At 58.3% G+C, this 57,671-nt stretch carries 47 protein-coding genes (1 of these 47 running past the window's edge); 26 read left to right on the forward strand and 21 right to left on the reverse strand.

What is annotated here, in order from left to right:
* From CA51_RS00005 to CA51_RS00040, 7 genes are all read left to right on the forward strand, one after another.
* Nucleotides 1–1,092, forward strand: a complete 1,092-nt coding sequence (locus CA51_RS00005; RefSeq protein WP_197451481.1) for a helix-turn-helix domain-containing protein — start codon at nt 1–3, stop codon at nt 1,090–1,092.
* Between the two features lie 479 nt (nt 1,093–1,571).
* Nucleotides 1,572–2,687, forward strand: coding sequence for a DNA polymerase III subunit beta (gene dnaN, locus CA51_RS00015; protein ID WP_145117118.1), 1,116 nt, complete (start codon nt 1,572–1,574; stop codon nt 2,685–2,687).
* 8 nt (nt 2,688–2,695) lie between these two features.
* Nucleotides 2,696–3,013 carry a DciA family protein gene (locus CA51_RS00020; RefSeq protein WP_145088697.1) on the forward strand — a complete coding sequence of 106 codons (318 nt, stop codon included), beginning with the start codon at nt 2,696–2,698 and terminating at the stop codon, nt 3,011–3,013.
* A gap of 32 nt (nt 3,014–3,045) precedes the next feature.
* A complete protein-coding gene (lysA, locus tag CA51_RS00025; RefSeq protein ID WP_145117119.1) occupies nt 3,046–4,314 on the forward strand; it encodes a diaminopimelate decarboxylase in 1,269 nt (422 codons plus the stop codon).
* A 78-nt stretch (nt 4,315–4,392) separates the two neighbouring features.
* Nucleotides 4,393–4,974: a GTP cyclohydrolase I FolE gene (folE, locus tag CA51_RS00030; RefSeq protein WP_197451482.1), complete on the forward strand. Its 582-nt coding sequence runs from the start codon at nt 4,393–4,395 to the stop codon at nt 4,972–4,974.
* 16 nt (nt 4,975–4,990) lie between these two features.
* Nucleotides 4,991–5,455: a 6-pyruvoyl trahydropterin synthase family protein gene (locus CA51_RS00035; protein WP_197451483.1), complete on the forward strand. Its 465-nt coding sequence runs from the start codon at nt 4,991–4,993 to the stop codon at nt 5,453–5,455.
* A 145-nt stretch (nt 5,456–5,600) separates the two neighbouring features.
* Nucleotides 5,601–7,025, forward strand: a complete 1,425-nt coding sequence (locus CA51_RS00040; RefSeq protein ID WP_197451484.1) for an IS4 family transposase — start codon at nt 5,601–5,603, stop codon at nt 7,023–7,025.
* Between the two features lie 121 nt (nt 7,026–7,146).
* On the opposite strand, the gene CA51_RS00045 is transcribed toward CA51_RS00040, so the two are convergent.
* Both CA51_RS00045 and CA51_RS00050 read right to left on the reverse strand, forming a co-directional pair.
* On the reverse strand, nt 7,147–8,343 hold the full coding sequence (locus tag CA51_RS00045) for a S26 family signal peptidase (protein WP_145117123.1): 1,197 nt from the start codon (nt 8,341–8,343) through the stop codon (nt 7,147–7,149).
* A 35-nt stretch (nt 8,344–8,378) separates the two neighbouring features.
* Entirely contained in the window at nt 8,379–8,795 is a 417-nt protein-coding gene (locus CA51_RS00050; RefSeq protein WP_231745899.1) for a hypothetical protein, read from the reverse strand.
* A gap of 434 nt (nt 8,796–9,229) precedes the next feature.
* On the opposite strand from CA51_RS00050, the gene CA51_RS00055 reads away from it, so the two are divergent.
* Genes CA51_RS00055 through CA51_RS00065 form a run of 3 tightly spaced genes read left to right on the forward strand, consistent with a single transcriptional unit; the run spans nt 9,230 to nt 13,259 of the window.
* Nucleotides 9,230–10,234, forward strand: a complete 1,005-nt coding sequence (locus CA51_RS00055) for an AAA family ATPase (protein ID WP_231745900.1) — start codon at nt 9,230–9,232, stop codon at nt 10,232–10,234.
* Nucleotides 10,231–11,190, forward strand: a complete 960-nt coding sequence (locus CA51_RS00060; RefSeq protein ID WP_145117126.1) for a DUF58 domain-containing protein — start codon at nt 10,231–10,233, stop codon at nt 11,188–11,190. Before CA51_RS00055 ends, CA51_RS00060 begins: the two co-directional genes overlap by 4 nt.
* Complete coding sequence (locus CA51_RS00065) at nt 11,187–13,259, forward strand: BatA domain-containing protein (protein ID WP_145117127.1); 2,073 nt, start codon at nt 11,187–11,189, stop codon at nt 13,257–13,259. Before CA51_RS00060 ends, CA51_RS00065 begins: the two co-directional genes overlap by 4 nt.
* 240 nt (nt 13,260–13,499) lie before the next feature.
* Here the strand turns inward: CA51_RS00065 and CA51_RS00070 are convergent, their stop codons facing one another.
* On the reverse strand, nt 13,500–14,801 hold the full coding sequence (locus tag CA51_RS00070; protein WP_145117128.1) for a formylmethanofuran dehydrogenase subunit B: 1,302 nt from the start codon (nt 14,799–14,801) through the stop codon (nt 13,500–13,502).
* Nucleotides 14,802–15,689: 888 nt separating this feature from the next.
* On the opposite strand from CA51_RS00070, the gene CA51_RS00075 reads away from it, so the two are divergent.
* Nucleotides 15,690–18,536, forward strand: a complete 2,847-nt coding sequence (locus CA51_RS00075; RefSeq protein WP_145117129.1) for a multiheme c-type cytochrome — start codon at nt 15,690–15,692, stop codon at nt 18,534–18,536.
* 50 nt (nt 18,537–18,586) lie between these two features.
* Entirely contained in the window at nt 18,587–20,461 is a 1,875-nt protein-coding gene (locus CA51_RS00080; RefSeq protein WP_145117130.1) for a CRTAC1 family protein, read from the forward strand.
* A gap of 30 nt (nt 20,462–20,491) precedes the next feature.
* Here the strand turns inward: CA51_RS00080 and CA51_RS00085 are convergent, their stop codons facing one another.
* The 9 genes from CA51_RS00085 to CA51_RS00125 all read right to left on the reverse strand — a co-directional run bounded on the left by CA51_RS00085 (nt 20,492) and on the right by CA51_RS00125 (nt 30,617).
* Entirely contained in the window at nt 20,492–21,994 is a 1,503-nt protein-coding gene (locus CA51_RS00085; RefSeq protein ID WP_197451485.1) for a pilus assembly protein TadG-related protein, read from the reverse strand.
* On the reverse strand, nt 21,991–22,452 hold the full coding sequence (locus CA51_RS00090; RefSeq protein ID WP_145117132.1) for a TadE/TadG family type IV pilus assembly protein: 462 nt from the start codon (nt 22,450–22,452) through the stop codon (nt 21,991–21,993). Before CA51_RS00090 ends, CA51_RS00085 begins: the two co-directional genes overlap by 4 nt.
* A 21-nt stretch (nt 22,453–22,473) precedes the next feature.
* Nucleotides 22,474–22,899, reverse strand: a complete 426-nt coding sequence (locus CA51_RS00095; protein WP_145117133.1) for a TadE family protein — start codon at nt 22,897–22,899, stop codon at nt 22,474–22,476.
* Nucleotides 22,900–22,921: 22 nt separating this feature from the next.
* A complete protein-coding gene (locus tag CA51_RS00100) occupies nt 22,922–23,869 on the reverse strand; it encodes a type II secretion system F family protein (protein WP_145117134.1) in 948 nt (315 codons plus the stop codon).
* Nucleotides 23,870–23,881: 12 nt separating this feature from the next.
* A complete protein-coding gene (locus CA51_RS00105) occupies nt 23,882–24,850 on the reverse strand; it encodes a type II secretion system F family protein (RefSeq protein WP_145117135.1) in 969 nt (322 codons plus the stop codon).
* A gap of 41 nt (nt 24,851–24,891) precedes the next feature.
* A complete protein-coding gene (locus tag CA51_RS00110; protein WP_145117136.1) occupies nt 24,892–26,241 on the reverse strand; it encodes a TadA family conjugal transfer-associated ATPase in 1,350 nt (449 codons plus the stop codon).
* Between the two features lie 40 nt (nt 26,242–26,281).
* Complete coding sequence (locus CA51_RS00115; protein ID WP_145117137.1) at nt 26,282–27,484, reverse strand: CpaE/TadZ family protein; 1,203 nt, start codon at nt 27,482–27,484, stop codon at nt 26,282–26,284.
* A 737-nt stretch (nt 27,485–28,221) separates the two neighbouring features.
* Nucleotides 28,222–29,976: a fibronectin type III domain-containing protein gene (locus CA51_RS00120; RefSeq protein WP_145117138.1), complete on the reverse strand. Its 1,755-nt coding sequence runs from the start codon at nt 29,974–29,976 to the stop codon at nt 28,222–28,224.
* A gap of 272 nt (nt 29,977–30,248) precedes the next feature.
* Nucleotides 30,249–30,617 (reverse strand): SpoIIAA family protein, encoded by a 369-nt coding sequence (locus CA51_RS00125; RefSeq protein ID WP_145089011.1) that lies wholly within the window; start codon nt 30,615–30,617, stop codon nt 30,249–30,251.
* Nucleotides 30,618–30,977: 360 nt separating this feature from the next.
* On the opposite strand from CA51_RS00125, the gene CA51_RS00130 reads away from it, so the two are divergent.
* Complete coding sequence (locus CA51_RS00130; RefSeq protein WP_145117139.1) at nt 30,978–31,487, forward strand: HEAT repeat domain-containing protein; 510 nt, start codon at nt 30,978–30,980, stop codon at nt 31,485–31,487.
* A 332-nt stretch (nt 31,488–31,819) separates the two neighbouring features.
* Here CA51_RS00130 and CA51_RS00135 read toward each other — a convergent pair whose 3' ends face one another.
* Nucleotides 31,820–32,293 carry a hypothetical protein gene (locus CA51_RS00135; protein WP_145117140.1) on the reverse strand — a complete coding sequence of 158 codons (474 nt, stop codon included), beginning with the start codon at nt 32,291–32,293 and terminating at the stop codon, nt 31,820–31,822.
* Between the two features lie 154 nt (nt 32,294–32,447).
* On the opposite strand from CA51_RS00135, the gene CA51_RS00140 reads away from it, so the two are divergent.
* The 3 genes from CA51_RS00140 (at nt 32,448) to CA51_RS00150 (ending at nt 37,049) form a co-directional block, all read left to right on the forward strand.
* A complete protein-coding gene (locus CA51_RS00140; RefSeq protein ID WP_145117141.1) occupies nt 32,448–34,985 on the forward strand; it encodes a CHASE3 domain-containing protein in 2,538 nt (845 codons plus the stop codon).
* A gap of 86 nt (nt 34,986–35,071) precedes the next feature.
* Entirely contained in the window at nt 35,072–36,532 is a 1,461-nt protein-coding gene (locus CA51_RS00145) for a sigma-54-dependent transcriptional regulator (RefSeq protein WP_145117142.1), read from the forward strand.
* A 322-nt stretch (nt 36,533–36,854) separates the two neighbouring features.
* Entirely contained in the window at nt 36,855–37,049 is a 195-nt protein-coding gene (locus CA51_RS00150) for a hypothetical protein (RefSeq protein WP_145117143.1), read from the forward strand.
* A gap of 169 nt (nt 37,050–37,218) precedes the next feature.
* Here CA51_RS00150 and CA51_RS00155 read toward each other — a convergent pair whose 3' ends face one another.
* The 5 genes from CA51_RS00155 to CA51_RS00175 all read right to left on the reverse strand — a co-directional run bounded on the left by CA51_RS00155 (nt 37,219) and on the right by CA51_RS00175 (nt 41,391).
* The gene (locus CA51_RS00155; RefSeq protein ID WP_231745901.1) at nt 37,219–38,562 is read right to left on the reverse strand and encodes a hypothetical protein; all 1,344 of its coding nucleotides are present in this window, start codon (nt 38,560–38,562) and stop codon (nt 37,219–37,221) included.
* A gap of 6 nt (nt 38,563–38,568) precedes the next feature.
* Nucleotides 38,569–38,985 (reverse strand): hypothetical protein, encoded by a 417-nt coding sequence (locus tag CA51_RS00160; RefSeq protein ID WP_145117144.1) that lies wholly within the window; start codon nt 38,983–38,985, stop codon nt 38,569–38,571.
* Nucleotides 38,982–40,022, reverse strand: coding sequence for a DUF1559 family PulG-like putative transporter (locus tag CA51_RS00165; RefSeq protein WP_145117145.1), 1,041 nt, complete (start codon nt 40,020–40,022; stop codon nt 38,982–38,984). The genes CA51_RS00160 and CA51_RS00165 overlap by 4 nt, the downstream gene beginning before the upstream one ends.
* A 279-nt stretch (nt 40,023–40,301) precedes the next feature.
* A complete protein-coding gene (locus CA51_RS00170) occupies nt 40,302–40,682 on the reverse strand; it encodes a DUF2946 domain-containing protein (RefSeq protein WP_145117146.1) in 381 nt (126 codons plus the stop codon).
* Nucleotides 40,683–40,914: 232 nt separating this feature from the next.
* Nucleotides 40,915–41,391 (reverse strand): hypothetical protein, encoded by a 477-nt coding sequence (locus tag CA51_RS00175; protein ID WP_145117147.1) that lies wholly within the window; start codon nt 41,389–41,391, stop codon nt 40,915–40,917.
* 503 nt (nt 41,392–41,894) lie between these two features.
* On the opposite strand from CA51_RS00175, the gene CA51_RS00180 reads away from it, so the two are divergent.
* From CA51_RS00180 to CA51_RS00190, 3 genes are read left to right on the forward strand one after another with little or no spacing between them, the layout of a single operon-like run.
* A complete protein-coding gene (locus CA51_RS00180) occupies nt 41,895–42,764 on the forward strand; it encodes a hypothetical protein (RefSeq protein WP_145117148.1) in 870 nt (289 codons plus the stop codon).
* 3 nt (nt 42,765–42,767) lie between these two features.
* Complete coding sequence (locus tag CA51_RS00185; RefSeq protein WP_145117149.1) at nt 42,768–44,789, forward strand: ATP-binding protein; 2,022 nt, start codon at nt 42,768–42,770, stop codon at nt 44,787–44,789.
* Between the two features lies 1 nt (nt 44,790).
* Complete coding sequence (locus tag CA51_RS00190) at nt 44,791–46,716, forward strand: FtsK/SpoIIIE domain-containing protein (protein ID WP_197451486.1); 1,926 nt, start codon at nt 44,791–44,793, stop codon at nt 46,714–46,716.
* 750 nt (nt 46,717–47,466) lie between these two features.
* Here CA51_RS00190 and CA51_RS00195 read toward each other — a convergent pair.
* The gene (locus CA51_RS00195; RefSeq protein ID WP_145117151.1) at nt 47,467–48,840 is read right to left on the reverse strand and encodes an MATE family efflux transporter; all 1,374 of its coding nucleotides are present in this window, start codon (nt 48,838–48,840) and stop codon (nt 47,467–47,469) included.
* 217 nt (nt 48,841–49,057) lie between these two features.
* Between CA51_RS00195 and CA51_RS00200 the strand changes: the two genes are divergently transcribed.
* The 6 genes from CA51_RS00200 to CA51_RS00225 all read left to right on the forward strand — a co-directional run bounded on the left by CA51_RS00200 (nt 49,058) and on the right by CA51_RS00225 (nt 54,055).
* A complete protein-coding gene (locus CA51_RS00200) occupies nt 49,058–49,237 on the forward strand; it encodes a hypothetical protein (protein ID WP_145117152.1) in 180 nt (59 codons plus the stop codon).
* A 105-nt stretch (nt 49,238–49,342) separates the two neighbouring features.
* Nucleotides 49,343–50,413, forward strand: coding sequence for a glycosyltransferase family 4 protein (locus tag CA51_RS00205; protein WP_145117153.1), 1,071 nt, complete (start codon nt 49,343–49,345; stop codon nt 50,411–50,413).
* Nucleotides 50,410–51,540, forward strand: coding sequence for a glycosyltransferase (locus CA51_RS00210; RefSeq protein WP_145117154.1), 1,131 nt, complete (start codon nt 50,410–50,412; stop codon nt 51,538–51,540). Before CA51_RS00205 ends, CA51_RS00210 begins: the two co-directional genes overlap by 4 nt.
* Nucleotides 51,531–52,475, forward strand: a complete 945-nt coding sequence (locus CA51_RS00215) for a glycosyltransferase family 2 protein (RefSeq protein ID WP_145117155.1) — start codon at nt 51,531–51,533, stop codon at nt 52,473–52,475. Before CA51_RS00210 ends, CA51_RS00215 begins: the two co-directional genes overlap by 10 nt.
* Before the next feature lie 51 nt (nt 52,476–52,526).
* A complete protein-coding gene (locus CA51_RS00220) occupies nt 52,527–53,171 on the forward strand; it encodes a DUF421 domain-containing protein (protein ID WP_231745902.1) in 645 nt (214 codons plus the stop codon).
* A gap of 491 nt (nt 53,172–53,662) precedes the next feature.
* A complete protein-coding gene (locus CA51_RS00225) occupies nt 53,663–54,055 on the forward strand; it encodes a hypothetical protein (protein ID WP_145117156.1) in 393 nt (130 codons plus the stop codon).
* Between the two features lie 75 nt (nt 54,056–54,130).
* On the opposite strand, the gene CA51_RS00230 is transcribed toward CA51_RS00225, so the two are convergent.
* Both CA51_RS00230 and CA51_RS00235 read right to left on the reverse strand, forming a co-directional pair.
* Nucleotides 54,131–55,588 carry an FAD-dependent oxidoreductase gene (locus CA51_RS00230; protein WP_197451487.1) on the reverse strand — a complete coding sequence of 486 codons (1,458 nt, stop codon included), beginning with the start codon at nt 55,586–55,588 and terminating at the stop codon, nt 54,131–54,133.
* Between the two features lie 221 nt (nt 55,589–55,809).
* A complete protein-coding gene (locus tag CA51_RS00235; RefSeq protein ID WP_145117157.1) occupies nt 55,810–56,406 on the reverse strand; it encodes a class I SAM-dependent methyltransferase in 597 nt (198 codons plus the stop codon).
* A 707-nt stretch (nt 56,407–57,113) separates the two neighbouring features.
* Here CA51_RS00235 and CA51_RS00240 point away from each other — a divergent pair.
* Nucleotides 57,114–57,671, forward strand: partial view of a lipopolysaccharide biosynthesis protein gene (locus CA51_RS00240; protein ID WP_145117158.1) — the beginning only. It continues 969 nt past the right edge of the window; 558 of the gene's 1,527 nt are visible here — the first part of the coding sequence; the start codon lies at nt 57,114–57,116; the stop codon falls past the right edge of the window.

Genomic DNA, 57,671 nt, shown 5'->3' on the forward strand with positions numbered 1-57,671 from the left:
ATGAGCGATCTGCCCGTTCTAATACCTCTATCGAAGTCGAGCACGTCGGCGCCGCGGCCTCGTTTGGCGAAAGCGGAACCGTTACCGCTGCTGCCGAATTTCGTCGCTGGCCCTGAAAATCGCTTGGCCGCCTTCACTTGCCAGTCGGATCTCTCGATCCTGCAACGGGGGAATCCGATCCTGTTGGTTGGCCCCAGCGGATCTGGGAAATCAGCCATCGCCCGCAAGTTGTTCGAGCGTGAAGCGTCGCTTTTGAAGGGCAGGGGGAGCCGCGGGATCATCGAACCGGCGATCGATTTTGCCCGTCGATATGCCGACGCTGTCGATTCCGATTCGATCGCCGATTTCCGCAACAACTTCCTTCAACATCCGATCCTGTTGATCGAAGATGTCCATCTGATGGCGGGCAAATTTGCCGCTCAGAACGAACTCGCCGCTCGCATCGGCCAGCGAATCGATCTCGATCTGCCGACGATCCTCACTTGCCGCCGTTTGCCGACCGAGATCGAAGGGATCCGTTCGGCGCTCGCGAGTCGCTTGTTGCCGGGGCTGACGATTCCGATCCAGTTGCCCCGTTCGGAAGCCCGACGCCAGATCATCGCCCAATACGCAGGGCTTCGAGAGATCAGCCTGACCGAAGAGCAGATCGGCCAACTGGACAACGATCTTCCCGCCGATGCCGCCGCCTCGCGGTTGTGCTCCGCCGTGCAACAGCTGGCATTGGTCGCGATGGATGCCAATTCCGACGTGATCGCCAACGATGACATTCACGACGTCGCCGCCTCGTTTGCCGCTCAACAGGAGCCGCCGATCGCCAAGATCGCTCGCACCGTCGCCCGCCGATTCAAGCTGAAAACGTCCGATCTGAAGAGTTCGTCGCGTCGCCAACAGGTAGTCCGCGCCCGCTCGATGGCGATGTTTTTGGGGCGTCAACTGACTCGCCAAAGCCTGCAAGCGATCGGCCAATTCTTCGGCGGCCGCGATCATTCGACAGTCATCCACGCGATTCGATCGGCCGAACAATTGATCGTCTCCGACCCCGCTTTGGCTCGCGTCGCCGACGATGTCTCCGAACAACTGAAAGCTGGCTGAAGCCAACACCGCCTAAATCACAGCTGTGAGCTAGGCTTTGGGGCAGCGGTATCGAGAACGCAACCGCTATAAAAGGACTTTTGAACCGCCCGCCAGCTCCTTTTTTCTGGTGGATAAGTTGTTTGTCTAAAGTTTTCTTTTGTCACGCTTCGTGTACGTTCCGACCGACGCGGCCGGCGGGGTGTTCAAAGTCCCCCCATTCACTGACATTTGCCCTTCAGCTTTGAACGTGGATCAAACGCCTTATCCACAGCGTTTCAATTCTTCTAAGTGCTTGTTTCGGCGGTTCTTAAATGCCCTCGATGCCCAGCTTCTGACAATTTCGGCGGCCACATTCCTAAGAAGACGGTAATTTAAAATCTCTTTAAGGAATGGAAACCAACTTTCAAAAGCAGTGGCAGCACTCGCAAAGCAGGCCACTGCAAACGAGAGCGTTTTGGGTGTAAAACACTTGGCTTACCAATCTGGAGCCAAAGACCATGAAAATCACGTGCGAACGAGAAACTTTTGCAGCCGCGTTCCAGCTGGCAGCAGGGGTCGCACCATCGCGAAGTCCCAAAGCGATCCTGCAAAACGTCAAGATTATCGCTCGAGACGGAGCCGTCACGCTTAGCGCGACCGACATGGAAGTCGGCATCCACCTGAACGTCGATGGTGTCGAGATCGAGACCGATGGAACCGCGTTGCTGCCGGTCCAACGGGTCAGTTCGATTCTGCGGGAAAGCAGCGATGAACACCTGACTTTCGAAGCCAGCGAAACCGGGATCAAAGTCAGGGGCAGCCGCAGCCGTTTCCAGCTGCCTGGCGCCAACCCCGATGAATTCCCCAGCGTGGCGACGTTCCAAGAGACCAGTTACCACGAGATCGCGACCCGTTTGTTCCGCGAATTGGTCCGCCGAACCGTCTTTGCGACCGATGCCGAAAGCGGCCGATACGCTTTGGGCGGCGTGCTGTTGGAAATGGAAGGGGAACGTGTCACCGCGGTTGGTACCGACGGACGCCGGTTGGCAACGATGACCGGCACCGGAGTTAGCATCGGCGAACACAAGACCTCCGGCACCAACACGATCGTCCCGAATCGATCGATCAGCCTGATCGAACGGGCGCTCAACGACAAAGACGAAACGGTCGAAGTCGCTGCCCGGTCGAACGATCTGTTGGTTCGCACGCCACGTTGCACGATCTATTCGCGATTGGTCGAAGGCCGTTATCCCAACTGGCGACAAGTTCTGCCGCAGCGCGAAGATGTGGTCACGATCGATCTGACGATTGGTCCGCTGCATGCGGCACTGCGACAAGCGGCGATCGTGACCGATCACGAGAGTCGCGGCATCGATTTCACCTTTGGCGAAGGGACGATGTTGTTGGAAGCGAACACCGCCGAGGTGGGTGAATCGCGAGTCGAGATGCCGATCGGATACGAAGGCGAACCGATCAAGGTGACTTTGGATCATCGCTTCCTCGCCGACTTCTGCAAAGTCTTGGATGCCGAACGGACCGTGCAGATGGAAATCGAATCTTCCGATCGCCCCGCATTGCTGACGACCGATGATGGATTCCAATACGTGGTGATGCCGATGGCCCGTGACCGTTAGGTCGACTGATGTCGCGTGAACCCGAAGAGAGAAAAAAGCAACACGCTCGAAAAATCGGGTCGATCGTCAATCAATTGATGGCTCGCCGCGGTTATGCTCAGGTTCAAACCGGCAACGAAATGGAGCGGATCGTCCGGCGAGTTGTCGGCGACAATTTGGCCAACACCTGTCGCCCCGGCAACGTTCGCAACGGCACTCTGGAAATCGCGGTCAGCGATTCGGTATCGATCCAAGAACTGTCGTTCCAGAAACGCGCCTTGATCAAAGCGTTACAAAAAGAATTTCCCCAGAGCGGTATCAAAGACATACGATTCCGCGCCGGTTAAACCAAAGTCAAAGACAAACTTCCGAGTAAACGATGACGATCACAACCAACTTTGCCACATCGCGAACCGAAATCGCGGGACATTCGATCACCGACTTGGCCAACCAATTCGGAACGCCTCTATACGTCTACGACTCCGCAGTGATCGCCCAACGCGTCGCCGACCTGCAGATGTTCGACGACATCCGTTACGCTCAAAAGGCGTTGTCGAACATCGCGATCCTCGATCGATTGCGAAAGCAAAACGTGTTGGTCGACGCGGTCAGCGCCGGCGAAATCCATCGCGCTCTTGCCGCTGGATACGAACCACACGGGGAAGGGCACCCGATCGTTTACACCGCCGATATCTTCGACCGCGAAGCGTTGGAGTTGGTGAAAAAGCACGGGATCCACGTCAATTGTGGTTCGCCCGACATGATCGACCAATTGGGCGAAGTCGTTCCAGGAGCCGATATCACGCTGCGAATCAATCCTGGTTTCGGGCACGGGCACAGCCAAAAGACCAACACCGGCGGGCCGCAGTCGAAGCATGGTATTTGGCACGGCGACTTGGACGAATGCCAACGCCGCGCCGATCGCTACGGGATCACGATCACCGGCTTGCACATGCACATCGGTTCGGGAACCGATCTGGAACACTTGTCGAAGGTCTGCGATTCGATGCGCGACGCGGCATTGTCGGTCGGCCGAACCATCACCACGATCAGTGCGGGTGGCGGTCTTCCCGTTCGTTATAAAAAAGAGGAAACGTACGTCGACCTGGCGGCTTATTACAAGTTGTGGAACACGGTCCGCGAGGAACTGCAAACCAAGTTCGACCACGCGGTGCGACTGGAGATCGAACCGGGTCGTTACCTCGCCGCGGAGTGTGGTTATCTGGTAACCGAGATTCGGGCGATCAAGAACATGGGGGAAAACATGTTCTACCTGGTCGACGCCGGCTTTAACGACTTAGCCCGTCCGATCTTGTACGGTGCTCACCATCCGATTTCGATCTGTTCTCGCAGCGGAGCCGAAGACCGTCCGTTGGTGAACGTGGTCGTCGGCGGACCGTTGTGTGAATCGGGGGACATCTTCACTCAAGAGGAAGGTGGCTTTGTTTCGCATCGCGAGCTTCCGCGAGCGGAGGTCGGCGATCTGTTGATCCTCGAAAACGCGGGGGCCTACGGTTTTGTGATGGCCAGCAATTACAACAGCCGGCTGCGTGCATCGGAGCTGTTGTTGGAAGACGGGCAAGCCAAAGTGATTCGCAGTCGCGAGACGTTCGAACAATTGTTGGCCAGCGAAACGATCCCCAGCTGAACGCTGGTCGCAACAGGCAATGCGATTCGACGCAGCGGCGATTCCTCCTTACCCAAGGGGCCTAACGGCACTATCAACGTGAACGATAAAAACAGCAGTCGACCGGTCGATCTCGAAGCGATCAAACAGGCGGTAAGAACGATCTTGGTCGCGGTCGGCGAAGATCCCGATCGGGCCGGACTATTGGAAACACCTCGCCGCGTCGCCGATATGTACGCGGAGATGTTCTCGGGATTGCACATTCAACCCGAACGGCATCTGGAAGTCACGTTCCCCGAATCGTACGACGAGATCGTTGTCGTTCGCGACATCACCTTCACCAGCATGTGCGAGCACCATCTGCTGCCGTTCAGCGGAACCGCTCACGTCGCCTACCTGCCCAACGGCTGCGTCACCGGACTCAGCAAATTGGCGCGCGTGGTCGAAGAGGTTTCGCGTCGACCGCAGGTTCAAGAGCGGATGACGCAGACGATCGCCGACATGATCGAAAAGCATTTGAATTCCAGCGGCGTTGCGGTGGTGATCCAAGCGGAACACTCCTGCATGTCGATTCGCGGCGTCCGCAAACCGGGCAGCGAGACGATCACAAGCGCTCTTCGCGGCGTGTTCAAGAAAAACGCGGCCAGCCGAGCCGAAGTGCTGTCGTTGATCAAAAGCTAAAGAGGAGCTGTCGATCGTGATCATCCAAAAGGAATACAAGTTCTACGCGGCCCATCGCAACGAAGAACTCGACGACAAGTGCAGCAACTTGCACGGACACCGATACGGTCTGCGATGCTTCTTCGAAGTCAAGCGATCTGGCGCGTTGTCGACGTTGTTCGGTGACTTCGACGCCAAGATCGAACCCTATCTAAAGGATCAATACGATCACGGGATGCTGATCCACACCGGTGATTCGCTGTACGCGACGCTTCAAGATCACATGCAACGGACCGGCGAAAGATTCAAATTGAAAATCCTCGACGGGCCGACAAGCGTCGAGAATCTAGCCCACAAGATGTTCACCGAAATCACGGAGATGGGCTTCCGCTTGCAACAGTTGGAGGTTCGCGAGACCGACACCTCCGTCGTCACCTACACTCGCGACGACTGGGACGAACACAATCGCGATATGGCTGCCGAACAAGCCGCAGCAAACTAGTGCAGCGTCAACGCTAAAATTCAATGTAGTGGACGAGGTCACGAGCTGTTGATTACCCACAAGTCGCCGCAAAAACAGCTCGTTTTGGCACGGTATTTGCGTTTGTAGTATTTCATTTTGCACAATGGAATCTCAAGGTGAAAGCATGCAACCGACCAGTATCGCATACGAATTTCAAGATATTCAACTTGGAGACAAACGTCTCAACGATCGAGCCGAAGCGTTGCTCGCCTCGCTGGCGGCCAACCCTTCGGCCAGTATCAACGAAGCTTGCAGTGGCTGGGACGAAACCAAAGCCGCCTACCGTCTATTCGATAACCCCAACGTCGATCCCGAAGCCATTCTCGGGGCTCACGCTGAAAAGACACTCCAACGAATCAAAGCCCAAGACACCGTTTGCATCGCACAAGATACCACCGAACTGGACTACACCGCGCATCCGCCCGAAGGCGTCCGCAATCTCGATCGCTTAGGCCGCCGTGGACTTTACGATCATTCCCACATCGCCTTCACGCCGGAGAAACTTTGTCTCGGGGTGGTCGGTGTTAAGTTCTACGATCGCGACAAAGAATCGCTCGGCACCAGCAAGAAGCGAGAAGGCCAACCACTACACACCGGCGAAGGGCAACGATGGCTCGATGGTTATCGCAAGGCCTGCGAGATCGCCGGAAAATGTCCTGAAACTCAGATCGTTTCGCTGGCCGATCGCGAAGGAGACATCTACGACATTTTCGTCGAAGCCGATCAGCATGAAACACCGGCTCAGTTCGTCATTCGCTCGCAGCGAAAACGCTCGTTGCCGGAGAAAGACCCCGATGGCGGGCCTGCGGCTTATAAGAAAATGCGTGCCGAAATCGCATCCGCCCAGCCGGTCGCTTACCGCGAAGTCCAGCTTCCCCAAACGCCCGAGCGAACCAAAGGATCAGGAAACAAACAACACCCCGGCCGTGAAGCACGCACTGCGAAGTTAGAAATTCGAGCGAAGCGGATGACTCTTCGTGCGCCACACAACAAGCAGTCTTCGATGCCGCCGGTCGAGATCAGTGTCGTTTGGGTGAGCGAGATCGATGGCCCAGGCGACGGAACCGAAGTCGACTGGCTGTTACTGAGTTCTCTGCCGGTCGACACGATTGCCCAGACGCTGCGGATTGTGGATTTGTATGTGGCTCGTTGGCCAATCGAAGTATTCTTTCGAGTTTTCAAAACTGGCTGCCGGGTCGAAGAGATTCAACTCGAAGCGAGAGACCGACTGATCGGCGCGTTGATGTTTTACAAAGTGATCGCATGGCGGATCATGTTTGTGACCTTCTTAGGCCGCGAGTGTCCAGAGCTTCCCTGTGATGTCGTCTTCAGCGAAGCGGAATGGAAGTCGGTCTGGAAAGTGGTGGAAAAGACGGCTCCCCCAAAGCAAGCTCCTGAGCTGTCACAATTCATCCCGGTCCTTGCGACCCTTGGCGGCTACAATCACCGCCAAGGCGACGGTCCGCCGGGAGCCGAAGTGATCTGGCGAGGCACGCGGCGAATGCTCGACTTCGCCCTCTGCTGGCAAGCCTTCGGACCAGACCAATGACTTGTGGGTAATCGACAGGAGGTCACGAGTCCTTTCGCGGCAGAGATAATGGGGACTCGTGACCTCGTCCACTACCATCAGTCCTAAAATCAATGTTTGACAAACCACTAGTATTCGATGTTCATCGATACGGTATCACGCGGCCGATGATCTGGTCGCGGGAGATCGGCAGCGGATCGGTTCGGCTGTCGATCGAAACCGGAACATTGTCCCCCACAACAAAATAGCCCCGCTCGGGCAATGCGGTCGCCGCACTCCATCGATCGATCGCATCGGGATGCCACCAATGCAGATCGCGATCGACTCGCAAGTTGCCAATCGTTACCGGATGTTCCGCCGATCGACATGCAATCGCAATCGGTTGCTTCGCATCGACTGGCGGTTTGGAATCGGAGACGATCGGATCGACGACGTGCGATTGGCCGTTGATAGCCAGCCACAGCTGGCCGTCGATATGAGCGACCGTCAAATGATCGTCGCTGCGACTGCGAGTTCGCCACGTCTTGGGTTTCGTTTCCGAAGCGTTCACGGTCGTCCAACCTTCGGCCGATCGTAAGATGGTGACGCTCAAGACCCGATCGCGAACCCAGAGCGAGATCGTTAGCTCCGAATCCGGCACCGCGGAACATTCCATTTGCACGATCAGATCGTCGACGGGAACCATCTGTCGGGAGACCTGCTGGTTCCCCGGATAATCGTCCATCACCTGCTCGGGGCGATTGTTTTGGTAGATCTGGACGTGATGGTAGACCAATGGCGAATGGGCGTCGGATGAAGCGGCTTCGCACCGAAAACCATCCGCTAGCTTGGTCCAATCGTCGTCATCGCAGCGCCATCGCGAGACGTCTTGCTTGCGGAATCGATCGTCATCGACGGGGATCGACGTCGCCAAAGCCTGAGATAACGATCGACGAATCGGTTGCCCCGACGCGAACAGATCGCCATGAGCCAGCTCGATCGATTCTCCGGGAAGCCCCAACAGCCGTTTGACCGAAAGGGATCCATCGTCGTCGGTGAACGCAACCCAATCGAAGCGTTTCGGTTTTTGAAACCAATAGGCCGCTGTGTCGATGACAACTCGATCACCTCGATCGACTTGCACAGTTTCGATTCTCTGGCGGGTTCCGCATTGGAAGCACGTGACGTGTCGAGGCGGTTTGTCGCCGCGAACGACAACTCGTAGATCGATCCCACAACCGCTGCAGCGAAGCGTCGCCGAAGGGCCCCACAGCGTGGGTGCCATCGATTCACTGGCGACCAGCAGCGGGCGAACCAGCCCGCGGAACATCGCGATCCGGACCGCGACGGGGATCAGCACAAGGCACACCAGCACGGGCCACGCGAAACGCCGGTTCACCAACCCAGCGCCCAGTCGCACGTCGGTGGTTCGATCGATGCCATTGCGACGGGATCGGGGATGGTCAACCGACCGTTGCGGAAGGTGACAAACAGACACAGCCCCAACTGGATCGGCAGTGGCTGTAGATCGATTTGTTGTTGGGGCAAACGCAGCCCTTGGGAATTGGGCAGCGAGAAATAATGGTAGTTCGGATCGCAGCCGCGGTAGCCGAAGAAGTCGAGCGATGCGGCAGCTTGACGAAGCTCGGGCAGATCGATGTCGTAGAGGTCCGGCGGCGGAGCGGTGTGGAAACCCAACGATGCTAGCAACATCACTCCCGCGCCGGCTGCTGGCACTCGAAAGACGACGCCTCGACTCAACGGCACCGCCGATGCTGTTGATTTTTCTTCCATGATATCGATTTCAGTCATCATCTAACCTTCCGCTGCGGCATACTCCATTAAGGCTATTTCGGTCGGCAAGACGAAGGTTCGTCCGATCCCGAGATGAATCGCCAGTTTGCTGCTCGACCATCCAACGATCGAGCTGTCGAAGTTCGGATTGTAGTCGTCCGGTTGGGCATTGAAACGGAAAAATGGAAAGAACCTGCGGCGCAAAACGCCGCACCGCTGTACAAGCGCTCTCGACTCCCAACGCAACTGCAGCTTTTTCCAGGGCATGGCAACTCCGTTTTGTATCGCAAGAATGTTGCGGCTTCCAAAACGGATTCCTTCGGCTGAGATCGATCAAATAGTTGCCGCGGCCTTTGGCATCGGGGATACTTGATGGGCCGATGCGATTCGTCGAGCATCCCCGTTCGACGGCGACTCGGTTCGATCAGATCACCCCACCTCTCGGAGCGAACGTGACCATAGCTATCGAATCCGCGGAAGAAGAAGCCGAGATCGTCCAGCAGTTACGCCAGGGGCGAAGTGCGATCGAATCGGAACTGGCCAAGGTGATCATCGGGCAACAGGACGTGATCGAACAATTGATCATCAGCCTGTTCGCCGGCGGACATTGTCTGATCACCGGAGCACCGGGTTTGGCCAAGACGCTGTTGGTCAGTTCGGTCGCCAAGATCTTTCACCTCGATTTCCAACGGATCCAGTTCACTCCCGATCTGATGCCGGCGGACATCACCGGAACCGAGATCCTCGAGGACCTTGGCGATGGTCGGCGGGCGATGAAGTTTGTCCGCGGTCCGATCTTCGGCAACGTGATCCTCGCCGACGAGATCAACCGTACGCCGCCGAAGACCCAAGCGGCACTGTTGGAAGCGATGCAGGAACACCAGGTGACCGCCGCCGGTTCGCGGCATCCGCTGCCCGAACCCTTCTTCGTTTTGGCGACGCAAAACCCTATCGAAATGGAAGGGACCTATCCGCTGCCCGAAGCGCAATTGGACCGCTTTCTGTTTAACGTGCTGATCGATTACCTGCCGCACGAAGATGAATTGGCAGTCGTGATGCAGACGACGTCGAAAAAAGCCGAACCGATCCAGCCGCTGTTTACCGGCGTCGACGTGCTGAAATTCCAAGAGGTGGTCCGGCGGGTGCCGATCGCCAAGGAAGTCGCTTCGTACGCGGTCCAGCTGGCAGCGGCAACACGTCCCAATCGCGAGGGATCGCTCGACTTCATCAACCAATGGGTGACATGGGGAGCGGGAACGCGAGCCGCTCAAACGCTGGTCCTCGGTGCCAAAGCCCGCGCACTTCTGAACGGTCATTCCCACGTCTCGCTGGAAGATATCCGTGCGTTGGCGAAACCGACGCTCCGGCATCGCGTGTTGTTGGGATACAAAGCGGAAGCCGAAGGGATCACCGTCGACCAGACGATCCAACGGCTGCTGGATACCACGCTGGCATGAGTGCTTCGTCAAACGACGCTCCGGCGCAAATCGATCCCAGCTCGCTGATGCGGATCAAGAATCTGCAACTGCGAGCGAAAACGGTGGTCGAAGGTTTTTATAACGGCTTGCACCGCAGCCCCTTCCACGGGTTTTCGGTGGAGTTCAGCGAATACCGTCCGTACACGCTCGGCGACGATCCGCGGACGCTCGATTGGAAACTGTTCGCCCGCAGCGATCGGTACTACATCAAACGCTACGAAGACGAAACCAACCGTCGCTGCTATCTGATGGTCGACCAAAGCAAGTCGATGGGCTTCGGATCGCTCGACTACACGAAAGCCGACTACACGCGGACGCTCGCCGCCACGCTGGCCCATTTCCTGACCCAGCAACGCGACGCGGTCGGATTGATGACGTTCGATCGGAAGGTCAACGAATTCATCGCCGCTCGGCATCGCCCCGGCCACATGAACCGCTTGCTCGGCAGCCTCGATCAGTCCTTTGTAGGATCCGGCACCGATCTCTCCGAACCGTTGGAACAACTGGCCGCGTTGGTCAGCAAACGTGGGCTGATCATCTTGATCTCCGATCTGTTGGCTCCCATCGACATGCTTCGCACGCGGTTGGCTTACCTGCGGTCTCGCGGTCATGAGATGATGATCTTGCGAGTCAACGATCCCGCCGAAATCGAATTCACCCTGCCGCAAGCCGCAATGATCCGCGACATGGAAACGGGAAAGGAGCTGTACATCGATCCCGAGGTCGCCAAGGCGCAGTACCAAGCAAATTTTAAAGAGCACGAAACCCAGCTGATCGCGATCTGCGAATCGCTCGGTATCGACCTGACGCAGATGGTCACCAACCAACCGATGGACGAAGCGCTGTACCAGTTGTTGAGTCTGCAGACGCGTCGCAGTCGCGGTCCGCAGCGCGGGGGAAGCCTTTCGGCCGCGGCGAGAGGAGCAGCGACATGAGTTTCCTCGCTCCGCTGTACGCTCTGGGGGCATTGGCGATCGCGTTGCCGATCTTGTTCCACTTGATCCGCCGCCGACCCAAGGCGCAAGCGGAATTCAGTTCGCTGATGTTCTTGACCCAGTCGCCGCCGCGGCTGACGCGGCGCAGCCGCTTGGATCAGTGGCCGCTGCTGTTGCTGCGGGCGTTGGCGATCCTGTTGCTGGCGTTGGCCTTTGCCCGTCCCTTCTTGCGGTCGATGGCCCAACAGGAGACCGATCCGATCGGGCGGCGAGTTGTCGTGTTGGTCGATACCAGCGGCAGCATGTTGCGGGGCGATCTCTGGCAACAGGCACAACAACAGGTCGCGTCGGTCACCGACGATTTGGCGGCAAACGATCAGATCGCGTTGCTGACCTATGACTCCGCTGTCACATCGGTAGTCAGCTGGGATGATCAAGCGGTCGGCGGGGCGAGTTCGCAAGCCGAACGAATCCGCCGGGCGATGGCCGACATCACGCCAAGCCATGGCGGATCGGATCTTGGATCCGCGTTGATCGCCGCGGCAGACATCCTGCACAACACGGCTGAATCGATCGAAGAGGGAGACGTTGCCGCCGGGGAGATCGTGATTGTCAGCGATCTGCAGGAAGGGAACGACCTGATTCCGCTGCAACAATACCAATGGCCGGCATCGATTGCTGTATCGATCGCGTCGGTCGAGTCCGCTGAAAAAGGGAACCTCAGCGCAGTCGTGCTGCCTCAACCTGTCGCGAGCGGCGAATCGAAGCAGCCTCAGTTGCGGGTTCGATTTCACAACACAAGCGATTCGGTCAACGATCAATTCATGTACTTTTGGGAAGGTGGCAAAGAGGGCGAGGATCGGATCGTGCAGGTTCCGCCGGGGGAGAGCCGCGTTGTGACGGTCGATCCGCCGACGGGGACGCAGCATGTGTTGCGATTTGTCGGCGACCCGCAGGCTTTCGATAATCAAGTTTATGTCGCCTTGCCGCCGAAATTGCAGCAGCGCGTGTTGTATGTCGGTTCGCAGGCGGAAGATCCGCAGAGCGGGCTGTTCTACTTTCTCAACCAAGCGACGTTGGGGAACGCTCGCCGCGAAGTCGCGATTGAACAAGTGGAACCCGGCGGGCTGCCGGCGGAATTGAAACCTCAGCAAACGCCGTTGGTGATCGTTGCCGACGTGGTCCCGTCCGCTGCGATGGCGGGTCTAAAACAATACCTCGGCGACGGTGGGCATCTGTTGTTTGTGATCGATGCGGATCCGAAAGACGATCCCGCGATCGCCGCTTCGCTGCGGGAGCTCTCCGATTCGCCATCGCTTGCGATCGAAGAAGCCAAGGTCGGCGACTATGCCATGCTGGCGAAGATCGATTTCCAACATCCGCTGTTCGCCCCCTTTGCCGATCCCAAATACAACGACTTCACCAAGATCCGGTTCTGGTCGCACCGACGGTTAACGCTGGCGGAGGAGGATGGTTGGCAAACGGTTGCGGAGTTCGACGACAACGATCCGGCATTGCTCCAGCGATCGATCGGGGCAGGTCGGCTGTGGATTCTGACCGCTGGATGGCAACCGCAGCAGAGTCAGTTGGCACTGTCGACCAAGTTTGTCCCACTGATCTCAGGGATGCTCGATCAAGGTCCCAACCGCTCGCCCCTGCAAGCCAGTTACGCGATCGGAACAGAGGGTGCATTGCCGGTGACGCCGCCGTGTGAACTGGTGTCGCCCGACGGAACGCGTCGCGAAATCGAAGCCGATCTTCGCTTGGAAGAACTGAAACAGCCGGGCGTCTATCGGTTGATCCAGAGTGGCGTCGAAAGCAGTTTTGCGATGAACCTGCCCGAAAGCGAAAGCCGCACTGTCGCGATCGGAGCAGACCAATTGGAGCAGTACGGATTGCAGATGCAGCGGAGCGAATCGGCGGAACAGATCGCCGACCGCCAGCGACAACTGCAAGATGTCCAACTGGAAAGCCAGCAGAAGATCTGGCAATGGATGATCTTCGCCGCCCTCGGCATCTTGGTTACCGAAACCTGGCTCGGCGGATACCTAGCCGGACGGAAAGGGTAGATCGAGAGTGACGAGGTGCGTGGAGAGAAGAGAGTTATCATTGGCGCGTCGCTCCCCTCACCCACGAACGCTTTTCCCCGCAAAGCCAGCGTTGGGGGGAAAGACGCGATCCTAAAGCCGCGGATGCGGCGACCGCATAAAGCCTGTGGCGGAAGCCACAGGATCGCTTTCGTTCGCGAAGATTCGTCTCATTTGCGGGCAAATAAACTGCCGCTGCCGCAACAAGGTAGATGTCGCTATCTAAGCCAAGCCGTTTGTCAGATCTGCGAGTATCTTGGCGTCGGTTGGTAGTTTTGTTGGGAGCATGGCGTGCAGCGCGATCGGCACGTTGTCCATCCGAAAGGTCGTTCCGGATGCGTGTAGCCCGTAGACCGCGGTGCGGAATTCGACCGTCGGCTGAAACGGCGATTGGGCGGCGGGATGGTCCAACAGAATGGTCGGGATCGATTCCAGATGTTTTCGCGCGGCCGCGGAGAACCGAGGGATCGTTTCGGCACCCACCAAGACCGCCGCGTCGACATCGCCTCGCGCCAGCAGCCCATCCGCAGAGAACTCGCTCGGATTGTGACGCGGGTAACCGCAAGAGAAATCGACGGCAAATGGATATCCGGTCTGCCAACATAGAACGTTATCCGCTCCCGAAACCTCCCCGTGCCGCCCCATCCGCCGGGCCGTGAATCGGGCGAACGCGTTGAGTTCGGCGACCAATTGCAGCAGTGCCGCGATGTTCACGTGATCGATCGGAGCTGCGGTCGATGATTCGCTGTCGCCACCACCGCCGAGTCCCAGTCCAAAAAAGAAGACTCCATATTTGCAGCTCTTCATCAGCGGAACCAGTTGTTGCAGCGGTGCCGGTACATCGGCGACTTGGTCTCCACGGACGAGCCGTCGCAGTATGGAAAGGGTCTCAAAATCTTGGCCCGGCTGGATCGCAATCGTGATGTCCGGCTTTATTCCCTCGGCGTCCAATCGGCATTGTTCGACTTGTCCTGCGGTTCCGATCATCACCACCGTGCGGTCGGCTCGTCCGCCGGGCAACCAACGGCCGCGGGGGTGAATCGAATAACGCTCCGCATGTCGCGGATGGGAGCTCGCCGGATCGCAGCCCCAGAAGATGACGAGATCGGCGCGATTGCGGATCTCGCCCAGCGTGCAGGTCACTTCGCCAAACTCCTGCAATGCCATGATCGCCGCGGAGTGATCCAACGAAGCGGTCGTATCGGCCACGCCGCCCAAAGCGTCCGCCAGAGCGATCGCCGCGCGTTGACCGGGCGTCGCACTTTGGGAAAGTCCATAGATCAGCGGGTAGTCCGCCGCGCGAAGGATCTCGACCGCCACGGCGATGGCGGAATCGTAGTCGACAGTGACTCCAGCGACCTGCGGCCCGCGGGGCGACGATTCGCATCGCGTGCGAAACCACTGCTCTCCGCGCGGGCAAGCCGGTTCGAACGACAAAAGCCGATCGCCGTCAAACTGCACGGAAAGATCATCGCAGAGACAACTGCAACCCGGACAGGCGACGTGATTCCAGGTTTCGGACAAGCGGCAACTCCGGTCGAACAGTAGCACGGTAAAACGTTGTGGTGGAGACGAGCGGCAGGGGGCGGCCGATCGCGAGACTTAAAATAAGGATATCGAAAATTGACAGTGGGCGTCAGCGCCGCTAGGCTGGATTCCTCAGTTGGGGTATTCCGGGTTCCTTCTTTTCTCCCGAGATCCGTTGATCGTGTTGCGTCTTGTCACTCTTCGCTGTCTGATCGTCGCGGTCGTTGCTTGTATGGCAACGAGCGAATCGGCGTGGGCCAGCTGTGGAGATTGGCTGGCCAATCCGCTGCCATCGCATTCCCGCGGTCTGGCTTTGGGCGGATCGGCTCCGATCCAAAACACGCTGACGTTTACGGTTCGCGACGCAGCAAACCACTCGCTCGGGCAGGGTTCCCTTTTATCGGACCGTTCGCCGCTGCGGCCTTGCGATTGTCGAGGGCCCCAGTGCCAAGCGGCTCCTGGTCTGCCGAGTCTCCCGACGGCTCCCGCACCAACATCCGAGCGAGATTCTCAGCAATTGGGGATCGACGCTGCCTATTTGCTTCCGGGAATGATCGACGCATCTTCCCTCACCGCCATGTCGTCGCTTCGTCCTTGCGACGGGTTCTCTTTGGGCATCCAACGGCCGCCTCGCGGGTAGCGCATCTCACGCGTTATCCAGTAACGTTTCCCAGGCCTTTTGAGTCTGCCGGTTCCACTGTAAAGGTATCGGTGGGCAAACCTGAGAACGTTGGTCGTGGGTTGGTCTTTTGGACCGATTCACTTCGGCCGCGACTCCGCCCCCGCAATCGCTGAAGCGAAGCGGAACGCCGAGTCGAATCGGGCATGGAACGCGCGTGATCGCTTCGCCTTCTTCGCTAGCGTTCCCCCATCTCGAGATCCCTCATGTCCGAAGCAACTTCGCCCGGCGGCAGCGTGCCGCAACCAACCGCTCCGATTAAGAAACCGGTCCGCGCCGTCGGCCCGCGGCTGCGGAAACTGCTGCACGTCGTCTTGGCGATCGTCTCGCTGCTGTTTGCCAATTCGGCTTACCTATCGATCATCACCTTCCTAGAATGGGTGAAGGGAGAGACTTACCAAGACTACTATTACCAATACATGTTCTTGGCGCATCTGGTGCTGGGGCTGTTGTTAGTCGTCCCGTTGATCGTGTTTGGTGTGATCCATCTGATCAACAGCAAAGACCGCCGCAATCGTCGCGCGGTGCGGATCGGTTACGCGTTGTTTGCGATCAGCATTTTGGTGTTGGTCAGCGGGCTGATGCTGACCCGAGCGTTGGGGATCGACCTGCGGCAACCGGCGCTCCGCAGCACCGTCTACTGGATGCACGTCGCATGTCCGCTGATCGCCGGCTGGCTGTACTGGCTGCATCGACTGGTCGGTCCGCGGATCAAATGGCGAGCGGGAATGGCGTTTACCAGCGTCGGTGCGGCTGGCGTTTTGACGCTTGTCGCCTTTCAAACCCAAGACCCGCGGCAATGGAATTCGATCGGCCCCGATTCGGGCGTGCAGTACTTCGAGCCATCGCTGGCGCGAACCTCGACCGGTGACTTTATCCCCGCCGATGCGATGATGAACGATCAGTATTGCATCAAGTGCCACGCCGACGTGCACGCTCAGTGGAGCGACAGCGTGCATCGTTTCAGTTCGTTCAACAATCCGCCTTATTTGGCGAGCGTCTCCGAAACCCGGAACGTTGCGATGAAGCGGGACGGGAATGTCCAAGCGGCCCGTTGGTGCGCCGGTTGCCACGATCCGGTCCCCTTCTTTTCCGGAGCGTTCGACGATCCGAACTTCGACCTGCTGGGGCACGAGACCTCAAACGCCGGGATCACTTGTACAGTCTGCCATGCGATCACGCACGTCAACAGCCCGCGCGGCAACGCCGACTACACGATCGAAGAACCGCTGCACTATCCGTTTGCGTTCAGCGACAACGCGGTGCTGCAGTGGGTGAATCAGCAATTGGTCAAAGCCAAGCCCGCGTTTCACAAGAAGACGTTTATGAAACCGCTGCACAAAACGGCGGAGTTCTGCTCGACGTGCCACAAGGTGCATCTGCCGCGAGCACTCAACCACTACAAGGACTTCTTGCGGGGCCAGAACCACTACGATCCGTACCTATTAAGCGGCGTTTCAGGACATGGGGCTCGCAGTTTTTATTACCCACCCAAAGCGGAAGAGAACTGCAATCGATGCCACATGCCGCTTGTCGAATCGAACGATTTCGGAGCCCAGCGGTTTGACGCGGCGACGGCGATGAGCGTTCACGATCATCTATTCCCTTCGGCCAACACCGGGATCGCTTGGCTGAGAGATCGCGACGAGGTGATCAAAGCTCATCAGGATTATCTGCAGGGGGTGATGCGAGTCGACATTTTTGGGATCCGCGATTCGGGAGAGGTCGATGGGCCGCAGACGGCGCCGCTGCGTCCCGACGTGCCGACGCTGGATCCAGGCAAATCGTATCTGTTGGAAACGGTGATCCGAACGCTGAAGATGGGGCATCTGTTTTCGCAGGGGACTGCCGATTCGAACGAGATCTGGTTGGACGTCACCGTCCGCAGCGGCGACCGCGTGATCGGACGCAGCGGAGGATTGAGCGATGAGACAAAAGAAGTCGATCCGTGGTCGCACTTTGTCAACGTCTTCATGCTCGACAAAGATGGCAACCGGATCGATCGCCGCAATCCCGAAAACATCTTTACTCCGCTGTACAACCACCAGATTCCGCCCGGTGCGGGTCAGACGGTGCAGTACCTTTTGGACCTTCCCGAAGATCTTGAGGATACGGTTCGCGTCGAGGTGAAGTTGCAGTATCGCAAGTTCGACCAGCGGTACATGCAATTTGTCGCCGATCGAAATCAAGAGCTAGGGCAGACGATCCGTGGCCATCGGCCGGGAGAGACCTACGTCAACGAGCTGCCGATCACGACGTTGGCGGTCGACGAGATCGAGTTCCCCGTCGCGGGCGTCGACAAATCGGTGACCAATGCGGATTCGGAGATTCCCGTTTGGCAACGCTGGAACGATTATGGCATCGGCCAGTTGTTGAAGGGGAAAAATGCGTTGCGGCAGGCGGAGGAAGCGTTCCTGCAAGTCGAGACCTTCGATCGCTGGGACGGTCCGCTAAACCTGGCTCGCGTCTACAATGCCGAAGGCCGCTTGGATGATGCAGTCGCCGCCCTGACGCGTGCTCAAACCTACGCCGACCGGGAGGGATATCCGCGTTGGACCTGGGCTTGGTTGTCTGGATCGATCAACGCCCAGCAGGGTCGGCTGGTCGAAGCCGTTCAGAATTTGAACAGCGTCTTGGAGGATAACACTCCCGAAATGCAAGCCCGCGGGTTCGACTTCGGCCTCGATTACGAAGTCATCAACTTGACCGGTCAGACATTGTTTGAACTCGGTAATCAACGGGCGCGGCAGCAACGCGAAGAGGAGGCGTTGGCGCACTGGAACGATGCGATCGCACGGTTCCAAGAGACGCTGGAGATCGATCCCGACAACGTCACGGCGCACTATAACCTGCAACTGTTGTACGAGCGGATCGGCGATTCCGAAGCGTCGGCGCTGCACCAACAGTTTCATCAAAGCTACAAGCCGGACGATAACGCCAAGGGACGAGCGATTCGGTTGGCGCGTGAAAAGTATCCGGCGGCGAATCATGCGGCGGAAGATGTCGTTCGTTATCCGTTGCAGCGGGCCGGGGCTCCCGAATTACCGCAGTGATTCGCAATCTTGGCAGCAGACAAATCAAGTAACAAACCAAAGCAAGCACGATGGCAAAAAAGACAATCGATAAAACGAAGCGTCCCGATCCGCAGGAGTCGGTCGAACAGGACGACGCAGTGATCGGAACCGCGTTTCGCTGGTCGCTGGCCGCGATTATCGTCGGCTTGGTAATCGGCGGCGGCGCGATCTACTGGTTCAATCGCCCCAAGCCGGCAGCTCCCACCCAGCAGACCGAACTGGCATCCGTCGCCGTCCGCCAGGTTGCGACGGTGCAACCTCCCGATTTGAAGTTCACCGATGTGACCAAAGCAGCGGGAATCGAATTCGTTCACAACCGTGGAGCGACCGGGGCGAAGCTGTTGCCTGAAACGATGGGAGGTGGCGTTGCGGTCTTCGACTTCGACGACGATGGCGATCAGGACATCTTGTTTCTGAATTCCAAGAACTGGCCCTGGGACGCACCACTCCCCGACCAATCGCAACAACTGGCGCTCTACCGCAACGATGACGGCAAGTTCACCGACGTCACGCAGGGTTCGGGGCTGGATGTCTCGATCTACGCGATGGGAGCCGCCGTGGGAGACTACGACAACGATGGCCGCGTCGATGTTTTTGTCTCCGCCGTCGGGGCGAATCATCTGTTCCACAATCTCGGCGATGGGAAGTTCGCCGATGTCAGCGAGTCGTCCAAGACTGCGGGAGAGGAGACCGATTGGAGCAGCGGATGTGGATGGTTCGACTTTGACAACGACGGCGATCTCGATCTGTTCGTCTGCAATTATGTCCGCTGGAACAAGGAATACGACCTCGCCCAGAACTTTCAATTGGTCGGCGGCGGCCGCGCGTATGGACGCCCTCAGAATTTTGAGGGGACGTTTCCGTATCTGTATCGCAACGATGGCGACGGCGTCTTTACCGACATTACGGCCCAGGCGGGGCTGCAGGTCAAAAACCCGTTGACCAACGTGCCCCTTGCAAAATCGCTGGGGCTGACGTTTTGTGACATCGACGAAGATGGATGGATCGACATCCTGGTCGCCAACGACACCGTGCAAAATCTGATCTTCAAGAACACCGGGAAGGGAACGTTCCTGGAATTTGGAGTCCCAGCGGGGATCGCGTTCGATCCGTCGGGGAACGCTCGCGGGGCGATGGGGATCGACGTCGCAGCGATCCGCGGCAGCGATTCGATGGGAATCGCGATCGGCAACTTCGCCAATGAAATGACGGCGATGTATGTCTCGCGGCGCGGGCAGATGCAGTTCACCGACGAAGCGATCTCGACCGGACTGGGCCCCAACACGCGGCTGCAGTTGACCTTTGGAGTCTGTTATCTCGATTACGATCTGGACGGGCGCTTGGATCTGATGTGTGCCAACGGGCATTTGGAAGAGGACATCAATCGGGTGCAGCCGAGTCAACATTACGCCCAGCCGCCGCAGCTGTTCTGGAACGCGGGACCGTTGAGCGATACCGAGTTTGTCGCCGTCGATCCGGCGCACTGTGGCGAGGATCTTGTCGCGCCGATGGTTGGCCGCGCGGTGGCGTATCTGGATTACGATCGCGATGGAGATCAAGACGTGTTGGTCACCGCTGTCGGCGGTGCGCCGCGGCTGCTTCGCAACGATCAACAACTCGGTCGTCACGGGCTGCGAGTTCGGTTGGTCGGCGATGGCAAACAGATCAACCGCGACGCGATCGGTTCTTGGGTCGAAGTGACCGCCGGGGACAAAACCTATCGCCAACAAGTGATGCCGACGCGCAGCTATCTGACTCAGGTGGAACTGCCGCTGACATTTGGCTTGGGCGATGCGAAACAGATCGATAGCCTGGAGGTCCAGTGGAGCGACGGGACGAAGAGCGTGCTGCACGACGTGAAGGTCGACCAGCTGCAAACGATACGCTACGCGCCGCAGGAATAGTGCACGCGTAGCGATTCGATTTGCGAAACGCTACTCGACGAGATACACATCCGATGCGGCGGGGAAATATCCCGACGGCCGCAGCGAGATATTGCCGAGCGTGACGACCCGCATGGTCCCGACGGCAAAGGAGGAGTTAAACGTTCCGCTGCCCGCCAGGATCGCGTGCCCCCAACGCGAGTAGACCGTTCCGGAGAACTGGGTGATGCCAAGCGTCTGCAGGCTGAGGATCGTGATCGGCCGACGATCGCGCGGCCGCTGATACACCAGCATTCCGTGGTAGGGACTGCTCGGATCGTTCAGTCCCGACAGACGGCTGCCGGGCAGCGGCGAGATCAGCACGCTGGGCAATTGAGCGCCAATCGTATTGGGCGGTGCGACCTCACGGTTCTCCACTGCGTCGGGCAGCCCGGACGCCGGATCGTAGTTGCTGTTGCTAGTCACATAAAACATCACGCCATCGGCATACACGATCCCGCCGGTGATACCGAGCGCGATCCCCGTGATCGGGTGCCTGCCGCGAATGATATAGACGCCCGGTTCAAAACGAGCGATCCCGGCGGTGACGTCGATCCAGTCGTAGACGCCCGGCTCGAGAACCGTTCCGAAAGGCTTGAGGATATTCAGCGTGACCATCACGCCGCCGTGATCGTCGACTTCGACGTTGTCCGGATCCGACGCTGTCGACGGCGGTGCTAGGTTCCCCATCGGATCGGGCATCGGCATCCGATTGGCTCTCAAGTTGAGCGCACCGAGGCCCGGCAGCGCATCGTAGTGCAGCAGACGATCGACGCCGCCGGCGGTGCGAATGTCGCTGGCCCGAAGAGCCGTCAGAGGGACAAGCGGGGTGCAGGCGATTGAATAGGGTGGCCCATGGGATTCACCTGCCTTTTCGCCATATTCATCGACACCGCCCCACGTGTTGTTGCTCAGGACCGCACCGTCGACAGTCAACGAGCCGAGCCCCAGGACTTCCAGACCGCCGAGCAGACTCGGATAGAGCGGAAGGCTCAAGATCGACGCGACGGTGATCGGTGCGGGATCGGCGTCCAGCAGCATGATCGCTGCGGGCGAGGTCGCGGTTTTGGTTCCCGCCACAGCTCGGGTCGTAATCGACTGCTGTCCGCCTGCCGCAAACCGCTGCAGAAAATAGCTGGGGCTCTCACCCTGGACGATCACTTCGGAGAATCCTGCAACTCCCTGGTAGGGGCCCGAGCTGGGCGGGCTGTTGGTGGTCACATTAGCGCCGGGCAACGCGTTGTGCGATTGAACGTATTCCGAGCTGATCGTGTTGATCGAATTCTCGTCCCCTCCCATCATCGTCCACGTCGCCGCGGCATAAGCTGCTGCGTCGGTTGTGTTCTGGTAGTCGCGCGAGGCTGTCATCAATAAGCCGGCATCAAAAACGAGGGCCAAGACAGCAAACACGCCCGGCAGGGCAACGCACAAAAAGACGAAGACCTTGCCCGTTCGCGCCGCCGGTTTGATCTGGCGTGCTGGGAGAGACGACGGTTGTTTGGCGTGCGTGTTCAATGGACGATCCTCGTTACAGTTGTCGCAGAAAGCGTCTTGGCAGATCCCAGCAATCCCGGCAGGATGGGGTTGTGGAGGTAGGAGAGTTGAATCGACACGCGGTCCCCTTCACGCGTGTCCGCATCGAGCCACTCGACTCGAATGTCGACATCTTCCAGCGGCATCGTCACCAACAGCTGACGCGCCGCAGCGGCGATATCGGAGCTGTCATCCGCGGTGCCAACATAGGCTGCCGGCCCCAGAACGCTCTGTTCGGGAGCCGCTTGTTCACCGCGAACGATCACAACTCTAGCGATCCGCCGCGCCGATTCTCCCAACGCGTTGTAACGCAGCGAGACCAGAGCAAACTCCAACATCGCGAGCAGCGCCCCTAGGAAGATCAACATCGTGATCGCGACTTCTAATGTGTAGGCTCCGCGGCGACGCGAGACAGCACAACGATTTAATTTACGGTGCATCGATCGATACTCCAGCGAAGGTTAGCGAAGCTGCAGCATCACAACGGACGCTTGCAAATCGATTGACGAGGGGAGGCCAGGCCAATCGACAGCCGGCACAAACTCACACTGCGACTCGACACGCACGCGATACAGACCCAATTCACCCTCTTCGGTATCCGCCTGGACGGTGGTTTCGATGTCGGCGAAGGCTGCTGTCGCTTGCAGATCCGACGCGAATGCCTGTTGAATCCCCGCGGTCCATTCGTCGCGATTGATCGACGTTACCTTGCGCATCGCTCCGTATTCGGCAGCGACACGGGTGGCGTTGGACAACGCGACCTTCAGATGAATCACACGCCCAAGGTCGGCGCAAGCGAGCGTGAACAGCATCAACATCGGCAGCGCGATCGCAAGCTCGATCGCCGCCACCGCATGTCGTGGCGATCGGCGTCGCGAGGACTGCAAATCAGTTGGCTTTGTTCGTGTTCTATTTGGAAAACGCACGGCACACCTCAATCGCTGCGGGCCCAGCCAAGACGACAAACGTCGCTGGCAGAATCAGGAGCATCGTGGGCAGCAGGACTTTGACGCCCGCTTTTTGTGCCGACTCCTCGGCATCCATTTCACGCTGTTCGCGCAACGTCTCGCTGAGCACCTTGATCGATTCGCACAACTCGGTACCGATCTTCTGCGACTGCGTCACAAAGGTGCTCAGCGTGCGAAGCGGTTCGTATCCGGTGCGGGTCGCAAACTGCTGCAGTGCGGCTTCGGGAGACGATCCCAGTGCCATCTCGCTCTGCACGATACTCAGCTCATCTCCCATCACCGGATGAGCCTGCTGCAGTTCGCGATGAACCTGAGGCAGAGTTGCGTGCAGGCTGAGACCGCCGCGCAGGCAGACCGAAGTCAGGTCGAGGAAATCGGGCAGGCCTTTGCAAAACGCGACGTGCCGTTGGCGAACGCGGCGTCCCAGCCAAGCCTGCGGCATCAGCAAGCCGACGAAACCAAACAACGCTCCGGCGGCAAGTGCCGTTCCATATCCAACGCCTCCGGTAAACGCCATCGCCAACAGCGCAATCGGTGGCGCCGCGGCCAACGCGTAGGTCATGGCAATACAGCGGACGAGGTGCGAGTGACGATAAAATCCGGCGTGGGAAAGCAGTTTTTGCAAGCGTTTCCAATCGTCGGGACGAGCTGCCAGCAGGCCGATCAATCGGCTGCGAAGCGGTTGCTGCCGCTTGGCGTTCCGCTCGGCGGAGCTTTCTCGAAAGATCGATCCCCCTTCGCCCGACTCCGTCGAAATCGTCTCCGATTTACGTGTCAACGATTCGCATCGCCGATCGATCGCGCTGTCGTGGCCACAAAACGGCAGGGCCAAACAATAGACGAACAGGCTGACCGAAATGAACGCAAAGATGGTGAACACGGTGAGCATGGTTTGAGCCTCCTAATATGAAATCCGCGTTGTGTAATAAATCCACACACCGCCAAGGCATTGAGCCCCCGCAGCCAGTGCCAATAACGATGGCGTTTCAAACAAAGTGCTTACGTAGGGACGATTGAGGATCGCCAACCCGATCAACGAAACGATCGGCAACAGCACCAGCGTGGTCGCCTGCAAACGTCCTTCCGCCGTCAACGCTTGAACCTTCATCTGCAGCTTTAAACGACGCCGCACCGTATCGGAAAGGTTGTCCAACAGATCGGCTAAACTGCCGCCGGTGCGAGCATGGATGGTGAGGGCGACAGCGAAGATCTGCAATTCGACAATTTCGGTTCGCGATGCGAGGCTGCGGGCGGCGACTTCGATGCTCAACCCCATGTGCTGTTGATCGATGCAGTAGGCGAACTCTTCACCCAACGGCGCTTCGACTTCGTTGGCAACCATTTGAAACGCCGCCGGCATCGTTTGTCCCGAACGGACCGAACGGTTGATCAATTCCAGCGTGTAAGGGAGCTGACGATAGATTTTGCCGCGCCGCGATTGGTATCGCATCCAGACAAATGCGGGGATCACAAGACCGCCGGCAAGCCAGCCTGCGATGACAAAACCAACGATCGGCCAGTGCAAGATGCGGCTGACGACAAACATGATCACGCCCATCAGACAAGCCAAGCCGAGGCTGCCATAGACCAGTTGAGGCATCGTGATTTGGGTGCCCGATTGTTCCAGCAGTCGCGCCAAACACTGTTGCCAACGTTCGCGTAACGAAACCGTTTCTTTCACGCTGGCGACGTTGCGAAACAATTGCACCTGATCGGTGGCACGCGCTTCGGAGAGCCCAAGATCGTCGTTGAACCGCTGGGCGACACGTTGTCGATAGCGATAGAACAACTCGTAGATGAGACTCTCGAGTGCAAGGATCAACAGCGTGCTGCTGATGAAAATAATGATCTGTAGTTGGGGATGAGTCATGGTGGTGAATCCGAAACGCCGCAGGTCTAGAAACTGGAAAACTACTGAATTCGATACTCTTGCATCTGATCAATATCGACTTCCATTCGGCGTTGCCGGAACATATCGGCATCGATGTGGACGCCAGCCGACCTGAGCCGTGGGAGGCACTTCGGCATGATTCCACTGGCCTCGAAGTGACCTTCAACCTGCCCGTTCTCCCCGACTCCCGTCTGTTGAAAAGTAAACAGATCGTGCATGTTGATCGCGTCGTTTTGTGTTCCGGTGATCTCGGATATCTGCGTGATCTTCCGCGTTCCACCTGCCATTCGATGAGTCTGGATCACGATATTGATCGACGACGCAATCTGTCGGTGGACAAACCACATCGGCAGTTCGGGCGCAGCCATACCGACCAGCATCTCCAAGCGGTTGATTGCATCGCGAGTGTCGTTGGAGTGGATCGTTGTCATGCTGCCGGCGTGCCCGGTGCTCATCGCTTGCAACATGTCAAACGCCTCCACGCCACGGCATTCGCCGATGATGATTCGATCGGGACGCATCCGCAGGGCATTCTTCAGCAAGTCGCTGGCGGTGACTTCGCCGCGACCCTCCAGGTTCGCTGGACGTGTCTCCATTCGGGCGACATGCGATTGTTGCAACTGCAATTCGGCGGCGTCTTCGATCGTGGCGATCCGCTCGCCTTTCGGGATATGGCTGGACAACATGTTCAACAGCGTCGTCTTTCCACTGCCGGTGCCCCCCGAGATCACGATGTTCAACTTCGCGGCGATACAAGCGGCAAGAAAGCCCAACATCTCCGGCGTCGCCACGCGTCGTTTGACGAAGTCGGCCGCTGTCATAGGCCGTGTGGCGAACTTACGAATCGAGACCAATGCTCCTTCGAGCGCTAGCGGTCGGATGACGGCATTTAATCGACTGCCATCGGGCAAGCGAGCGTCGACCATCGGACTCGACTCATCGATTCGCCGACCGACGCGACTGGCCACGCGTTGTACGATATTGACCAAGTGATCCAAGCTTTGGAATCGCACCTGGGTCTCTTCCAACATCCCTCGGCGTTCGACGAAGACGGAACTTGGTCCGTTGATCAGAATGTCGGAGATCGTCGGATCGTTCATCAAGACCTCGATCGGACCGAGACCCAACATCTCATAGAGCAGGTCTTCGACGATCTCCTCCTGCTCGGCATGGGTCAACAGATCCGAGTGGAAGCGACACAGTTCTTGAGCGCCCAGACGCAACTGTTCTCGCATCAATTCGGGTTTGATGTTGCGTAGCGCCGACATATCGATGCGAGCAACCAATTGATCATGGATCTCACCACGCACGCGTTGCAGACGTTCGCGGCGTTCGATGCTGTTGCTTGGAGAAAGAGTCGCTTGATTCATTGTTCAATGATCCCAAAGACGTTTTGGTGAAGGAGAGAGATTAGGAGAGTGCTGGTGCTGGTTGCGAAGAACCAAATTTTGATTTGAAGAGGGCACCGACGTTCCATCGCGTGTTTGCTGGCACAGGCGTCTCGCCGTCCAACAACTGAACCAATGCCATGTAGTCTCGACTGCACTGCGATTTTGGCGAATCGAGCACCACGGGGATTCCCAGATTGACGGCACGATTCATCGGACTGACGTCGTTAGTGATGCAGGCATCAATTTTGCGACCGAAGATTTTCTCCGCTTGGCCAATCGGAACTTCGTCGGGTTGGCCGACTTGCGACGCGACGATCCGAACTTTATCGGGGTCGACGCCAAATCGTTCGATGCTTTCAAAGAACCGATGGGCGCGAGCCAGGGCAGGAAAATGCAGGCGGAACGTGAGGACAACTTGATCGCTGTCCGATAGAGCGGCCAGTTGTTCGCGATGCGAAATATCTTCTAATTCGACGACGACCCGCTGAAAGTTTGTTGTCATCGAACGGACGATGCCCCGGATCGTCTCGGGGCTGCTGTTCGGCAAGTTGGACAGTGGATCGGCGCCCGCCAACAAACTGATCCCCGTTTCATGTTTGGTGAGCGCTTGTTGGACCATTTCGGGAGCCAACGGGTGATTGTTGGCTAACATTTTTGAGATTGTGTGCCGAGGAGTCAGCCGCAGCAGCGTCGCCAAATCACCTCCGTGCATCTGCAGGTCGACCAATCCACACTCTCCATATTTGTGAGCGTATTGGGCAGCGATATTGACAGCTAAAGAACTTGCGCCGCAACCACCACAGCTGGACGTGACGGTGATCAATTCCGACTTGCGTTGGTTTTGCATACCGCTCGGCGCTGCGCGTTTCAGCAGCAGTCCCAGTTCGCGTCGCAGGTCATCTTTCTCATCGACAAAATCATCGGCGCCGGCGCGGATGATCTCGATCACTTGGCGTCCGGTGGTAGCGTTACCGACAACCACGATTCGGGTATCCAAAGCCGAACGCAAACGATGGATCAACGATTTCAAGTTGTTTGTTGAATCGGACAGTTGCAGAAAGACAAACCCCGTCGATGCGTTCTTCTTCGAGGCCGAGACGATCGTTTCGTATTGAACCGTAGGAACGCGAGTGCAGGTCATTTGAACCTGTCTGAGGCTCTGTTCTAAACGATCGGACAACGAATGTGATTCGAAAGCGACGACGCAGTGTGTACGCAACATGTTGTTAATTTCTTAGCATGGCTTGAGAGCGACAGTTTTTTAAGACCATTGGGATAGGTGACGAAAGCTCCTACGACCGATCACGCTGTCAGATTTACATCAGCGAACGACGGTGTCACTCAATGGACTTGAATATTTGCACCGCGGTGCAGCCAGTCACGGCACCAATAACCGTAGGCCCGCATTCTGGGTAATGCGTGGTTTCTGGTGGGGGCTGCGGGAAAACACATCGTGTTCAGCTGAGAATAGGGCAGCAAACCGTCGGTGAATCGGTGGATGCCGCGATATCGATGTGGGAAATACTGCCCGCCAAATCGTGCTCTTTGGTAGAAAAACTATGTGAGGATGTTTACATTTCCAAACTGACGATTGAGCCAACCGGACCATAATGTGGCAAACCGTACGAACTTATCGGAGATAAACAGTTGCCGCTTTGCGAACCATGGTCTAGTCGATTTCGACCCCTGGAATTTCATTGTTAGTATTTCCCGCAATTTTTCATCACAGCTGCATCTTGTCCCCGAGTTTTCAAATCCACAGACACATCAGTGATGGTTTAGAGCGATGGTTTCAAACCATCATTGAGTGCTAGGAAAGCATCCCGTTTATTGTGTCGGCAACGGCCGATATATAGGAATTGCGGCGCGATGCCGAACCGATCTGCGATTGCGAAGCGCGAGGGCCGCGGAGGCGTGCGACGATAGGAGTTGTTGATACTCGCGTCGGATTCGACGCCATTAATCAAGAGTGCTGAAACTACTAGAACGGAAATCCCAGCTTTGACCTTCGGTGTTGGATACAAACAACCGGTAGTAATAAGTTGTTCCAGGATCCAAGTTGTCGAGCGTGAATTTGTTGCTTCCGCTGCGAACCGGTTGTGGTGGCGTCGCGGATTGCCACGTTCGCGATTTATCAAAGACATCGCGTTGCACGCCGGCGGCTCCAACTTTGTTGGGGCGACGGAAAGTCATACAGTCCCGAGTTCCATAATACAGCACCGCCGTTGCATCCTCGCCGGTTCGCGGCAATCGATATTCGATCGTTGCTGTTTGCGCAGTTACCGTTCTTGTTCGGGATTCCGCAAACTCGATGGGGAGTGCAAATCGTTGTGCTATTTTATCTGTGGCAAGATATTCCGGCAGACTTACCTTCGCGTGTCGATTCGACGGATCGCTGGTTTGATCCGCACGATAACATTCCATCCCGCCTGTCGCCGATTCGATCCAGCCCTCGGTGAGATAGTTCTCTGCACGGCGACTGTACTGGTTGAGTGCGATTGGCAATAGGCCTTGAGCCAGACGAGCGCGGTCCTGTCTCGCTCGCGGAGACTTCGCTTGCACGGAGGGAGTTGGCATATCGGCGAGGTGCCAACGTCGGTCGCTGCCATAGAACCAGCCGCGGCGCCGAATCACGCGTTTCACGTCGCCGGTTCTTTGAACGTTTGGCGGTCCAGGAACCTCGCAGAACGAACCGGTCGATGTCATATCGGATGGTCTACCGGGCGTCCTCTGCGGTTTGCTACCGACGGCGAACAATCGCCAACGCTGCCGATCTTCGTTGTAGACATATCCATAAAACGTATCGACGCCAGCATCGGAAGTCATCCGCATCGCTTGAATCGCTCGGTCGGCTCCGTTTGGATGGACGACAGCATCGCGAAGCTTCAGTCCGGTTCCCTCGTGCCCAAAACTACTGAACGTCGCTTCGGGATGCCCGGTGGCGATCAACTGCGGCATCGCTTCCAGCGTTGGTGCTTCGTCAGCTTTGTTGTTTGCAGCCCACATCGAAAAGTTGTAGCCAGCACCGCAGGGGATCTTTCCGTCGATAAAGCTTGTCCCGAAATAGCCGAAGGGAGTTGTGATCGGTGAATAACTGGAAACCGGCGTGACACATTCGGTTTCGAAAACCCACATCGTCGGTTCACGACATTCTGGTGGAGCGTAGTAGCGCGTGTGCACCGCCGCTGGACGCCAACGGACTCGCAGTAATTTGGCGTCGCGAATCACCGGGCCGGTTAATTCGATCCGCTCGATCTCTGCTTGCATCGGCAGCGGCCTGGTCAAACAACCTAATTGGATGACCAGCTTTCCTGTTTGTTTCACTTCAAACGATAGCGAAGGGGCGGCGGGCGGCTGGGCAGATTGAACGTCGACAGTCAGCGTCTGTGCTTCGCTGCCAATCTGCAGCTGCCACTGGGTTTGCGGCGGGGAATCAAGGAACAACTTGGCTTCAATCGTTCCGGGCGTTTCAATCCAGACATGCCATCGTGCCGCTCCCGATCGCTTGGGATCCCTGAACTGCAGCGATTCAAACGAAGCGTTGATCAGACCATCATCTTCGGGCAGCATCGGTTGGGGGCCAGAAGCGATGAAGGTCCTTTCATCGAAGAAGCCGTTGGTGGCGTCGAGCACGATCCGTCCATCGGCGGCGGCTTGGCCGTTGTAAACGATCTCTGCACCATCGACTCCTTCCTCGCCAGCAGTGAATTGCACGACTGGCTCGGCCGAGCGTACAGCGATTGGGAAAGTTGCCGCAATGAGAATGGCGGAGGTGAGAACCAAGTTCGCTTGCATCGCTCATGTATCCCGAAGTGCACCACACAAATGGAACACCATCGTACTACCGGATTGGAGAGACAACAACGATTGAATTAACGAAACCCCCGCGGCGTCTGGCGAGTCAATCCTTAAGCTTGCACGGACATCGCGTTCGCTATGGTCCATTCGCCGCGTCGTCTCGTCACCTTCTTGGTGGGAACAAAGACTCAGTCGTTCGATTCGTGGATCCACTCGCGGGCCGCACCGATCTCGTCGTGATCGAAGTATTTGATCTTGGCGGTGGTGAAGGGGCGACAGAAGACGGTCATCCCCTTTTCCCACTTCGATTCGCCTACGATGGCGAGCCGTTCGATGTGGTTGAAGTGCTTGAAATCGAACTTGATGTCCTCCCACAACGCTCCCGCTTCCCAGCCGTGGAAATCGTGCATGATCACCAGCATCCGCACCTTCCCGTATTCGGCGATCTTCGCTTCGGTCATCGGCACAAATTTCTCGTACGCCTCCTTGGACAACTTGCCGGTCAACTGGATCTCGACCACCTGTCCCTCGGCGTGCTCGGTAATAACAAATGACATGTCGATACTCCTGTGCAGAAGGGTTGAAGATTGAGTTTAACAACGCATGCTCATCGGTTGAAAACCGATGCAATCGAGTGCACACGTCGTACCAACGCTGGAAAACCCCAAACGGACAACGCCACAGTTGGTATCGAACGGGGCAGCGGTACAGAGTGTTATCGGCGCGGCCATTTTCTAACCAGGCAGACTTAGGTGAGACACTCCGTTTTATTGACGTTTGATATTCCAGCCCCTTGAAACCGACCGGCGGCCCGCTATTTGCATCGGTTAGTTGAAGTGTGCAACGCACATCGGCTGGCGGTCTATTCTGATCGGGCGGCTCGCTAGAACGTCTCGTACCAAAAGGGATCAAACATCATGAATCCATCGGAAATCAAGTCGATGATCGGGCGGCTCGCTTCCCCCGACGGTGTCGTTCGCGAGAGGGCACGGCAGGCATTGGTCGATTCCAAGGGTGAGGAGGTGATGGTCGCATTGATCGCGAGTTTGGACGACCGACGTCACCAGGTCCGTTGGGAAGCGGCCAAGGCATTGTCGGAGATCGGTGATTCGGCTGCGTCGTCGCCGCTGGTCCATGCGATGGACGACAGCGACAGCGATGTCGCTTGGGTAGCAGCCGAAGGCGTTGCCGGAATGGGAGAAGATGGTTTATCGGCGGTGCTCGGGGGACTGATTCGTTCGAGCCGTTCGGGAGAGTTTCACCGCGTTGCTCACCATGCGCTGAAAGAGTTCTCGCGGCGCGGGATCCGACGGGACGTTGTCAAATTTGTGATGAATGCGTTGGAAGGGGCTGAGCCGAAGCTGTCGGGACCGGTAGCAACCTACAAGGCGATGCGCCAAATGGATGTTCCCCGACTCGCTCCATAGCCAATGCCAGCGCCATCTGAAAACTCGATCGAAGAAAAGAAACCGCCGCTCTCCACCGCCAATCATCGTTTACCGGATAACAACGATGGTGGTCGCTGAGTTCAGGCGGTGGCGAGATTTGAGCCTGTAGCTGTAGTTCGCTTCGGTACGTGGGGCTCGCCTTACCGATAATTACCGATTCTTCGACAACATAAGTGAAGCCCAACATCGAGATCACTTCGTTGCCGAGGCAGGCAGAGTTAGCGATATTCCGTGCGCTGATCCTCGCGACGTCGCCTGCCGTCTACATATAGGAACTGCAAGAAGCGTACTCTTCCAGCGGCTCCAAATGGTTACCCATTTTTTGCCATGAAACCGGCTGAGTTTTGTACGTCCCGGCCAGAACTTGCCCACCGCGGCGCGGGGTTCAGTCGGGTCGAATCGGCGATCGCGTGCAGCAGTGGTTTCCAGACGAAGGGATTCCGATAGCGAGCCTCCAACGCAACAGCCGCCTGGATCTTTTCCAACGCCAGCGTTCGCTCGCCGGCTTTCCACAACGCGGCGGCTTCGGTCGCAGCAGCCTCCGCCTGTTGAGCATCGCGGGCGACGCGAGCCAACCACTCCGCTGCCTGTTCCCAGTGTTTTGCTTCCTCTCCCGACGTGGCACCGGCCAGCCATCGCGTTTGATGCGGCTTCATCCCATTGAGATCCAAGCCCATCGAACCAAACGACGTGGTCCAATCGCATCCCCGCCATCGATTCCGCCCCTTTTCGTAAGCGGCGTCGATCGCATTGGCCGCCTGCATCCGTTTGTTTCGAGTAATCACCTGTGGCTCCGACAAGAGAAAGATGGAAAAATGTAAGCATCGATGCCAGCCTCTAGTGAATTAGCACATCGCGTGCCAGCGACGACAAAGCGGCGTCCACTTCGCCGGGATACCCGCTCCCCATCGACCGCAAGCGGCTACGAAAGTCAAATGCATGTCTCGAACAAAACGCAACTATTGGCTCACCCTGGCGATCATCGCCTCCTTCATCGCCGTTGCTGTCTTTGGCATCGTGACCTTTCGCAACACCTTTGCCGTTCGCGAAGTCGAGCAACGGATCGCCAAATCGCATGCCGTTCGCGAAGCGACGCACCAACTGCTCTCGTCGGTCAAAGACATGCAAACCGGGCAACGGGGATATCTGTTGACCGGCAATCCGATCTATCTGGAGCCCTATCGGATCGGCGTCGAACAGATCCAAGCCGGTTTCGCCCGACTGCGAGATCTGACGGCCGACAATCCGATCCAGCTGAAGCATCTCGATGAGATGCAACAATTGGTCGAAGAAAAGCACGAATACCTCGCCCATACGATCCAGTTGCGCAGCGAAGCCCCCAACGAATCGATCGGCGATCAGGTCATCGAGATCGTGAAGTCGGGCGAAGGGGAAGGGACGATGGAGAAGTTGCGAGATGTCGCCAAACAAATCCTGACCCATGAAGGGGAGTTGTTGCAGCAACGCGAAGCGGCCTCCGAACACGATGCGGAGGTGTCGCGAACGGCGATCATGGCTGGGCATGCGATCGCGTTGGGATTGATCGTGATCGCCGGCTTTGTCGCGCACGTCGATCGCAAGAAACGGGACAGCGCCGAAACGCGGCTCGATGCAAAACAGTCCGAACTCGCCGCCGTCATCAATTCGGCCAACGATGGGATCATCGCGTTCAACCGCGACTTGGGGATCCGTTTGACCAATCCTGCCGCGGCGGCGATGTGGGGCATCGATAGCGCGACGTCGGTCGGACAATCGCTGTTGAATTTTGTTCCTCACCAGCGCAGAGAAGCCTTCCGCCATCGGGTGCAGGACTTCCTCGAATCGTCGGAAGCGTCGATGCCGTTCACCGACGGCGTCGGGCTGCGCAGCAATGGCGAGGAGTTTCCCTGCCAGGGAGAGATCACTAAGACGCGGTCGGGCGAGGAGGATTTCCTAACGCTGATCCTGGCCGACGTCAGCCAATCGCGCGACCTGAACGCCAAGCTGCGACAGCATACGCTGATCTTAGATCAGGTTCGCGACGCGGTTTTGGTCTGTGATAAAGACGATCAGATCCTGTCGTGGAACGAAGGTGCTCATCGATTGTACGGATTGTCCAAATCCGAAGCGCTTGGCAAGAACGCGGCACAGCTATTGTTCCCCGACGATCGCCCGCTGTGGGATGCGGGCCGCGATGCCACGCTGGCCGCGGGGGACTACTCAGCCGAATTTACGCAGCGGACAGCCGATGGCCGCCAACGGATTGTCGAACAACGGCGATCGCTACTGCGGAACGAACAGGGAGAACCGACGGCTCAGCTGATTTTGAGTATCGATGTCTCCGACCGTAAACGGGAAGAGGCGAAAGAGCGTCGCAGTCAGCGGCTCGAAAGTATCGGTACGTTGGCCGGCGGTGTCGCGCACGATCTGAACAACGTCCTGACCCCGATCTTGATGAGTGGCAAGCTGCTGAAACAGGGCAGTCCCAACGCAAGCCGTTTGCACGACACGATCGTCACCAGTGCCCAGCGTGGAGCGCAGATGATTCAAAAGCTGCTGGCGTTTGCTGGCGGCGATCAATCGCAAAGCGAGGAGGTCGACCTGCGCGAGATCCTTAGCGAGCTGGAAGAGATCCTCAGCCACACGCTGCAGAAGACGATCGACCTGCAGATCAGCATCCCCGACAAGCTCGATTTGATCCACGCCGACAGCACCGAACTGTCGCAGGTGCTGATGAACCTGGCGATCAACGCCCGCGATGCGATGCCCGGCGGCGGCCGGTTGGACATCCAAGTCGAAAACTTTTATGTCGACCCTTCGCGTGCCTCACACAGCGATAACCTCAACGCGGGTCCACATGTGCTGCTGACGGTTGCCGACAGCGGAGAAGGGATTCCCAATGAGGTGATCGAACGGATCTTCGACCCTTTCTTCACGACAAAAGCTCAGGGCAAAGGAACGGGGCTGGGGCTGGCGACGACGCTCGGAATCGTGCGATCCTTCGGCGGGGATGTCACCGTCTACAGCGAACCGCTGGCCGGGACGATCTTTTCCGTCTATCTTCCCTCGTCGAAACTAACGCAGCCGAAGGTTCCCGCCGCGAGGGTCGAAAACCACCAGCCGCCTCGAGGCAATGGCGAATTGATCCTGATCGTCGACGATGAATCGCTGATCGTGGAAACCTCGTGCGAGACGCTGCAATCGAATCGCTACCGCACGGTCGCAGCTCGCAGCGGCGCCGAAGCTGTCGCCGTTTTCCAGAGCCGCGGCGATGAGATCGATTGCGTGTTACTTGATATGATGATGCCAGGGATGGATGGGTTGGACACCAAAGACGCTCTCCGCGAGCTCAACCCGAACGTGCGAGTGATCGCCAGCAGCGGCTTGCGACGGCCAGGCAGCAGCGGTGGCCGGCTGGTCGACGTCGACGGCTTCCTTCCCAAACCTTATACCGACGAACAACTTTTAAACATGCTCCGAAACGTTCTGGACGCGTAGCGATCGCCCTTGGTGGGCGGGCTTCGCGTCCTGGCAATCCCCGCTTGGATCCGAGAAGAGTCGAACGAGCAGCAACGAGCCACGGCATGATGCAACTACTGATTATCGACGACGAACCTCTGATCTGCGAAACGATCGCGCTGGCGTTTCCCGGCGACCAAGTCATCTCCAGCTTGACGGCCGAAGATGGGATCGCCGCGTTCCTCGAATCGCCACCGGACGTCGTGCTGTGCGACATTCGTTTACCCGACATGTCGGGGATGGAGGCGTTTGAAAAACTGCACCGGATCGACCCCAAGGTGCCGATCATTCTGATGACCGGCCGCGGCACAGCGGGAACCGCGATCGAAGCGATGCAGCGAGGGGCGTTCGAATACATTCTCAAACCGTTGGATCCCGACACCCTGATTCCGCTAGTCTGCGACGCCGCCGAAACGAGTCGCATGACGCGAACTCCCGCGATGGTTCCCGATCCGTCGGCCGACGATCAAGCTGTCGCTGCGTCGACCGACCTGTTGATCGGTGCCTGCCCGGCGATGCAAGAGGTTTATCGTTCGGTCGGCCGCGTCGCCGGCCAAAACGTGACCGCGTTGATCCTGGGTGAAAGTGGAACAGGTAAAGAGGTGATTGCCCGGGCGATCTATCAATACAGCAGCCGCGCCGCCGGCCGCTTTCTAGCGATCAATTGCGCTGCGATCCCCGAACAATTACTCGAAAGCGAACTCTTTGGCCACGAGAAGGGAGCGTTTACGGGAGCCGAACGAAAGCGGGTCGGCAAGTTTGAACTTTGCAACGACGGCACGCTCTTTCTCGACGAGATCGGCGACATGACGCCGTTGATGCAGACCAAGATCTTGCGTGTCTTGCAGGACCAAACTTTTGAACGTGTTGGCGGCAGCGAAACGATCCACACCAACGCGCGGATCATCGCGGCGACCAATCGCGATCTGGAACAAGCGATCGAGAGCAAGGACTTCCGCAGCGATCTGTTCTACCGCTTGAACGTCTACACGATCAAACTTCCACCGCTGCGCGAACGCGGCGACGACATCGCGCTGTTGGCGAATCACTTCTTGAATCGCTTTGCCGCCGAACTAGGGAAACAGATCAGCGGATTCGCCAAAGAAGCGATGAATCTATTGACGCAATACCGCTGGCCCGGCAACGTCCGCGAATTGCAGAGCGCCGTCAAACACGTGTTGCTCGAAGCGACCGGCCCCGTGATTGTCCCGGCGTTTCTTCCCGATGTGATCCGCGAACCGGCGGCTCACGAAAGCGGTCGCGTTTCGACATCGACCGGCTCGACGACCAACACCTTCAACTTTGCCGAGATGACGCGGCAACGTCTGCAAGCGGGCAGCGAAGATATTCACCGCGATCTGGTCAGCATCGCCGAGCGGGAGATCTTTGCCGAAGTGCTCCGGCACACCGATGGCAACTTAACCCAAGCTGCTAAGCGACTGGGAATCACCCGCACGACGCTCCGCGCCCGGCTCGAATCCCTCGGCATGTCGGTCGAGCGCTCCGCTTCGGTAACGGAAAACTAGCGGTTCGCGATTCACCGAATCCTCACTAGAAGTGATTGCAGGCAACCGACGGCGGCCGAAGTGATTTCCGCCGGTAGATTGTGGCCACTCTTTATCCGTGGCGTTCACTTTTTATCCGCCGTTTCCGTCTGCCTCTCGAATTGCAAGCTGCCCGCTGGCGAGCCGATCCAAATGATTTGGCCTCGCAAAACGCTAGGTTTGCGCGAAGGCTAGCGGGTTTTTACGGCGAGCGTTTCGCGTTTGGTCCGCCCTGTGCATGAAGGCTCTCTCCGTTCCAAGAATTGGCTTCAAGGAAACCCCCTTTCAATGGAGAGCCTAAAAGATGTCACGTTCACTATCTCGCTATTTTCTGGCCGCACTCTCGGGTAGCACCTACGTCATCCCCGTCGTCGCCGCGGCAAACACCTCCGCACCATCGGCTCAACCTCGCCCCACGGCTCAGGTAGAGATGACCGAAGAGCAGATGATCATGTACGAGATCCGCAAACAGGTCGGCCGCGAACTAAAAGGAACCTAGTTCACTCGAACCGTCCGCTCGCGCGATCAATCTCTCCACCACGCGCCCCGCCCCAACAGAAAGCACCGCCACCACCCACGGCTGATGTCGCCCCACATCCGCCTTCCGGCAGCTTCTGTTGGGGCTTTTCACTGCGCCTTCTTTAGCCAGCGTTCCTCGAATAAAAGGATCAGCCGCCTAGCGCGATTAGACGCGTGGGTGTGCCGGGGACTTCGAACTTGGCCGCTACCTTAAAGTCGGTCAACGAGACGATCCAGATACTTCCTTCACCTGGGTTGGTCAACGCGACTTGGCGGCGTCCGGGCAGGACGGTGACGGTGTGATGCCCCGAATGCCCTTCGATTTGATTGGGGCCAACGGCGATCGATTGCACCTGTTTTGCATCGCTGAAGTTGCCGTCGTCGTTCGGGTCGAGATCGACGACGATCAATCGATCCTTCGACGAATCCGATCGGTTCTCGGCAAATGTGAGCGCCAGTTTGCGACGGTCTCGGGTCTCGACGACAACCGGTGTCGACAGCCCTTCCGCTTCGTCAAGAGCGATCAAAAGTGTGGAGATCGCGGGCGAGGGACTGCTGGCGTCGATCCAGCACAATCGACAATCCGCCTCTTTTCCCGCGGTGAATAGAACGTGGTTCTTCAGGTTCGCAAACGCTCCGGTTCGCAGCGGCTTGTCCTCGGAACCTTTGCCGATCGCCAAGTGTTTGACTTCCACGTCGTCGGCGCTGCCGGTCATCTGCATATCGGCTGGCACCCAACAGACGCCATCGGCGGGCGCCAAGAAGACTTTCCCTTCGTTGATCGTCGCGCCGTGCAGACCGCCTGAAGGACATCGGATCTCGTATCGTTTACCGTAGTTGGAACCGAGCCCGACGACGTCGACGCGGCCACTGTTCTCACCGCTCCGATCGATCCAAGTCGAATACGCAACGTGGTCCTCGGCAATCGCCAGCGTGATATGCCCGCCCCCTCCCAAAACAAAGGTGGTCCGATCGGCCGACGGCTTTGGATCGCGTAGCCGCTGAGCATTGGTGATCGTCATCCCGCTGCTCTTGTCGTTCGCCAGGACGAAAGAGCGGCCGTAGTGGTACAGATGGGCGGGGTTACCCTGTTCGGTGTCGATCACCTGCCGCAGTACACTCGGCCCGCTGGGGAACTTCCAATGCGAGTGATCGCCATGCGGTTCTTCGACACCGCCCGATTCGATAGCGACCCAACCGCTGCCGATCGTCCCGTCGGCTTGATCGCGGACACCGATCAAGATCAAACCGCTGTCGGCTTGCATCTGCACCAGCGACTGCTCCTCGACATCCAAGGCTGGAAAGCCGTCGATGGTTTTCGCCTCTAAAGAGTATTCGTTTCCTTGTCGTTTAAAGTCGCCGTAGCGCACCGTGGCGTCGGCATCGTCTTGCCAAAAGAGTCGCGCTCGCGTGCGACCTTGAGCATCGGCGGTGCCGCAACAGGCCAGGGCCAAACCAAGCAACAGGCAGCTTCGTTGGAAGATCGTTTTCATTGTGGATTACCTTTTTTTGCGAGTCAGTAGACGGACCGCCGACGGTGGCAGGTCCAGTTCATGGTGTTGTTGTGAAGTTGAGTCGAAGGATGGAATCGATAAACCGCTTGTCGCGGGCTTACCCAGTTTTGGGTCGAGGATCCAGCCGCCATCGCTGATCGATTCGGCGGAGACGAAATGTTGGGGACCGCCAGGCGGCGACAGCTGCTTGAATCGGGCTTGGCCTGCCTGGTCGCTGATCGCAGCGGCGACGACCGGTCCCGATTCGGAATCGTGCAGCTGAACGCGAACGTTTGCCAACGGATCGCCTTGGTAACGCACGATGATCGTGGGCGACTGATTCGCCGATTCGCTGGATGAATCGCTGCATCCGACAATCGCGAGCAGCGAACAAAAAATGGACAACGAAATGGTTTTGATCATGGCAACTGCACCACCTCGCCACCGTCCCGCGAATAGGCTGCGTGGTAGGTTGGCAGATCGATCGAATCGCCGATGAAGCGGACGCTGCCATCGAGCATCGCATGTCCAGCCACGCCGGGATGGTACGAACGGGAGCTGTAGAAACCGCGGCCGTGCATGCCGACATCGGGCAGGTCGGAGTTGGGTGACATGTAGCCGTTGATGACCGTCGCATAAGGGACGCCGCGAATCCACGACGCGCCCCGATTCCCTTGATACGAAGTGATGCTTGCCGGAACGACCGCCTGCAGATCGGGATTGGTAATCAACGCCCCGCCGCTCATAAAACCAGCGCCGCTGGGATTGCTGGAGGTGCCGCCCCAGTTGGCGATCCGACGCTGTGGACCGGTTGGCGATGGTTCGGTCTCGCCGCTGGTTTGGTCACCAAGAACGGTTTCCGCGATCAGAACCGTGTGGCTGGTGCCGTCGAGACAATCTTTGAACCCGGCCCACGAATCGGTCCAGACCATGCCGTCGGTTCGGTAGCGATCGTCGTAATGGGTGTCGGTGCCACTGCCGTAGCTGAACATATAAGTCAGCCCCGCCGTGTAGCCAGCGGAACCGTCGGCGAAGGTCGTCGCGAACTGGGGATCACCGGCGTCGCTGGGACACAAAAAGGTTGGCAGCACGCTTTCGATGGCGCCGCGGAGCACGGGATTAAACTGAGCGGCCCAGGCCGGACCGACTAACAGCGGCGATTCAAAATCGATCAGCTCCGCCAGATTCCCCTGTTCGATAAAGGGAAGCACGCGGGCTTGGACCGAATAGCTGCTCGACCCCGTCATCGCCGGGATCACGCGATAGGTGCTCTCGTAATTGTGGGTCGCTAGAGCAAGCTGTTTTAAGTTATTGCCGCACGACATTCGCCGGGCCGCCTCGCGAGCCGATTGGACTGCCGGCAACAGCAGCGAGACTAAGATGCCGATGATCGCGATCACGACCAGCAGCTCGATCAACGTAAAGCCGCTGGTGGGATTGGAAAGTTTAGATTTGCGCATGGGATGCTATAGGTTTTGCAGACTTCGTCGATCGAAGCCGTTTGGGAGAACGATGTGAAGTAAAGACGCCCCGCTGCGCAGGTGCAATCGATCGGGTTTGGTCGGACCGGTGACCGATCACACCACGAGCGCAGCGGGACAGATTGCGGTGCGGACACCATCCGATGCAGCAGGAGCGCAGCATCGGACAGAGGGCAACCGAAAGGAGATATCGCAAGGGATCGCCAGCAAGATTACCGCGGTGCACGTCGGGCGACGTTCGTGCAGAACCGGCTGGACTTATCCGCAGACCGGTGGGCCGCGAGGTCGCGCGATCGAGAGGGTCGCCGCAACGGCAACCGCATCGAGAATAGGATCCGACGACTGAACCAATCGATCGCTCAGCAGCGACGGATCGAGGTTCCAGTTCACGCCGGATGGACTGGCTAACGACTGACAGATCGGACAATCGTCCGCATCGTGCTGGTGATGCGATTCGCCATCGCTGGTTTTTGAATCATCACCAGCGTGATGATGGCAACCATGAGAACAGACGCTCGCTGCAGCGTGATGGTGGCCATGCCCGTCGCAGGTGGCGACATGCAGCCATGCGGGTGCGTGCCCCCAGGCAACAACAAGACACAGCAAGCTCGGTAGAATGGGTCGGAACAGCGAAGTCATGGACGACGTTCGTCTTCTTTAGTATTCGAGTTGAATTTGATCCGACCAAGGATTGATGCAAGCGGTACGGGCTGAGGTCGTAGAGGGTTCGTCGGGAAATCCGACGAATTGGAAACTTTGGCATTTTTAGCAGCATCGATTTGCTGGCATCCGCGCCGCGGGCAAAAAGCGGGATGGAGCTCACCACGCTTTTTGCCGGTGCCAGTTTTCGCGGCTTGCGATTTTCGTTCTGCTATTTTGTTGCTGGCAGATCGGTCGGTTCGTCCCCGGGTTTTTCTTTGATCGGTTCGATCGCGACGCCATCCTTCGAACCGGGGATCGCTGGCATCGCGGCGGGCGGTGGAAAGGCGCTCTCGGGAATATCTTCCAGATTCTTCTTGCGGTCCTTTTTGGCTAGCAACGAATAATTGGCCCCTTCGGTTCCCTGCAGATCGTAACGGCCCCAGTACTGTTGGGAGCTGGGGGTGTAGTAGTAGACATAACGCGGTTGCGATGGATACGAGATGCAGTAGTGGTAGCTGTAGGTCGGCGAACTCACCACCGGCCGGTAGTAGTAGCGGGTGTAGTGATACGAGCGGGATGGTTGGTAGGACCAACTGCTGTAGTACTGTCGGCCACCATAACCAGCTTCCGCTTGGTCGACAGCCACTTGCGATAGCATTGCGACAGCCAATCCGACGAGGGCCATTTTTCCAACTTGCGACAACATCGGTTTTCCTCCGGTTTAAGGTTCTGATTCGTAGAAGGTATGCAACGTTTGGGTTTCTCGATTCCCACTGCTCGCGAGCCACTTACGCTCGCTAAATACCAGATGCAGGATTCGCTTCCCGACCGGACACCAAATCGAAAAATAGTTGGAGACCAGGAATGAAGCCCCCTGGTGGTTTCAAAAAGGGTAGCCGCAGAACGGGTTCCGCGTCCGCGCGATGGCGGGATTGAACCGCATTGGAATTGCCGATCTTCCTTCAGCGCGCAGCCCGTTGGGCACGCGGTTAAACGCGGCAAGCGGGTTGGTGATCGGATTGGGGATGGCTCCGACCGTCTGTCCCAATCGCGCCGATTCAATTCGGATTCCGTCGCGATGGGACGCACACCTGCAGGGACAGGTTCTTTGAAACTACGGGAATTGGGAACAATATCCTTGCGAGTTTCATCCCCCAAACGACCATGGTACGATTGTCCAGATCTACCAGTTCCGTTAGGAGGACTATAATGCCCGAGTCTGCGGTTTTATCGAGCGGCGGCTTACAGAACCTAGAGGCGCCCAATCAAGCGTTGGTGCATGCATTGGCAGCAGAAGCTGCGCCGGTGACAGCGGCCGATCTGTGCCGAAAGCTCCCCAAGAGCGATCAAAACGATCCTCAAACCATTCAGACGCGGTTGGAGTCGCTGGTCCAACAGCAGGTGCTCCATCGCTTCGCCCCCTATCGCGGCAAAGCCGATCGATTTTGGAATCGATCGCTGGATCAGTATGCGACGCTGGTGATCACGTCCGAAGCGGAAAAGCAGGTCGGCACGAAGAGCGATCTCAGCAGTCGATGTCGGGCGCGACTGAAGGATATGAGCGTCAAGCAGCTTGGCGATTTCATCAATCAATTGGCCGCGTCGGGCCAATTGCACGTGGGACGGTTCTTGGGAAGCCAGGCCCTGCGGTATTCGGCCTGTCCGATCGGGCCCCAAGCGATGCTGGAAAATGCGATCGCGCAGATCGCCAAACGGTGTTCGATCAGCCCCGACGAAGTGCGGGCATCGATCGTGCCAACCGATCGAACCACGCCCGGGGCAACGACGCCCATCGAACCCAACGTGTCCGACGAAACACTTGTGATGCAAATGATCGGTCAGATGTCCCCCAATCCATCGACCGCCGGAGCGATCGTTTCGATTGCCGAACTGCGTCGCGCGATGGAGTTCAAATTGGTCGGCGAGTCGTTCGACGCGGCAATCCGACAACTGGAAGCCCACGCTCAAGTCGATCTGACAACGCATCCCGATCCGGGGTCGCTAAGCCCCGAGGACCGCGAGGCTCGCAAGCTTCGTGGAGATGGAAAAGTTTATGACATGCTAGTCGTCAGGAGGTAACGTATGGCTGCCAGAAAAATGAAAATCGATCCGTCGATGCCCAATCCGTTTCTTGGAAGCATCGTTCCCGACGCGTGGCGTGGGGCATCAGCCGATGTGCCGGAGATTCATGCCGACGTCTTTTCCAAATGTCTGGACGCCGTGCGGATCGTACGCAACGAACAACGGAGCGCGTCGGTGCTGATTCACGGGGAACAGGGAAGCGGAAAGACGCATCTACTGGCCCGCTTGCACGAACACCTCACCGACACAAAGAAGAAGTATCCCGACGTCGAAGATGATTGGCAGATCTTTGTCTACCTGCGGATGCGAACCGCCTCGGGGCGGATCTGGCGAAAGATCCGTTCTGAATTAGTGACCGATCTGATGCGTCCGATGCCCGACGGGCTCACGCAATTGGATCATGTGCTCGCGAAACATCTGGCCAAACGATTTGATGGCAGCGCGGACCTCGCATTGTGGTGGAATCACTTTCGCCAATCGCGGCTGGAAGAATTGGTCGATCACTGGTACGACCTCGCGGCTCAGATCAGTCTTCGCGACGATTTTGCACACGTGATCGAATGGTTTATTCGACAACAACATCGACGTCACGTCCGCGCGTACCTCGGCGGCGGACTGGTCAACGAAGACGGGTTCCGAGCGCTGTTTGGCAACGTCGATCCCAGCCACTACGCTCCCGACAACGAAGACGACGCGTTTGAAGCGGTCAAATCGCTTTGCCATATCGCCGGCTCCGAAATTCCGATCGTGTTTTGTTTCGATCAAATCGAAGCGATCGAGGTCGAAGATTCCACGCGGCGGCCGGTTTGGTACCTCGCCCGCGCTATCGCCGACCTCACCGACGAAACAACCGTCGCGGTGATCTCCTGCGTGTTGGCGAACTTCGCCGACAACGAAGTGCGTGACCAGGACCGGCCAAGAATGATCACCGCGGGCCAAACGGCGCTGCAAAAACTGGATTCGTCACAGATGCGGCAGATCGTTCGTTCGCGAGTCGCAGCGTTGTCGGCGACCGCCAAAGCTGCTGGCGATGATCCACGCTGGCCGTTCGGCGACAATGAAACGCTCTTTGCACAGCGGTTGACGCCGCGCGAACTGCTGCACCTAGCGGCGATTCGCTTCGATGAACTAGCCGGTAAAAAGCCGATCCCACCATCGCCAACCGGTCCGGAAGATCAATTGGCCGAGGTCTTCGATCAACGAATCGAACAGGCGATCCGCACGCAGACTCCCGAAGCGACAAACGAATTGATCGCGGCGACGCTTCCCGGCTTGTTGCCGATCGTAGAACCGGGTTGGACCACGGAATATCCCAACGGCCCGCACAATGTCCAGAACGATATCGAAATGGTACTGGTCGGTCCCGCAGGAGAAGCACGGGTCGGCGTGGCGCTCTGCAACCAGCCGAACATGACCAGCTTGGCGGCGCAATTACGCCGCTTAATCCAAAATCGCGAGGCGTTTGGATTGCACAAACTGGTGCTGATTCGCGATGGGCGATTGCCGATCTCCCCCGGGGCCCAAACCACACGTGATCGTTTGGATCAATTGACCAAAGAGGAGGGCGTGCTACTGCGTCCGACCCGCGAGATCATGGCGGTGCTCGACGCGGTCCGGTCGCTGATCGCCGATGCGACCTGTGGCGATCTGACGCTCGATGGGCAAGTCGTTGGGGCGACGACGGTCCGGCAGTGGTTGTCCGATAACCTCGACACCGTCGTCCGTGAATGGATCGACGAATTCCGCACTCCACTTCGTCCAGGCTGGATCGACGACGACGCCACGCCGGACGACAACGATGTCGATGCGGTCCTCGAATGCCTCGCATCCACTCCGGTCGCGTTGGTCGACGCAATCGCTGACTCCACCGGTATCGATCGAGAGCGAGTGAAAGAACTCGCCGGCCTTGCGGGAGACCGGATTGGAGTGATCCACGGTGACGCCGCGGTTGTCTTTCGAGTGGACGACCCCGTGGCATCGGACAATGAAAAGGATTCGACCCAACAGAGCGATACCCATTGAGATGAATCAGAAACTATCTAACCGTTTGGATTCGCAAGAATCATCGTCGCGCGGAGTCGAGATTTCGGTCAGCGACGTGCGCCAACAGATCTATCTCGCCGATCCGTCCAGTGGAACCGGCAGTCCTTCATGTTGTGAACTGGGGACGGCGTTTCATCGACTGATCGCATCGCTGCTCAACAGCAGCAATGCGGAACTATCGACGATCTTCAGTGGTGCATCGGTCGACGACTGGGCAGCTGAACTGCGCGACTTCGGTTACCGTCGCGAGCTCGGCCCATTTTTGATCGGCAATGCGGCGGCGCTGCATGGACGTGGCGACGCGGTGATGAACCTTTGGGTTGCAGTGAACGAAGCGACTCTCTGGCTGGCCCAGCTGTTTTGGGATCACCGACAACGCCAGCTTCGCGACGGCAAACGTTTTAATCCCAGCGAATTGGCGAATTGGTTTCAATCCGAGGTGCCTCTGCGTTTGGAATTGACCGATCCATCCTGGACGCAGCCCGTGGTACTGACGGGCGTTGCCGATTCAGTACTCTCGCTGCCGGGCGGACGCCGCTGCGTGATCGAATACAAGCTTGGCAAGACCGCGCCCGAAGCCGATCTCTGCCAAACCGCGCTCTACCATCAAATGCTCAATGACGGCGGCAACAACTCGATCGCCGTGATCGGTTTTCTGCCCGAACGGTCGGAGCGTTTGATCGAAGGCAACCAAATCGGCGAACTCCAACAGCGATTACAAACGTTGATCGGCAAGCTAGCGGGAGTCGATCGTCCGCGCGTCGCCCCGCAGCCGCAGCGCAAACCTACAGTCGCTGCCGAGCAAGTCACCCCCAAGCCGAAATCGACGACCGAGGTCGACGTTCAATCGCTTGCCAAACAGTTGAAGGCTGCGTTAAACGAAGCCGACTGCGAATCGACCTTCGTGGGTGAACCAATCGTTGGGCCGACCTTTATTCGATTCACCGTCAATCCGGCGCGCGGCGTCCGGCCGGATCGTTATCCTAGAAACGCAGAACTGTTGCAGATTCGGCTGCGATGCCAACGCCCACCGGTGATACAAACCGGCGCCTCGATCACGATCGACGTGCAGCGTCCCGACCGCCAGTTTGTGGCATGGGACGATATCGATCTGCCCGCTTCGGATCCGCTGCATGGATGTGCCAAGGTGCTCATTGGCGTCGGCTTGGACGGCAAGGTGCGAACCGCCGACTTGGCCGATTCCACCTGCTCACATCTGTTGGTCGCTGGCGTCTCTGGCAGTGGCAAGAGCGAGTGGTTGCGGACAGCGGTCGCCGGGTTGATCGCAACCAACACGCCCGAACAACTGCAGCTGGTCGCCATCGATCCCAAACGCGTCGCGTTCCACGACCTGCAAGGTTCACCCTACCTACGCTGCCCCGTCGTTTTCCCTGGTGATGCCGACACCGACATAATCTCGGTGTTGGACGATTTGATCGAAGAGATGGAAGACCGTTACGCATCGTTGGACGGATGTGCGTCGCTTGCGGAGTGGATCGACCGAAGCGGCAAACCCGTTCCCCGCATCATCTGCGTTTGCGATGAGTACGCGGATATCATGCTCGCATCGACCAAGCAGCGGAGAGATATCGAAACGCGGATCACGCGGTTGGGCTCCAAGGGGCGGGCCTGTGGAATCCATCTGATCCTGGCAACGCAACAGCCGAGTCGGAAGACGATCACCGGGGCGATTCAAACCAATCTGCCCGGCCGCGTTGGACTGACGATGACCTCAGCAACTGAAAGCCGCATGTTGTTCGAACAATCGGGTGCCGAAGATTTGCTGATGAAAGGAGACCTACTGTACAAGGACATCGGCGCCCCGCACCGCTACCAAGCGGTCTACCTCTCCGATACCCAGCGTCGTGCGATCTATTCTGCTTCGCCGGCGAGCGAACGAGTCTAGTCCGCGGCAGCCTATAAAGGCGATCACCACGCACAAAGCCGCGGTAGCGGCGGCCGCATATAGCATGTGACGCGAGCCACTGGTCTGGGATGGAGACGGTTTCGCGCGAGCCCCGGTTAGGGGCGACAGAGCCGTAGTTGCTGTCGCCCCTGGCGGGGCTTTAGTTCGATTGTTGGTTGTGTTCCTGCGGCTTGCGCCGCAGGCTTTATGCGATCGCTGCATCCGCAGCTTTTAGAACCGATGGCGATCGATTGGTTTCAGCGCCGAACCTTGTGCTGGCCAGGGGAACAGTCTCCGCGACTATCCATTTGGAACGAAGCCGCGGTAGCGGCGGCCGCGTATAGCATGTGACGCGAGCCACAGGTCTGGGATGGATACGGTTTCGCGCGAGCCCTGGTAAGGGCGACAGATGCGTAGTTGTTGTCGCACCTACGGGGCTTTGGTTCGATTGTTGGTTGTGTTCCTGCGGCTTGCGCCGCAGGCTTTATGCGATCGCTGCATCCGCAGCTTCGTTTGGAGGTGATCATTGCGGGAACTTTTCCTTGTCAAACGTTTGGTGCCGATCGGTAGGGGCGACGGTGCGAGTGTAGCTAGGCGTTGTGCTGGTGCGGGTGTTTCCGTTCTATCTCCTCTTCTACCTTCTCTTCTATCTCACACATGACCATCTACCGTCGTTTGATTTCTCTATTGCGGCTTGGTTGCGATGGTGGAGAGGCTGCTTTTATTGATGGCCTCGGCCGATCGCGGTTGCTATGACTTACGCACTGCGCGGGCGATTCCTAGGCCGATGATCGCTGCTTGGAAGGCTGCCCAGAGGATCAAGACCGTCCACCAATAAGGGACCGCTGATGCGTCGGTGGGAGCAAACGTCCATCCGACCACGACGCTGATGGATCCCGGCAGGGCGGTGGCGAACAGGACGATGAATGTCTTGCCGATCCCTTTGATCGCCGCTCCCAAAACTAGGCTGCTGATGTCGACGATGCCATAGACCGCGGCGTACGCTAACAACTGCGCCGCGAGCGGCTGAAGTTCCTGTCGTTGATCGGCTGGCAGACCGCCCAGTGTAATTTGCAGCAGTGCGTCGGGAAAGCTCCACAATGTGGCGGCCAGGCTCAGCGCAACCGCGGCGCCGACGATCGCGCTGCGGCGGATGACCTGCAGGGCGGGCGCGATTCCGGCTGACGCGTACGCTTGGCCGGTCAAGACGGTAACGGCGGTGGCGAGTCCGATCGCGGGGATCGACAACAATTGATAAAGGCTGAGAGCCGCCGACGTCGCAGCGAGTCCTTGCACCGACGCCGCTCCAATCACCAACAGGATGAAGCTGAACAAACTGGAGCGGACCAGTTGCTGAATCCCCAGGGTCGAGCCGGGGACGATGATCTCGCGGATCAGTTTTAGGTCGGGCCGCCAAGCCTGCGGCCGATGACGACGAAACGATTGCAGACGCAACAACAGCACGGCAAAGATCGCGACTTTGCACCACATCGCCACCGCCGTCGCTAATGCCGCTCCGAAAACTCCCATCGCTGGCAGGCCAATGCCACCGAAGATGAACCAATAGTCGAGCAGGACATTCAAGACAGCCGACGCGATGTTGGCTCGCAAGATCGGTCGGGTCACTCGGCGGCCGACGAAAAACGCAGTCAGTCCGGCTTCCAACATCGACGCGGGGGCGACTAACAGCAGAGTCCGGAAGTAGCGAGCCTCTTGCTGGGCGAGATCGTGGGAATGTCCAAAGGCCGCGAAGATCGCGGGAGCTACCCATCCGATCAGTGCCAACAGCGGAATGAACAGCAGCGTCAACCACAGGCATTGCCAAACGAGCGACCAGACGCGGCCGATCATCGCGCCGCGGCGGCGTTTGTTTCCCATCGCCATCGCGACCAGTGGAGTCAGGAATCCCATCGCCGTGACGGGAATACAGACCACCGCCCAATAAAGATTGCCGGCCGAGACCGACGCCGCCGCCGATGTCGGTCCGTACCACATCAAAAGCGTCCGGTCGGTGAACAGCGTGATCGAGAAACAGCCAACGGTCGCGGCCAACGGCAATGCGACGGCCAACAACGCTCGATATCCAAAGGGATCGGGTCGCGTTTTTCGAGAGTTCAACAGCATCCAATGGTTTCGTTCGGGAAATCGTTCGGTTTGGTTCACTTTGTGCAGCATGCAATTGGACGAGCGGTTTGCCACTGCGGCGGTTCGATTCGACGATCCGCGGTGGCGAAGCCGACGTTTTCGTCCGCGCCGCTCGCGCGTTTACTACGCCGTTTGCATGTCCCCAAACCGACATGCGATCCGCGTGCCATCACCATGAACGATTGGAAACCAACCGATGTCCGCAGTCACTGCCTCCACCCGACCCTCGAACCTTTCGATTTTGATCCGTTTTACCCGTCGCATCGGGCTGCGATTTATCGGCACGATCGACCGCGTCGAACGGCAAATGCGGCGTTCGGGGGCTGTCGTCTCTAGCTCTGCTGGCCAGCCGATCGTGCCGATCGCCAAACGCTAGATCGCTCCACTGGCACACTTGTTGCTCTACGGGATCGCTCGACGGAACGTTTTCCAACACGAAGGATCGTTTTACCAAATACTAGGGCAACAGGAGTCGGTGGCGATGAAGATCGGAATCATTGGGCATTTGAAGTTCCCCATGGCGAAACCCTTCGCAGGCGGTCTGGAAGTGTTCACACATGGTTTTGTCGACGCGTTGGTCGCACGTGGTCACGACGTGACGTTGTTTGCCGCGGGCGATTCGGACCCGCGGTTGCCGCTGGAACCGATTCTTCCCCACGCAACGATTCCCGAATCGCTGCGACGACTGGGGCGAGTCCACGACGGTTGGATCGACGCCACCGAAGATGAAGCCTACGCATCGTTGATGACTCGCTTGGCCGCGGGCGATTTCGACCTGATCCACAACCATTCGCTGAACCCGATCCCGCTGCGATTCGCCAGCACGCTCCCCACGCAAATGATCACCACGCTGCATGCCCCCGTGCTGCCACGCGTCGATGCGGAATTGACGTCGCGGCCTTGGCAACAGTGTGGGCGTTTCGTCAACATCTCTCACGCCAACGCGATGGCTTGGGGACGGTTGGTCGGCGATCAAACGGTCATCTACAACGGCATCGACACCGATTTTTGGAAGGGCCGCACGACGGCGGAACAGCCGCGAGCCGTCTGGTTTGGGCGAATCGTTCCGGAAAAGGGAACACATCTGGCGATCGCTGCAGCCCGTCGCGCCGGCTTGCCGATCGACGTCGTCGGTCCCGTCTCCGACCAAGCCTACTTCGATGAATTTGTCGCTCCCTCACTGGGCGCCGATTGCTCTTACTTAGGCCACAAGACGCACGAACAGCTGAGCGAGATCATCAGCAGCGCAGCCGTCGCGATCATCACTCCCTGTTGGGACGAACCCTTTGGCCTCGTCGTTGCCGAAGCGCTCGCGTGCGGAACTCCGGTTGCCGCCTTCGCTCGCGGAGCCCTCCCCGAGATCATCGCTCCGTCGGTGGGACGCCTGGCTTATCCCGGCGACGTCGACGACTTGGCACTAGCGATTGGTGAGGCGATCGAACTGAACGGCGAAGTCTGCCGTCGTGTCGCTCAAGAACGTTACAGCATGGAACGTATGATGAACGATTACGAAGCGTTGTACCGACGCGTTCAGTTGGGTGTGGCGGTATGATTGGTCCAACGATAGGATTCTACGTCCACTATCATGGGCTGGGGCATAAGCACCGCACCGAGGCGCTCCTGCAGCATTTGCAGATCCCGGCGAGTGTCGTCACCAGCCGGATCGACACGCTCGACTGGAGTGGCCCCACGTTGCAGCAGGTCGTTGGTATCGCATGTGATATCGACGATGTCAGTCCCCGCGGGCTCCCTTATGCTCGCGACGTCTATTCGTTGCACTACGCGCCGCTGTGGTGTGAACCGATCACGCGTCGCGTGGCGCAGTACACCGCTTGGCTCGACGAAGCGAGGCCCGATGTGATGGTGGTCGACGTCTCCGCCGAGATCTCGATGCTAACGCGGTTGGCATCGATCCCGCAGGTTGTGATGCGGCAGCATGGCGACCGAAACGACCCTGCGCACCAAGACGCCTATCGCGCGGCGCACTCGTTGTTGGCGCCATTCCCCAAATCGATGGAAGATGAACAAACACCGGGCTGGGTGCAAACCAAGACGATTTATCTGGACGGATTCTGCCGCCAGCAAACCGCACAAAAGAACAGTCAAAACAGTCAAATCGCGTCGCTAGCGGCAGGAGAGTCTTCAGACGCTCCGACGATCGTCGTCATGTTTGGCCGCGGCGGCAATGCGGATGTCCACGATCGACTTCGGGCGGCGGCACGGCGAGTTCCCGAATATCGATGGCGAGTCGTCGGCATCGCAGCTCCTGAATCGGCAGCAATGCCCGACAACCTCCAATACGTCGGTTGGGTCGACGATCCGATGCCGTATGTCAGGGAGGCCGATATTGTCGTCACCGCGGCGGGGCACAATAGCGTGATGGAAATCGGGCACGCTCGCCGGCGGCTGATCGCGATCGCTCAACAGCGGCCGTTCGACGAACAGATTCGCAAAGCGGCGATCCTGGACCGGGAGGGACTGGCCGTCGGGTTGTCACAGTGGCCCGACACCGACCAATGGCCCGAACTGCTTGAGCGGGCTGGGCGTCTCGACCCGCGGCGATGGGACGCCATCTTTGCCGCCGATGGTGCGGCGCAAGCGGCGGCTCACCTGCAACGGGTCGCAACCTGGTCTCGAAATCAACGTGAATCCAACCAACAGGCGGTCCCATGCAGTTGAGTGTCTTAACGATCGTCCGCGGTCGCGAGAAACATCTCTATAACCAGTGGCTTGGCTTGATGCGCTCCTCTCTGTTGCCAGCTCAATGGATCATCGTGGGGATGGATCAGGATGTCGCGTTGCCTCCCGAAGTGCTCAGCCATCGCAGGAGGGTTCAGTCGGCGGCGGCCACGCACAACGAAGCTTCAGCCGGCACGGCGACGCAAACGATCGAAACGAAGATCGACGTGCGAACCGCGCGAGTCGATGGGGATGGAGAGCAATTGCCATTGGCGGAGGCGAGGAACCGGGCGGCGGAACTTTGCCAAACCGATGCGATGATCTTTCTGGATGTCGATTGCATTCCGGCTCCTTCGATGCTGGAAACGTTTCGCCAGGCGCTGCGAGAGGATCCGCGATTGTGGATGGGGAATGTACGGTATCTGCCAGCGGGTGCGGCGAGCGACGGGTGGCAGATGGACGACTTGGATCGCTTGGCCGTCGACCATCCATTGCAACCGCGGCTGATGCCGGGGGAGCGACACAAGTCGCAGCGTTATGAGTTGTTTTGGTCTCTCTGTTTCGCCGCCACCAAGCAGACCTTTGATCGCATCGGCGGATTCGATCCAACGTTTGATGGTTATGGAGGCGAGGATACCGATTTCGCGTTCGCCGCCCGTCGGCAAAAGGTCCCGTTTGGATTTGTCGCTGCGACCGCGTATCACCAACACCATCCGGTCTGCAAGCCGCCGCTGAATCACTTCCACGCGATCGTTCGCAATGCGAAGCGATTCCAGCAGAAATGGGGCGTCTGGCCGATGGAATCGTGGCTGCACGGGTTCGCCCAGCGGGGACTTGTCGAGTTTCGTCCCACCGAGGATCTATTGAGAATCGTCCGCGAACCGAGCCCGGAAGAGGTGCGGCAGGCGCGGACAAAGACAGCCGCCGGATTCTAGCCTCGTCGCACACCGCACCCACTGCCGCATACGGTATCCGGCGACGGGGCTTTGAAATATCGCCAGACTTTTGCCACCCAATACAGGAGACGAACAACCGTGTTTGAAAAATGGATCGACGCGTCGCCGACCCAACTGGGAATGATTCTGCTGTCGACAGTTTGCGTCTATGCCGCGATCTTGCTCTACACACGTGTCAGTGGGTTACGCAGTTTCTCCAAAATGTCCGCCGCTGATTTTGCCATGACGATCGCGATCGGATCGCTATTCGGCGCGACGATCTCCGCTCCCTCGCCGACGCTGTTGATGGGAGGCTTTGCGCTGCTGTGCGTCTTCGTCGGCCAAACCGTTGTCGCTTGGTTACGTCGTAAGTCGCCAACGGTTTGCAAACTCGTCGACAACCAGCCGATGTTGCTGATGGCCGGCAGCGAGATCTTGCGGGGGAACTTGCGTCGAGCGAATCTGACCGAAGCCGACTTGCGCGGCAAACTCCGCCAGTCGAATGTCTATCGGTACGACGATGTGTTGGCTGTCGTTTTTGAAACCACCGGCGACGTTTCGGTCTTGCAACGCGACGACCACACCACGCCGCCAGATCAAGAAATTTTTGAAGGCGTTATCGACAGCCATCGCCTGGAGCTAAAGAGCCGTCGGCCCCAACCGAGTGATCGATCCACAGACCCGTATCCACGATGATCCATCGGGAACGAAGCCGCGGTAGCGGCGGCCGCATATAGCCTGCGGTGCGAGCGGCAGGTCCGCGATGAAGATGGCCTCGCGCGAGCCCCGGTTAGGGGCGACAGATCGTCGGTTGCTGTCGCCCCTGCCGGGGCTTTTGGTTCGATTGTGGATTGTGTTCCTGCGGCTTGCGCCGCAGGCTTTATGCGATCGCTGCATCCGCCGCTTTTAAAACCGTTGGCGATCGATTGGGTTCAGCGCTGAACCTTGTGTCGGCCTCCGGCCTTGTGCTTTTGCTGCATGAGATACCGGCGACTTACGCCGCCGGCAGGTCCTGTGTCGGCCTACGGCCTACGGCATTGGCGGAGCAGAGTTGAGTTGGGTTGAGGGGGGACCATTCGGGGCTCCCTCTGTGGGGAAGAACGATGCGGCTTCGGCTAGGTTTCACCCGGAAAGATGTGGTGCCGGCTGAATCGTTCGTTAACAATAGATCGTGGAGGCAACGTGTCATGTTTGAAGCATTCCGGCTGATCCCAGCACTGCAGGCGATCTTCCAATCGAGGATCGAGTTCCGCGAAGATAGTTTTGCCGAATTAAACGCCGCTCAGCGGGAGGCTTATGAAAGGAAGGTCGCGGTGCCCGATGAGCCGATCTTTCGCGTCCTGCCGTGTGAACCGACGGTCATCGAACGACAGGGCAACGAAAAAGTAACCGTCGAACTCACCATCGCAACGCAATCCGAACGGCAGCTGTTGCTCGAAGCCGTCCGTTTCATCTACCGCGCCACCGACGAACTGCCAAAGGAATCGACGTCCTTCGAACAGCGGCTCGAATTTCTTCGACAGCGGCTGCCTCCGATCGTCGTAGGCGAACCCGACTTGGATCGTCCCGACGGCAGCTGAGGATTTCCTCGAACGGTTATAGGCGTCTGCCCCGTCAAACGACCTGTTGTCATTAATGATGACGATCGATTTCGATCAGCTCGGTCGCGGGCTGCCCGATTTCCATTGCAGCTCGTGCGGCATGACGCCTTGGCGGATCGATTCGGCAGCAGCTTGCCCAGCCGCTTCGCCCATCGGAACCGCGTTGCCGGTGACGCGGTAGCTGGAATGGGCGAAGAAGTCGCCGCTGATACAACGCCCCGCCATCAGCAGCCCGTCGACATCCGCTGCGACGAGCGAGGGATACGGAATGTCGTATCGCTTCACTCCACGTGCCCGCAGCTTTTCGATATCCTCGGGATTCCCCGCGAGCTCCAACGAATGGACGTCGATCGGGAACTTCGCGTTGCAGACCGATTGAGGATGTTTTAATCCCGTCGCGATATCTTCGCTGGTGATCGTGTAGCGACCTTTGACTCGCCGCCCCTCGCGAACGCCAATCTGTTCGGCTGTCGCAACGACTGCCAAATCTTTCCAGACGCCACCGAGCTTCCGCAGCCCGCGGACGATCTCGTGCACTTCGCGACGCCCTTCAATCGTCGCCTTGGTGATCGCTGCGGCGTCGAACGCGGAGACGCCGTATTCGTGATTCGTCATGATCGAATAGATCCCGCTGTGCAGATGCCGCAGCGTCGGAGCCCGATAGGACGGATCGATCCCCGCATCTCGCATGAACTTCAGAAACCGCGGCTTCGCCGACGCACCCGTCTCGCGAATGAACTCCTGCACATCTTCCGGTTCGGGACCGGTGATCAGAGCCATCATCGACATCGGTTGGCAGACACAATCGTCGCCGAAGCCGAGATCGAACTGGCAGCCAGCTTGGGCGGCCAGATCGCCATCGCCGGTGCAATCGATGAAGCGGTCAGCGGTCCAGACCTGACGTCCCGACTTCGATTCGGTGATCACCGCAACCAACTGATTCTTATCGTTGGTGACCGCTCCGACGACCATCGTGTGCAGGCAGATCTCGACTCCCGCATCGACACACATCTCTTCCAACACGACCTTCGCCAGTTCGGGATCGTAGACGGTCCCGCCCGAATCTTTGGCGACGTCGCTCCCCTGGGCTGCAAGCGCCGTGAGGACCTCTTTCATAATCCCCGACTTGCCACCGGTATCGAGGATCTTGGTCAGCATGCCCGCGGTCCAAACGCCGCCAAGGCAACCGGCCAGCTCTAACAGCTGCGTCTTCGCGCCGCTGCGAGCTGCCGCCAATGCCGCTGCGATTCCCGCGGGCCCACCGCCGCAGACCAGCACCTGGCTGTGTCCGGCGACAGGAATCCGCCGGCTGTTCTCTTCAAACGCCGCCCCATCGACCAACTTGCCGCTGGTCCGGACGACTTGGCCGCGGCTGATATCGGGAAAACCTTCGACTGCGGAGCCGGAGGAATCGGCTGCCCCCGCACGCTGCTGCATTATCAGTCCGGCAGGGCCCAGCATCGCCGCGGTACCAGCGGTTTTCAAGAACTGTCTACGTTGGGGAGAAGTCATAGCGGTCTGTCGTTTGGCTGGAGTGTTGGAGAGCGAGTCGATCGGGTTTCCATGCGACCTCACTGCTGGAGCGTCGCGACGCATTTGAATGCATCCAGATCACTCGAGGACGCGGTGCCAACCCGATCAAGCGATCCATGATATTCGATCCCCAGTCGAATTTCTCGTTTATCGGATCGAGGTGATTCAAACGCCCGCCCAAGCCAAATCGCTGCAACGCGCTACTGCTTCGTCCAGGTGAAGATCCGCAGCGGGGGCACGTTCATCCAAACGATCTCGGTCTGCGGAGTGCCGAACAGAGGCGATGCGTACCGAGCGACATCGCTGCGCAGTTGATAAGCAATAAATGTTCCGCCCTTGGGCAGCGTTCGGTGGACCGATTTGATGATGTCGGTGGCGACGCGAGGATCGAGCGATGAGAAGGGGATTCCCGAAACGATGACGTCGGGCGATGTCATCTGATGGATCAACAGGATGCGTTCCAGACCGACGACGTCAGCGTGTTCGACAGTCAGCCGCCCGTCGACGATTTCGTTTAATGGTTCGATGAAACCGGCTGCCTTTTCGATCGCCAGAACACGGCAATTCTCCGCCGCGGCCGCCAGCAATGCTTCGGTGGTCCCGCCGGTCCCCGGTCCGAGGTCGACGATTTTTGTCGCGTTGGAAACGCCCGGCTGTTTGGCCACCCGCTGCGTCAACGCGGGGGCACTGGGGACAAGCGACGCGACTTGCGCTGGTTCGCGGATCCATTCTTGCAGGACGGCAGCGGCGCGAGTCCAGTAGGGACGACGGCGGAGAGGTGCGGCATGTGTTGTCATGTTGGACCAGGCCCCAATTCAATGTGGAGTGACCTCGCTCGAGATCTGGAAGCTCAAAGCGATTAACGATTGGATGAAAACGGTATTCGGCAGCAACGGTGACAAATGGCGGCGCTGGTTTGTCCTTGAGCGGGTCGATCGCATCGACGGGCCGATTGGACCTCTCGCAGCTCTCCAAACCAGCTGGCGGTTAACCGTTGGTGTACCGTACGGGAACTCGCTAAATGCGATTTTCGTGCCAAAAATACCACTCATTCCTATAATGTCGGCGGGCCGGACGATTGCATTTATACGGGCTTGGCGCCGCGTGGCCGGACTGGCTTTTGCTGCCGAGCGATGCGGATTCGGCCGGTAACGCTAAACGAACAGCTTGACCGGCCGACGGCCAACGGCTGGATCGATCTCCGCCACCCGAAGACGCTGGCGCGGTGACTGGCAACATCGATGCAGTCGCTGTGACGCCGTGGCACTTCGATTGGTTTTCTTGCAGTAACCATTGGTGGCGTCGCGGTTTGCGATCGGCGGGACCATGGTCCGATTCCGGAAATGGTTGTGCGGATCGTTGCGGTTATGAAACGCGTGGTGAAGTGAAATCGATCGAATCCACACGGAGGATAATGGAGATTTTCCGCGATGGTTCAAGATGTACAGCGGTGATGAGGCCGAAGAGCTCGAGTGCTGCTGCGCGAAGGTATGTTTTTAGCTAGATGAGTGAAAAACCGCGAGACGCTACGACGCTTGTACCACCGGAACCGGTGTCTGCTGCGGTGAACCCAGCCGATCAGCCAGCCGGCGGAGAGGGCAAGTCCGTGGAAGCTGCCGAGGGTTCGGGTGTTCAGCGGACCGGCAAGCGACTGTTTCGCGAGAGTCTGTGGGTTGTTGGCGGTCGGTTGTTGGGGATCGGAACCGCGATTGCGATCAACGTCGTCCTGGCCCGCGTGTTGCCTCCGTCCGATGTCGGCGTCTTCTTTCTGCTGGCGAGCATCCTGACATTTGCCGGGTACGTGGCGATGTTTGGGCTGAACGCCGCCATGGTTCGCTTCGTTTCCGAGCGGATTGGAGTGGAAGATGTTCGCGGTGCCGAAGCGGCTCTCCGCCAAGGAGCCAAGCTGGCGGTCGCGTCGATCGTGATCGGCAGCCTGCTCTGTTTTGTCTTCTTGTACTTTGCTGGCGAGCAGGTTTTTGGAGTTGATAACCTCTCGGTGCTCGCTCCGCTGGTGGCGCTGAGCGTCCTCGGTTCGGCGACGATTCAATTGTGTGCCAGC

The organism is Rosistilla oblonga (assembly GCF_007751715.1).
In the GTDB taxonomy this organism is placed as follows: domain Bacteria; phylum Planctomycetota; class Planctomycetia; order Pirellulales; family Pirellulaceae; genus Rosistilla; species Rosistilla oblonga.

Coding starts and splice junctions, on each gene's coding strand:
- CA51_RS00005 (WP_197451481.1), top strand. CDS start 1: ATGAGCGATCTGCCCGTTCTAATACCTCTATCGAAGTCGAGCACGTCG.
- dnaN (WP_145117118.1), top strand. CDS start 1,572: ATGAAAATCACGTGCGAACGAGAAACTTTTGCAGCCGCGTTCCAGCTG.
- CA51_RS00020 (WP_145088697.1), top strand. CDS start 2,696: ATGTCGCGTGAACCCGAAGAGAGAAAAAAGCAACACGCTCGAAAAATC.
- lysA (WP_145117119.1), top strand. CDS start 3,046: ATGACGATCACAACCAACTTTGCCACATCGCGAACCGAAATCGCGGGA.
- CA51_RS00040 (WP_197451484.1), top strand. CDS start 5,601: ATGCAACCGACCAGTATCGCATACGAATTTCAAGATATTCAACTTGGA.
- CA51_RS00050 (WP_231745899.1), bottom strand. CDS start 8,795: ATGACTGAAATCGATATCATGGAAGAAAAATCAACAGCATCGGCGGTG.
- CA51_RS00060 (WP_145117126.1), top strand. CDS start 10,231: ATGAGTGCTTCGTCAAACGACGCTCCGGCGCAAATCGATCCCAGCTCG.
- CA51_RS00065 (WP_145117127.1), top strand. CDS start 11,187: ATGAGTTTCCTCGCTCCGCTGTACGCTCTGGGGGCATTGGCGATCGCG.
- CA51_RS00075 (WP_145117129.1), top strand. CDS start 15,690: ATGTCCGAAGCAACTTCGCCCGGCGGCAGCGTGCCGCAACCAACCGCT.
- CA51_RS00080 (WP_145117130.1), top strand. CDS start 18,587: ATGGCAAAAAAGACAATCGATAAAACGAAGCGTCCCGATCCGCAGGAG.
- CA51_RS00090 (WP_145117132.1), bottom strand. CDS start 22,452: ATGCACCGTAAATTAAATCGTTGTGCTGTCTCGCGTCGCCGCGGAGCC.
- CA51_RS00100 (WP_145117134.1), bottom strand. CDS start 23,869: ATGCTCACCGTGTTCACCATCTTTGCGTTCATTTCGGTCAGCCTGTTC.
- CA51_RS00105 (WP_145117135.1), bottom strand. CDS start 24,850: ATGACTCATCCCCAACTACAGATCATTATTTTCATCAGCAGCACGCTG.
- CA51_RS00110 (WP_145117136.1), bottom strand. CDS start 26,241: ATGAATCAAGCGACTCTTTCTCCAAGCAACAGCATCGAACGCCGCGAA.
- CA51_RS00115 (WP_145117137.1), bottom strand. CDS start 27,484: ATGTTGCGTACACACTGCGTCGTCGCTTTCGAATCACATTCGTTGTCC.
- CA51_RS00125 (WP_145089011.1), bottom strand. CDS start 30,617: ATGTCATTTGTTATTACCGAGCACGCCGAGGGACAGGTGGTCGAGATC.
- CA51_RS00130 (WP_145117139.1), top strand. CDS start 30,978: ATGAATCCATCGGAAATCAAGTCGATGATCGGGCGGCTCGCTTCCCCC.
- CA51_RS00140 (WP_145117141.1), top strand. CDS start 32,448: ATGTCTCGAACAAAACGCAACTATTGGCTCACCCTGGCGATCATCGCC.
- CA51_RS00145 (WP_145117142.1), top strand. CDS start 35,072: ATGATGCAACTACTGATTATCGACGACGAACCTCTGATCTGCGAAACG.
- CA51_RS00150 (WP_145117143.1), top strand. CDS start 36,855: ATGTCACGTTCACTATCTCGCTATTTTCTGGCCGCACTCTCGGGTAGC.
- CA51_RS00155 (WP_231745901.1), bottom strand. CDS start 38,562: ATGAAAACGATCTTCCAACGAAGCTGCCTGTTGCTTGGTTTGGCCCTG.
- CA51_RS00160 (WP_145117144.1), bottom strand. CDS start 38,985: ATGATCAAAACCATTTCGTTGTCCATTTTTTGTTCGCTGCTCGCGATT.
- CA51_RS00165 (WP_145117145.1), bottom strand. CDS start 40,022: ATGCGCAAATCTAAACTTTCCAATCCCACCAGCGGCTTTACGTTGATC.
- CA51_RS00170 (WP_145117146.1), bottom strand. CDS start 40,682: ATGACTTCGCTGTTCCGACCCATTCTACCGAGCTTGCTGTGTCTTGTT.
- CA51_RS00175 (WP_145117147.1), bottom strand. CDS start 41,391: ATGTTGTCGCAAGTTGGAAAAATGGCCCTCGTCGGATTGGCTGTCGCA.
- CA51_RS00180 (WP_145117148.1), top strand. CDS start 41,895: ATGCCCGAGTCTGCGGTTTTATCGAGCGGCGGCTTACAGAACCTAGAG.
- CA51_RS00185 (WP_145117149.1), top strand. CDS start 42,768: ATGGCTGCCAGAAAAATGAAAATCGATCCGTCGATGCCCAATCCGTTT.
- CA51_RS00190 (WP_197451486.1), top strand. CDS start 44,791: ATGAATCAGAAACTATCTAACCGTTTGGATTCGCAAGAATCATCGTCG.
- CA51_RS00195 (WP_145117151.1), bottom strand. CDS start 48,840: ATGCTGTTGAACTCTCGAAAAACGCGACCCGATCCCTTTGGATATCGA.
- CA51_RS00200 (WP_145117152.1), top strand. CDS start 49,058: ATGTCCGCAGTCACTGCCTCCACCCGACCCTCGAACCTTTCGATTTTG.
- CA51_RS00205 (WP_145117153.1), top strand. CDS start 49,343: ATGAAGATCGGAATCATTGGGCATTTGAAGTTCCCCATGGCGAAACCC.
- CA51_RS00210 (WP_145117154.1), top strand. CDS start 50,410: ATGATTGGTCCAACGATAGGATTCTACGTCCACTATCATGGGCTGGGG.
- CA51_RS00215 (WP_145117155.1), top strand. CDS start 51,531: ATGCAGTTGAGTGTCTTAACGATCGTCCGCGGTCGCGAGAAACATCTC.
- CA51_RS00225 (WP_145117156.1), top strand. CDS start 53,663: ATGTTTGAAGCATTCCGGCTGATCCCAGCACTGCAGGCGATCTTCCAA.
- CA51_RS00230 (WP_197451487.1), bottom strand. CDS start 55,588: ATGACTTCTCCCCAACGTAGACAGTTCTTGAAAACCGCTGGTACCGCG.
- CA51_RS00235 (WP_145117157.1), bottom strand. CDS start 56,406: ATGACAACACATGCCGCACCTCTCCGCCGTCGTCCCTACTGGACTCGC.